General features: G+C 63.0%; 55 protein-coding genes (1 of these 55 running past the window's edge). 41 read left to right on the top strand and 14 right to left on the bottom strand.

What is annotated here, in order from left to right:
* Positions 1-195 (top strand): hypothetical protein (locus H7C86_RS10655; RefSeq protein WP_182261537.1); only part of this gene is annotated, 195 nt, incomplete at its 5' end.
* 165 nt (positions 196-360) lie between these two features.
* On the opposite strand, the gene H7C86_RS10660 is transcribed toward H7C86_RS10655, so the two are convergent.
* The 3 genes from H7C86_RS10660 to cofC are packed head-to-tail and all read right to left on the bottom strand — an operon-like array spanning position 361 to position 4,349.
* Positions 361-1,287, bottom strand: a complete 927-nt coding sequence (locus tag H7C86_RS10660) for a bifunctional NUDIX hydrolase/histidine phosphatase family protein (protein WP_019747939.1) — start codon at positions 1,285-1,287, stop codon at positions 361-363.
* A 17-nt stretch (positions 1,288-1,304) separates the two neighbouring features.
* The gene (locus tag H7C86_RS10665; RefSeq protein WP_003942685.1) at positions 1,305-3,548 is read right to left on the bottom strand and encodes an RNA degradosome polyphosphate kinase; all 2,244 of its coding nucleotides are present in this window, start codon (positions 3,546-3,548) and stop codon (positions 1,305-1,307) included.
* 51 nt (positions 3,549-3,599) lie between these two features.
* The gene (gene cofC / locus H7C86_RS10670) at positions 3,600-4,349 is read right to left on the bottom strand and encodes a 2-phospho-L-lactate guanylyltransferase (RefSeq protein WP_078377410.1); all 750 of its coding nucleotides are present in this window, start codon (positions 4,347-4,349) and stop codon (positions 3,600-3,602) included.
* Positions 4,350-4,475: 126 nt separating this feature from the next.
* On the opposite strand from cofC, the gene H7C86_RS10675 reads away from it, so the two are divergent.
* The 3 genes from H7C86_RS10675 to H7C86_RS10685 all read left to right on the top strand — a co-directional run bounded on the left by H7C86_RS10675 (position 4,476) and on the right by H7C86_RS10685 (position 7,801).
* Positions 4,476-5,474: an NAD(P)H-dependent glycerol-3-phosphate dehydrogenase gene (locus tag H7C86_RS10675; RefSeq protein WP_019747941.1), complete on the top strand. Its 999-nt coding sequence runs from the start codon at positions 4,476-4,478 to the stop codon at positions 5,472-5,474.
* Positions 5,471-6,622, top strand: a complete 1,152-nt coding sequence (locus H7C86_RS10680; RefSeq protein WP_182261103.1) for a cystathionine gamma-lyase — start codon at positions 5,471-5,473, stop codon at positions 6,620-6,622. Before H7C86_RS10675 ends, H7C86_RS10680 begins: the two co-directional genes overlap by 4 nt.
* Positions 6,623-6,694: 72 nt before the next feature.
* The gene (locus H7C86_RS10685; RefSeq protein WP_020907268.1) at positions 6,695-7,801 is read left to right on the top strand and encodes a D-alanine--D-alanine ligase family protein; all 1,107 of its coding nucleotides are present in this window, start codon (positions 6,695-6,697) and stop codon (positions 7,799-7,801) included.
* Here the strand turns inward: H7C86_RS10685 and H7C86_RS10690 are convergent, their stop codons facing one another.
* Entirely contained in the window at positions 7,802-8,494 is a 693-nt protein-coding gene (locus H7C86_RS10690) for a DUF3515 domain-containing protein (RefSeq protein WP_078377411.1), read from the bottom strand. It lies immediately after the preceding gene.
* Positions 8,495-8,583: 89 nt separating this feature from the next.
* On the opposite strand from H7C86_RS10690, the gene H7C86_RS10695 reads away from it, so the two are divergent.
* Genes H7C86_RS10695 through H7C86_RS10705 form a run of 3 tightly spaced genes read left to right on the top strand, consistent with a single transcriptional unit; the run spans position 8,584 to position 10,787 of the window.
* A complete protein-coding gene (locus tag H7C86_RS10695) occupies positions 8,584-9,585 on the top strand; it encodes a thiamine-phosphate kinase (RefSeq protein ID WP_182261167.1) in 1,002 nt (333 codons plus the stop codon).
* A 9-nt stretch (positions 9,586-9,594) separates the two neighbouring features.
* Complete coding sequence (locus H7C86_RS10700) at positions 9,595-10,116, top strand: gamma carbonic anhydrase family protein (protein ID WP_182261102.1); 522 nt, start codon at positions 9,595-9,597, stop codon at positions 10,114-10,116.
* A complete protein-coding gene (locus H7C86_RS10705; RefSeq protein ID WP_020907272.1) occupies positions 10,116-10,787 on the top strand; it encodes a uracil-DNA glycosylase in 672 nt (223 codons plus the stop codon). The genes H7C86_RS10700 and H7C86_RS10705 overlap by 1 nt, the downstream gene beginning before the upstream one ends.
* Positions 10,788-10,853: 66 nt before the next feature.
* Here the strand turns inward: H7C86_RS10705 and H7C86_RS10710 are convergent, their stop codons facing one another.
* Both H7C86_RS10710 and rpmB read right to left on the bottom strand, forming a co-directional pair.
* A complete protein-coding gene (locus tag H7C86_RS10710; RefSeq protein WP_019747947.1) occupies positions 10,854-11,648 on the bottom strand; it encodes an enoyl-CoA hydratase-related protein in 795 nt (264 codons plus the stop codon).
* Between the two features lie 131 nt (positions 11,649-11,779).
* Positions 11,780-11,971 (bottom strand): 50S ribosomal protein L28, encoded by a 192-nt coding sequence (rpmB, locus tag H7C86_RS10715; RefSeq protein ID WP_003942669.1) that lies wholly within the window; start codon positions 11,969-11,971, stop codon positions 11,780-11,782.
* Between the two features lie 348 nt (positions 11,972-12,319).
* On the opposite strand from rpmB, the gene H7C86_RS10720 reads away from it, so the two are divergent.
* The 24 genes from H7C86_RS10720 (at position 12,320) to trmD (ending at position 40,585) form a co-directional block, all read left to right on the top strand.
* A complete protein-coding gene (locus H7C86_RS10720) occupies positions 12,320-14,029 on the top strand; it encodes a DAK2 domain-containing protein (protein WP_020969321.1) in 1,710 nt (569 codons plus the stop codon).
* A gap of 73 nt (positions 14,030-14,102) precedes the next feature.
* On the top strand, positions 14,103-16,364 hold the full coding sequence (gene recG, locus H7C86_RS10725; RefSeq protein ID WP_029255116.1) for an ATP-dependent DNA helicase RecG: 2,262 nt from the start codon (positions 14,103-14,105) through the stop codon (positions 16,362-16,364).
* A 120-nt stretch (positions 16,365-16,484) separates the two neighbouring features.
* Entirely contained in the window at positions 16,485-19,889 is a 3,405-nt protein-coding gene (locus tag H7C86_RS10730) for a pyruvate carboxylase (protein ID WP_020969323.1), read from the top strand.
* Positions 19,886-20,452, top strand: a complete 567-nt coding sequence (gene rsmD, locus H7C86_RS10735; protein ID WP_003942746.1) for a 16S rRNA (guanine(966)-N(2))-methyltransferase RsmD — start codon at positions 19,886-19,888, stop codon at positions 20,450-20,452. Before H7C86_RS10730 ends, rsmD begins: the two co-directional genes overlap by 4 nt.
* On the top strand, positions 20,449-20,943 hold the full coding sequence (gene coaD, locus H7C86_RS10740; RefSeq protein WP_182261101.1) for a pantetheine-phosphate adenylyltransferase: 495 nt from the start codon (positions 20,449-20,451) through the stop codon (positions 20,941-20,943). The genes rsmD and coaD overlap by 4 nt, the downstream gene beginning before the upstream one ends.
* A gap of 131 nt (positions 20,944-21,074) precedes the next feature.
* Positions 21,075-21,836, top strand: a complete 762-nt coding sequence (locus H7C86_RS10745) for a DivIVA domain-containing protein (protein ID WP_003942696.1) — start codon at positions 21,075-21,077, stop codon at positions 21,834-21,836.
* Positions 21,837-22,025: 189 nt separating this feature from the next.
* Positions 22,026-22,586, top strand: a complete 561-nt coding sequence (locus tag H7C86_RS10750; protein ID WP_182261166.1) for a DUF177 domain-containing protein — start codon at positions 22,026-22,028, stop codon at positions 22,584-22,586.
* A 2-nt stretch (positions 22,587-22,588) separates the two neighbouring features.
* Positions 22,589-22,771, top strand: coding sequence for a 50S ribosomal protein L32 (rpmF, locus tag H7C86_RS10755; protein WP_007729318.1), 183 nt, complete (start codon positions 22,589-22,591; stop codon positions 22,769-22,771).
* Between the two features lie 19 nt (positions 22,772-22,790).
* Positions 22,791-23,564, top strand: coding sequence for a ribonuclease III (rnc, locus tag H7C86_RS10760; RefSeq protein WP_019747952.1), 774 nt, complete (start codon positions 22,791-22,793; stop codon positions 23,562-23,564).
* 8 nt (positions 23,565-23,572) lie between these two features.
* On the top strand, positions 23,573-24,442 hold the full coding sequence (gene mutM, locus H7C86_RS10765) for a bifunctional DNA-formamidopyrimidine glycosylase/DNA-(apurinic or apyrimidinic site) lyase (RefSeq protein ID WP_019747953.1): 870 nt from the start codon (positions 23,573-23,575) through the stop codon (positions 24,440-24,442).
* A gap of 41 nt (positions 24,443-24,483) precedes the next feature.
* Positions 24,484-24,936: an OsmC family protein gene (locus H7C86_RS10770; protein ID WP_020907278.1), complete on the top strand. Its 453-nt coding sequence runs from the start codon at positions 24,484-24,486 to the stop codon at positions 24,934-24,936.
* A complete protein-coding gene (locus H7C86_RS10775; RefSeq protein WP_182261100.1) occupies positions 24,936-25,859 on the top strand; it encodes an SMP-30/gluconolactonase/LRE family protein in 924 nt (307 codons plus the stop codon). The genes H7C86_RS10770 and H7C86_RS10775 overlap by 1 nt, the downstream gene beginning before the upstream one ends.
* Before the next feature lie 5 nt (positions 25,860-25,864).
* Entirely contained in the window at positions 25,865-26,149 is a 285-nt protein-coding gene (locus tag H7C86_RS10780) for an acylphosphatase (RefSeq protein ID WP_020907281.1), read from the top strand.
* Positions 26,150-26,175: 26 nt separating this feature from the next.
* Positions 26,176-29,763: a chromosome segregation protein SMC gene (gene smc / locus H7C86_RS10785; RefSeq protein WP_182261099.1), complete on the top strand. Its 3,588-nt coding sequence runs from the start codon at positions 26,176-26,178 to the stop codon at positions 29,761-29,763.
* 42 nt (positions 29,764-29,805) lie between these two features.
* Positions 29,806-31,188, top strand: coding sequence for a signal recognition particle-docking protein FtsY (gene ftsY, locus H7C86_RS10790; RefSeq protein ID WP_182261098.1), 1,383 nt, complete (start codon positions 29,806-29,808; stop codon positions 31,186-31,188).
* Positions 31,189-31,434: 246 nt separating this feature from the next.
* Positions 31,435-32,694: an ammonium transporter gene (locus H7C86_RS10795; protein ID WP_051636583.1), complete on the top strand. Its 1,260-nt coding sequence runs from the start codon at positions 31,435-31,437 to the stop codon at positions 32,692-32,694.
* 56 nt (positions 32,695-32,750) lie between these two features.
* A complete protein-coding gene (locus tag H7C86_RS10800; protein ID WP_003942772.1) occupies positions 32,751-33,089 on the top strand; it encodes a P-II family nitrogen regulator in 339 nt (112 codons plus the stop codon).
* Positions 33,079-35,586, top strand: a complete 2,508-nt coding sequence (locus tag H7C86_RS10805) for a [protein-PII] uridylyltransferase (RefSeq protein ID WP_070796281.1) — start codon at positions 33,079-33,081, stop codon at positions 35,584-35,586. Before H7C86_RS10800 ends, H7C86_RS10805 begins: the two co-directional genes overlap by 11 nt.
* A 115-nt stretch (positions 35,587-35,701) precedes the next feature.
* Positions 35,702-37,279 carry a signal recognition particle protein gene (ffh, locus tag H7C86_RS10810; protein WP_003942713.1) on the top strand — a complete coding sequence of 526 codons (1,578 nt, stop codon included), beginning with the start codon at positions 35,702-35,704 and terminating at the stop codon, positions 37,277-37,279.
* A gap of 3 nt (positions 37,280-37,282) precedes the next feature.
* Positions 37,283-38,365 carry an amidohydrolase family protein gene (locus H7C86_RS10815; protein WP_060938667.1) on the top strand — a complete coding sequence of 361 codons (1,083 nt, stop codon included), beginning with the start codon at positions 37,283-37,285 and terminating at the stop codon, positions 38,363-38,365.
* A 209-nt stretch (positions 38,366-38,574) separates the two neighbouring features.
* Entirely contained in the window at positions 38,575-39,045 is a 471-nt protein-coding gene (rpsP, locus tag H7C86_RS10820) for a 30S ribosomal protein S16 (RefSeq protein WP_003942818.1), read from the top strand.
* The gene (locus H7C86_RS10825; protein ID WP_003939023.1) at positions 39,042-39,284 is read left to right on the top strand and encodes an RNA-binding protein; all 243 of its coding nucleotides are present in this window, start codon (positions 39,042-39,044) and stop codon (positions 39,282-39,284) included. Before rpsP ends, H7C86_RS10825 begins: the two co-directional genes overlap by 4 nt.
* 14 nt (positions 39,285-39,298) lie before the next feature.
* Positions 39,299-39,871, top strand: coding sequence for a ribosome maturation factor RimM (gene rimM / locus H7C86_RS10830; RefSeq protein ID WP_020969330.1), 573 nt, complete (start codon positions 39,299-39,301; stop codon positions 39,869-39,871).
* 9 nt (positions 39,872-39,880) lie between these two features.
* Positions 39,881-40,585, top strand: coding sequence for a tRNA (guanosine(37)-N1)-methyltransferase TrmD (gene trmD, locus H7C86_RS10835; protein ID WP_182261097.1), 705 nt, complete (start codon positions 39,881-39,883; stop codon positions 40,583-40,585).
* On the opposite strand, the gene H7C86_RS10840 is transcribed toward trmD, so the two are convergent.
* Positions 40,582-41,157 (bottom strand): dihydrofolate reductase family protein, encoded by a 576-nt coding sequence (locus H7C86_RS10840; protein WP_182261096.1) that lies wholly within the window; start codon positions 41,155-41,157, stop codon positions 40,582-40,584. The genes trmD and H7C86_RS10840 overlap by 4 nt on opposite strands.
* Before the next feature lie 68 nt (positions 41,158-41,225).
* On the opposite strand from H7C86_RS10840, the gene H7C86_RS10845 reads away from it, so the two are divergent.
* Positions 41,226-41,804 carry a TetR/AcrR family transcriptional regulator gene (locus H7C86_RS10845; protein ID WP_182261095.1) on the top strand — a complete coding sequence of 193 codons (579 nt, stop codon included), beginning with the start codon at positions 41,226-41,228 and terminating at the stop codon, positions 41,802-41,804.
* Positions 41,805-41,809: 5 nt separating this feature from the next.
* Here H7C86_RS10845 and H7C86_RS10850 read toward each other — a convergent pair whose 3' ends face one another.
* Together H7C86_RS10850 and H7C86_RS10855 are read right to left on the bottom strand one after the other, a co-directional pair.
* On the bottom strand, positions 41,810-42,256 hold the full coding sequence (locus H7C86_RS10850) for a GtrA family protein (RefSeq protein WP_020969332.1): 447 nt from the start codon (positions 42,254-42,256) through the stop codon (positions 41,810-41,812).
* On the bottom strand, positions 42,253-44,451 hold the full coding sequence (locus H7C86_RS10855) for a hypothetical protein (RefSeq protein WP_182261094.1): 2,199 nt from the start codon (positions 44,449-44,451) through the stop codon (positions 42,253-42,255). Before H7C86_RS10855 ends, H7C86_RS10850 begins: the two co-directional genes overlap by 4 nt.
* 172 nt (positions 44,452-44,623) lie before the next feature.
* Between H7C86_RS10855 and H7C86_RS10860 the strand changes: the two genes are divergently transcribed.
* Entirely contained in the window at positions 44,624-45,610 is a 987-nt protein-coding gene (locus tag H7C86_RS10860) for a glycosyltransferase (protein ID WP_019747967.1), read from the top strand.
* Positions 45,600-46,742, top strand: a complete 1,143-nt coding sequence (rffA, locus tag H7C86_RS10865) for a dTDP-4-amino-4,6-dideoxygalactose transaminase (protein ID WP_182261093.1) — start codon at positions 45,600-45,602, stop codon at positions 46,740-46,742. Before H7C86_RS10860 ends, rffA begins: the two co-directional genes overlap by 11 nt.
* A gap of 26 nt (positions 46,743-46,768) precedes the next feature.
* Here rffA and H7C86_RS10870 read toward each other — a convergent pair whose 3' ends face one another.
* On the bottom strand, positions 46,769-47,755 hold the full coding sequence (locus H7C86_RS10870; RefSeq protein ID WP_182261092.1) for a serine hydrolase: 987 nt from the start codon (positions 47,753-47,755) through the stop codon (positions 46,769-46,771).
* Positions 47,756-47,830: 75 nt separating this feature from the next.
* Between H7C86_RS10870 and H7C86_RS10875 the strand changes: the two genes are divergently transcribed.
* The 6 genes from H7C86_RS10875 (at position 47,831) to H7C86_RS10900 (ending at position 53,521) form a co-directional block, all read left to right on the top strand.
* Positions 47,831-50,164, top strand: coding sequence for a Tex family protein (locus H7C86_RS10875; protein WP_070796224.1), 2,334 nt, complete (start codon positions 47,831-47,833; stop codon positions 50,162-50,164).
* Positions 50,165-50,269: 105 nt separating this feature from the next.
* A complete protein-coding gene (locus tag H7C86_RS10880; protein ID WP_003942742.1) occupies positions 50,270-51,157 on the top strand; it encodes a hypothetical protein in 888 nt (295 codons plus the stop codon).
* An 89-nt stretch (positions 51,158-51,246) separates the two neighbouring features.
* Positions 51,247-51,588, top strand: coding sequence for a 50S ribosomal protein L19 (gene rplS, locus H7C86_RS10885; RefSeq protein WP_003942791.1), 342 nt, complete (start codon positions 51,247-51,249; stop codon positions 51,586-51,588).
* A gap of 55 nt (positions 51,589-51,643) precedes the next feature.
* Positions 51,644-52,447, top strand: coding sequence for a signal peptidase I (lepB, locus tag H7C86_RS10890; protein WP_003942787.1), 804 nt, complete (start codon positions 51,644-51,646; stop codon positions 52,445-52,447).
* A gap of 50 nt (positions 52,448-52,497) precedes the next feature.
* Complete coding sequence (locus tag H7C86_RS10895) at positions 52,498-53,178, top strand: ribonuclease HII (RefSeq protein ID WP_024487346.1); 681 nt, start codon at positions 52,498-52,500, stop codon at positions 53,176-53,178.
* 37 nt (positions 53,179-53,215) lie between these two features.
* Positions 53,216-53,521 (top strand): DUF2469 domain-containing protein, encoded by a 306-nt coding sequence (locus H7C86_RS10900; protein ID WP_003942715.1) that lies wholly within the window; start codon positions 53,216-53,218, stop codon positions 53,519-53,521.
* A gap of 65 nt (positions 53,522-53,586) precedes the next feature.
* Here the strand turns inward: H7C86_RS10900 and H7C86_RS10905 are convergent, their stop codons facing one another.
* The 3 genes from H7C86_RS10905 to H7C86_RS10915 all read right to left on the bottom strand — a co-directional run bounded on the left by H7C86_RS10905 (position 53,587) and on the right by H7C86_RS10915 (position 56,189).
* Positions 53,587-54,768: an RtcB family protein gene (locus H7C86_RS10905; protein WP_020969338.1), complete on the bottom strand. Its 1,182-nt coding sequence runs from the start codon at positions 54,766-54,768 to the stop codon at positions 53,587-53,589.
* Positions 54,769-54,865: 97 nt separating this feature from the next.
* Positions 54,866-55,099: a hypothetical protein gene (locus tag H7C86_RS10910; RefSeq protein WP_019747974.1), complete on the bottom strand. Its 234-nt coding sequence runs from the start codon at positions 55,097-55,099 to the stop codon at positions 54,866-54,868.
* 82 nt (positions 55,100-55,181) lie between these two features.
* Positions 55,182-56,189, bottom strand: a complete 1,008-nt coding sequence (locus H7C86_RS10915) for an iron-siderophore ABC transporter substrate-binding protein (protein WP_259349034.1) — start codon at positions 56,187-56,189, stop codon at positions 55,182-55,184.
* A 144-nt stretch (positions 56,190-56,333) separates the two neighbouring features.
* Between H7C86_RS10915 and H7C86_RS10920 the strand changes: the two genes are divergently transcribed.
* Positions 56,334-57,140, top strand: a complete 807-nt coding sequence (locus H7C86_RS10920) for an AraC family transcriptional regulator (protein ID WP_070796226.1) — start codon at positions 56,334-56,336, stop codon at positions 57,138-57,140.
* A gap of 115 nt (positions 57,141-57,255) precedes the next feature.
* On the opposite strand, the gene H7C86_RS10925 is transcribed toward H7C86_RS10920, so the two are convergent.
* A protein-coding gene (locus H7C86_RS10925) for a hypothetical protein (RefSeq protein ID WP_003942731.1) crosses the window boundary here: on the bottom strand, positions 57,256-57,671 show its 3' portion. Its footprint extends 319 nt past the window's final position; the window shows 416 of its 735 coding nt (coding positions 320-735); its start codon lies beyond the right edge, outside the window — the gene reads right to left on this strand; the stop codon is at positions 57,256-57,258.

Consider the following 57,671-nt stretch of genomic DNA (forward strand, 5'->3'; position numbering starts at 1 on the left):
AAGGCTCCCGCCAAGAAGGCTCCGGCCAAGACCGCAGCCAAGAAGACGGTTGCCACCAAGGCTCCCGCCAAGAAGGCTCCGGCCAAGACCGCAGCCAAGGCTCCGGCCAAGAAGGCTCCGGCCAAGAAGGCTCCGGCCAAGACCGCAGCCAAGAAGGCTCCGGCCAAGAAGGCTCCGGCCAAGCGCGGAAAGTAGTCGCGTTCGGGTGAAAAACCCGATGCCGTAAGACAAAGAGGTGCAGCCGCGGATCTGATCCGCGGCTGCACCTCTTTTTGCTGTCTGGGAGAAGTGTGAATTCTCCTGTGTTTCAGTGCTTTGCAAAACTACCGAATCGAGCTGGGGCCGGTTGGTCCAAATCCCTCAGGAGTTGGCGACTTTGGGGAGCGGGCTGTCGAGGTGATCGGCGGCGACGAGACGGCCGTCGAGGAACGAGAGCACCCAAGTGCTCGCCTTACGGTTGCGTGCAGAGGGCAGTGTTACACCGGCCGTATCAGCCCACCAGCGCATCAAATCGGGGATGACGCCTCCTTGGCTGCAGATCACTGGAGTGCCCTCCAGTGCGGCGATCTGCAGCGCACGTGCCCGAGCGGCGTCGGGATCGGCCTCGTAACCTTCTTCGGTCAGAAGAGGTTCCGTCGAAATCTCGACACCCAATGCCTCCGCCAACGGCATTACGGTGTCGATGCAGCGCGTACGGTCAGCCGCGAAAACCGAATCGGCTCCGAAGATTTTCAGCTGTTCGACCAAGGCGGCGGATTGCTCTTTGCCCTTGGCGTCGAGTGGACGCAAATTGTCGTCGCCCTTGTACCGCTTACGGCTTCCAGCCTTTGCGTGGCGGACGAGTAATACCGTTTTGGTGTCAGGCCGAATGGAAACGAAGCGGCGAAGAATCATTCGATCCATCGGGTAGGAAAGATGATCGGCGACCTCGGCGACCGGAAGCCAATAGAGAACATCTACTTCGTTATTCGGCCCGAAATCTCCGTCGACTGCTTCGGCCGACCAGTATTCGACTCGTTTGAGTTTGCGATGTCCCGGGATCGGGTACGTCACGCCACCGAGGTGCCTTCCGAAACGTCCGGTGATCGAGGTCTCTTCGCGGACCTCGCGAACTGCTGCGGTCAAGAAGGTCTCGCCTGGATCGAGCTTTCCTTTGGGGAATGACCAGTCGTCGTACTTCGGTCGATGTACGACGGCGATCTCGATGGCGGAAGGATCCTGGGGAGCCTTCCGCCACAGAACCGCGCCTGCGGCAAAGATGTTGGCTTTGACCGGCTTGTCGCTCATGGTGTGATCCGAGCCCGTCAAGACCCGCTGGCGGTGCGGCTGCGCATCAACGACTGTTGATGCTCGCGTACGTCCTCACCGCGTTCGGGGGCAGCGACCCAACTGCCGTCCGGATGCAGTACCCAGCAGCGAGTTCGCGGATCGAGCGCGGAATCGAAGATGTCACCGAGTTGCTTCGACAGTTTCGGATCCTTGACCTGCACCATGACCTCGACGCGGCGATCGAGGTTGCGGTGCATCATGTCTGCGCTGCCGATCCAGAATTCGTCGGCCGAGCGGAAGTGGAACATTCGCGAGTGTTCGAGGAACCGCCCGAGAATGGAACGTACTTCGATGTTTTCGCTGAGGCCCGGAACACCCGGCTTGAGCGCGCAGATTCCGCGGACCACGATCTCGACGGGGATACCGGCCTTGGACGCGCGGTACAACGCGTCGATGACCTGCTCGTCGACCAATGCGTTGGCCTTCAAGCGGATACCGGCATCGCGGCCTGCGAGCTTGTGGGCGATCTCGTTGTCGATCCGCTCGATGATCCCGCGGCGAACCCCGTACGGCGCGACGAGAAGGTTGCGGTAGCTCGTCTTGCGGGAGTATCCGGTCAACGAGTTGAAGAGGTCGGTGAGGTCAGCACCGATCTCCGGTGCTGCCGTGAGCAATCCGACGTCCTCGTACATGCGCGCGGTCTTCGGGTTGTAGTTGCCGGTGCCGATGTGGCAGTAGCGACGAATGGTCGAACCTTCGCGTCTGACGACGAGGCACGTCTTGCAGTGAGTCTTGAGACCGACGAGACCGTAGACGACGTGAACGCCGGCCTGCTCGAGTTTGCGTGCCCACTTGATGTTGGCTTGCTCGTCGAAGCGGGCCTTGATCTCCACGAGGGCAACAACTTGCTTGCCGGCCTCGGCGGCGTCGATCAGTGCGTTGACGATGGGGGAGTCGCCCGAAGTTCGGTACAGGGTCTGCTTGATCGCGAGCACCTGCGGGTCGGCCGCGGCCTGTTCGATGAAGCGTTGAACGCTGGTGGAAAACGAGTCGTAAGGGTGGTGGACGAGCACGTCGCCCTCGCGCAGGGTCGAGAACACACTCTTCGGTGTCTCACGCTCGCCGAACGCCGGATGCGTCGCCGGGACGAACGGCGCGTCCTTGAGTGCTGGGCGGTCGACGGCGTAAACCTGCCAGAGGCAGGACAAGTCGAGGAGCCCGGAAACCTCGATCACGTCGGCCGGATCGACGTCGAGTTCACGCAGAAGCAGTTCGAGCATGTGCTCGGTCATGTCGTCGGCAACTTCGAGGCGAACGGGCGAACCGAAACGACGACGCGCCAATTCACGTTCGAGTGCCTGCAGCAGATCCTCGTCCCGATCCTCTTCGACCTCGAAATCGGCATTGCGTGTGATTCGGAAGGCGTGATGTTCGACGATTTCCATTCCGGGGAACAGCACGTCCAGATGAGCCGAAATCAGTTCTTCCATCGGGAGGAACGAATCGATGGTGGACGAAGACGTCGTGCTCTTGACTCGCACGAACCGGCCGACGTTGTCGGGAACCTTGACGCGAGCGAAGTGTTCGCCGCGGGTGACGGAGTCCTTCACTGTCACGGCGAGGTTGAGGCTCAGTCCGCTGATGTAGGGGAACGGGTGGGCGTGATCGACTGCCAACGGCGTCAGTACCGGGAAGACCTGCTCGTGGAAATGCGCCGATAGCCGGCCGTGATCGTCGGCGCTGAGGTCGGCCCATCGAACAATTGAAATGCCTTCTGCCGCCAGGGCAGGGCGGACCGAGTCGAGAAACACGTGTGCGTGCTTGTCGGCGAGTTCCTGGGTGCGACGCGCAATGAGCGCCAATTGTTCGCGTGGGGAGAGGCCGTCGGCGGACCTGACCGACAGTCCCGTCTCGTCGCGGCGCTTGAGTCCGGCGACCCGGACCATGAAAAATTCGTCGAGATTGGAAGCGAAGATGGCGAGGAACTTTGCGCGTTCGAGCAACGGCAGTGACTCGTCGGCAGCCAATGCGAGAACACGAGCATTGAAATCGAGCCAGCTGAGTTCGCGGTTTAGGTAACGATCCTCGGGAAGTCCGACGAGCAATTCGGGTAGCTCTGCCTTGGTAGCTGCAGGGGGAGCGCCCGGGATGTTGGTGGCGACCGCGACGGCCTGAGATCGCGGCGAGGTGGCCGCGCCGTTCTCGTGTCGGCCGGAGCTGTGGTCTCCGTCCGACTGGTCTTCGGAAATACGGTTTTCGAGTGCTTCGCCATTGCTCACTCGTCGATCATCCCCCACAATCGCGCGGTCCGACAATCGATGAAAGAAAATTCATCGACTGTTCGACGGCGTGGCCTTGAGTCTGGTCAACGAAGCCAATGTCGCGGGGCCTACTCCCAGTGCGCGCACGGTGTCGAGATCGGCGTGGGTATCGACGTCGGTGCGCAGTCCCGGCCATTGGCCGTTGAGTGGACGAGCACCTGAATTAGCATGTCCCCGTGCGGATTCCGGACCGAATCGGGGGTCGAGCGCACTCTCGCCACACGCAAACAATGCGGAAGTGCCGGTGCCGTGGTGATCGACGACGACTGAACGTCCACCGCTTCGGGCGGCGGCCACGGCCTCCGTCAGCTCGCTCGGTTGCATCGCGGGCAAGTCGGCTTGCAGCACAACGAGGTCGACCACTCCGCGTTTGGCTCGGATATCGGCGGCCGCTGCACTCAACGCTGCGTTGAGGGTTTCCTCCGCGCGCGGTGAGGCGCCGTTGGTCAGCGAGATGTCGGGAGCTGGATCGGCGTAGACCGTCACGCCGACGGAATACGCAAGAGCGGCAACGGTCGGGTCTGGGGTGACCACCGTGACGGTGTCGATGGCAGAGACGGCGGCAACGGTCGCGAGGGTGTCGTGAAGCATGGCCAACACGAGGTCTGCACGCGCGTCCGCGTCGAGTTCGCCCGCGAGCCGGGACTTGGCCGATCTCAAGGACTTGACGGCCACTATCGCATGCATGGGGCGTTCGATCTCCGTGCGCGCATGCGGTGTCTCCACGACGTGTGGGTACGGGGGTTCCGCGCTGTCCATCCCTCGATCTTGCCAGTCATCACGCTCGGTGTCCGCGGCTGCCCACCGCAGTGCACCACAGGCGATACTCTGTGCAGACGATTTTTCTGGCGGCGACCCGCTTCGCCGGGTAGACGGGGTGAGCGTGTGAGTAAGGCAGCTGTATTGGGCGCAGGTTCGTGGGGAACAGCGTTGGCCAAGGTGATGGCCGAGGCCGGAACCGACGTGACGATGTGGGCCAGGCGTGAAGAGGTCGCGAAGCGCATCGACACCACGCACGAGAACAGCGACTATCTGCCAGGCATTGCTTTGCCTTCGTCGATTCGCGCGACCCACCACCACGAGGAGGCGATGGCAGGCGCTGACTTCATCGTGCTGGCGGTTCCCTCGCAGTCGCTACGGGGAAACCTGGAGCAGTGGAAAGGCTCGATTGGACCCGATGCGACTCTGCTGAGTCTGGCCAAGGGAATCGAGACCGGGACGCTCATGCGCATGAGCCAGGTCATCGTGTCGGTGACCGGCGTGGAACCGGGGCGCGTCGCGGTGCTCTCGGGCCCGAATCTTGCACACGAGATCGCCAGCGGGCAGCCAGCGGCCACGGTGATCGCCTGCTCGGATTCCTCGCGTGCCCTCGCTCTCCAGGATGCTTGCGCTACCGGCTATTTCAGGCCGTACACCAACTCCGACGTCATCGGTTGCGAGATCGGTGGCGCGTGCAAGAACGTGATCGCGCTGGCCTGCGGCATGGCCGCCGGTAGTGGATTCGGCGACAACACGGTTGCCAGCATCATCACCCGTGGTCTCGCCGAGACGATTCGGCTCGGTGTCGCGCTCGGCGCCAAGGCGTCGACGCTTGCAGGCTTGGCGGGCGTCGGTGACCTGGTCGCGACCTGCACGTCCGAGTTGTCGCGAAACCGGACGTTCGGAGAGCGACTCGGACGGGGCGGGTCGATGGAGTCGGCACAGAAGGCAACCAACGGTCAGGTCGCCGAGGGCGTGAAGTCGTGTACGTCGGTACGCGCACTCGCTGCCGGCTACGACGTGGAGATGCCGTTGACCGACGCGGTCCATCGGGTGTGCCACGAAGGCATGGCCGTCAGCGATGCGATCGGTCAGTTGCTCGGACGCCGGACGAAGCCGGAATGAGTGAAATTAATGTGAGTGATTTCGAGGGTTACGGGGATTCGACGCGCAGTGTGAGCGCCGTTGCGCGCGAACACGCTGCGGGTCAGCCCATGCAGCTGGGTCCGATATTTGCTGCGCCGTACCAACTTTCGGTGGACGAAGGCTCCGAGTCCGATACCTATGCTCGAGCGTCGAACCCGGGTTGGCGCGGACTCGAATCGGCGCTCGCGGCGCTCGAAGGAGCGGACCACGCACTCGTCATGGGGTCGGGGATGTCTGCGATCACCGCGACCTTGCGCAGCGTGCTCGTCGCCGGGGATACCGTCGTCGTGCCCTCGGACGGGTACTACCAGGTGCGGTTGTACGCGAACGAACGTCTGGCGCCGTTGGGAATCACCGTTCGCGAAGTCTCGACCCTGCAGATGGGCGACGCGAGCTTCGCGGATTTGCTCGACGCGTCACCGGGTCGCGTGGTCGTCGTCGCCGAGACGCCGTCCAACCCGGTGCTGGACGTGGTCGACCTTCGCGTGCTCGCCGACGTGTGTCACCGATCGGGCGCGCTGCTGATCGTCGACAACACGACTGCGACACCGCTGGGGCAGCGCCCGCTCGAATTGGGTGCCGACGTCGTGGTGGCCAGCGGTACCAAGGCACTCAGCGGGCACAGTGACCTCCTGATGGGTTACGTCGCTACTTCCGATGCGGCGGTGAGTCAGCGGATCGAGCGTGAGCGACTTCTTTCGGGAACGGTGCTCGGCCCCTTCGAGACGTGGCTTGCGCACCGGAGTCTCGGCACGGCAGGCCTGCGATTCGGGCGTCAGTGCGACAACGCGCTGGCCCTGGCCGAGATGTTGGCTGGACACAAAGCGGTCCGGTCCGTTCGTTATCCCGGCCTTCGCGGTGACCCGTCCTACACAACGGCATCCGGTCAGATGAAACGATTCGGCGGATTGGTGAGCGCCGAGTTGGATTCGGCTCAAGCATTCCACTCGTTCGTCGAAGCGAGCAATCTCGTCACGGCCGCCACCAGCTTCGGTGGGATCCACACGACGGCGGATCGTCGTGCGCGCTGGGGCGATCCGGTCAGTGCGGGTTTTGTCCGAATCGCTTGTGGCATCGAGGACACCGCCGATCTCCTGGCCGACATCGAGCGCGCGCTCGACGCGTGAGCGGACCACGTCGATGATTTCCGGCCCGGCCCGATCGCGTGCCGAAGTCGATTCGGCGGTACGGTTTGACGCGTGAACAGCAGCCGTACCCGCGTGGCCGTGATCTTCGGTGGCCGGAGCAATGAGCATTCAGTGTCCTGTGTTTCCGCCGGAAGCGTCCTGAGCAACCTCGACCCGGATCGGTACGACGTCGTACCGATCGGCATCACAGTCGACGGTTCCTGGGTCCTCGGGTCGAGCGACCCCAGCTCCCTCGCGATCAGCGGGCGCGCGTTGCCGTCGGTCGACAAAGACGGAACGTCGGTGGTCCTCAGCGCGGACCCCACCCGCGAGGGCGAGGTCATCTCCTTCGACGGCTCCGACGCCGGTGCTGTGCTCGCGTCGGTCGACGTCGTTTTCCCCGTTCTGCATGGGGCTTACGGCGAAGACGGCACCATTCAAGGATTGCTCGAACTTGCCGGGGTTCCGTATGTCGGACCCGGAGTCCTGGCCAGCGCCGCCGGCATGGACAAAGAGTTCACGAAGAAGCTTCTTGCCGCTGAAGGACTTCCCGTCGGAGTGCAGGTCGTGCTTCGGCCGGGAATCGCAACGCTGACCGAAGAGCAGAAGGCGGAGTTGGGCCTTCCCGTGTTCGTGAAGCCCGCTCGTGGAGGCTCGTCTATCGGCATCACCCGGGTGAGCAATTGGGACGGTCTGGACGGGGCGATCGCTCATGCGCGCCTGCACGATCCCAAGGTGATCGTCGAAGGCGCGATCATCGGCCGTGAGGTGGAATGCGGCGTCCTCGAATTCCCGAACGGTGACGTCAAGGCCAGCGTGGTCGCCGAGATCCGGATGCCGGATGCCGACACCGATTCGGACGCGTTCTACGACTTCGACACCAAGTACCTCGACGACGTCTGCGAATTCGACATCCCCGCAAAACTCGACGAGTCGGTGAGCGACCAGATCAGGGAGCTTGCAGTCCGCGCGTTCAAGGCACTCGATTGCCAGGGACTCTCGCGGGTCGATTTCTTCGTCACGGCTGACGGCCCGGTGATCAACGAGATCAACACGATGCCCGGGTTCACTTCCATCTCGATGTATCCGAAGATGTGGAACGCCACCGGAATCGATTACCGCACTTTGATTTCGACACTGGTCGACACCGCCATCGCTCGCGGTACCGGACTTCGCTGATCAGGGAACCGCGACCGGCGCCGGGTCGAGGGGCTTCTGTTCGAGAGTCGCCGTGATGGTGTCGGAGATCTCCTGAATCGGCGTCGGGCCGGTCCCGTCGGGGATCGTGATACCGATGTACTCACCGCGGTCTACGGCAAACCAAGTGCTCGCAGCCAGACCGACGTCGGTTCCCGAGACCTGGAACCATTGGACACCGTTCACAACCTGTAGTGCTGCAGCCTGGTCGAACTCGGTCGGACGGTCGAGCCCGCAGCGCAACACGATCGGCTCACCTTCGCTGCGCTGCCAAGCTGCCGCTCCAGCCGGAGCAGGGTCAACCAACTCGGCTTTCGTGAAGTCGTCGATCTTGTCGGGGAGCGCACCGAGGAGGGAAACGCAGGCCTCCGACTCCGCCGCCGGTGCCGGTACGGGTCCCAGCGCTACCGGCGAGAGTTCAGGGTTGTTTCCCGCGACGACGGCCGCGATCACCACTCCGACGATCAGGGCTACCGGGAGCGCGATGGCGGTGGCGATCAGCGCCGGACTGCGGCGCTCGGACGGATCGTCGTCGCTATCGGGGTCGATGTCGGCGTTGTCTGCGGTGGAGGTGTTTTCTGCCATGCTCAGTTCTTCGCTCGGGTCCTGGTCCAGTCGATCAGCGGTCTCGTCACTTCGCAGGGCACGTCGGTGAATCGGTAGGATTGCCGACACACGCGTGAGCTTGCAGAAGCATTCACGACCACAGCTAGAAGGTACCGCAGGCCGCTTACGAGCGAATTGCGTCGGCATTGGAGACACTCATCGCATCATCGGAGTTCGGGTCAGAGCACACTGTTGAACAGGTGGGGGAGTTCGACGTGATCGCGCGATCTCTGGTCGGCCGAATCCAACCGGTCACCACCGAACTGGGGCCGGGTGACGATGCCGCGATCGTGACGTCCGGAGACGGCCGTGTGGTTGTCTCGTCCGACATGCTGGTCGAAGGTCGGCATTTCCGAATGGATTGGTCTTCGCCACGCGACATCGGCCGAAAGGCAGTGGCACAGAACGCTGCGGATGTCGTATCGATGGGAGCGCGGCCGACGGCATTCACCGTGTCTCTGGGATGCCCGCCTTCGACTCCGGTCGACGTGATCGACGCAATCTCCGCGGGAATCTGGGACGCGGCAACTGATCTGGGGACCGGTGTGGTCGGCGGTGACCTGGTCCAGTCACCGGTGATCGTGGTGTCGGTGACCGTGCTCGGCGATCTCGGTGGCCGTCCGGCAGTTCTGCGTTCGGGAGCAAAGATCGGTGACAAGATCGCGGTCGCCGGGTTGTTCGGTTGCTCGGCAGCCGGGTTGGCTCTACTGCTCGACGAAGCCGTATTGCTCGACGAGACCGAAAGCTTTCCAGACTTGCTTGCCTCTCATCGTGTTCCGAATCCGCCGTATCAATCGGCATGGGACGCCGCAGAATCAGCACATTCCATGACGGACGTATCCGACGGATTGATCGCGGACCTACGACATCTCGCAGAGGCCTCGCACGTGCGGTTCGACATCATCTCGGCCGCGGTTCCCACCTCACCCGATGTCGCATCGGCGGCCGAGGCGCTCGACGTCGATCCGCTGGACTGGATCCTCTCCGGTGGTGAAGATCACGGATTTGCAGCAACTTTCGGGCCTGAGGTCGAGATTCCGTCGGGTTGGACTGTGATCGGTGAGGTTGCGGCCGGTTCCGGCGTGAGCGTCGACGGTTCGCCTCGTGAGAGCGGTGGGGGATGGCACAGCTTTTCGACCACCGTCACCACCGCGGTATAGGTTGCTTTCATGGCTGTATATGCACTTGGAGACAGAGTTCCGGACATTCATCCGGACGCATACGTTCACCCGGACGCAGTGGTGATCGGTGCCGTGACTCTCGCGGCAGGCACCTCGATCTGGCCGCAGGCGGTATTGCGTGGTGACTACGGAACCATTTCGGTGGGAATCGGATCCAACATCCAGGACGGAACTGTCATCCATTGCACCGCCATCGATGCGACTGTCATCGGTTCCGGTTGCGTGGTGGGCCACAACGCGCATATCGAGGGGTCGACCATCGAGGACCACTGCCTGATCGCATCGGGATCCGTGGTTCTCAACGGAACGGTGATCGGGACGGGGTCGATCGTCGCCGCGGGTGCGGTGGTGGCCAACAAGATGCAAGTTCCCCCGCGCAGCATGGCACTCGGTGTGCCCGCCAAGGTCCGTGCGGGATACGAAGTTCCGCTCGGCCACCTCGACGGAAACGTCAAGATGTACGCAGCCAATGCGGCGTACTACCGCGACGCGTTGCTCAGGCTCGACTGATGGCGCCGCTTGCAGAGATCGTCGATCCAGGGTGGGCGCGGGCACTCGAACCGGTCTCGGAGCAGATCTCCGCGATGGGTAAGTTCTTGCGCGAAGAGATCGCTGCGGGACGGGAGTATCTGCCTGCGGGAGAGAACGTCTTGCGTGCATTCACGAACCCGTTCGACGACGTTCGGGTGCTCATCGTCGGTCAAGATCCCTATCCGACGCCCGGTCATGCTGTCGGGTTGAGCTTTTCGGTTGCCCCGGACGTGCGGCCGGTTCCACGAAGTCTCGGTAATATCTACAAGGAGTATCACCAGGATCTCGGGTTGCCGATACCGCCGAACGGCGATCTGACGCCGTGGTCGAAACAAGGTGTGCTGCTTCTCAATCGCGTACTCACCGTGCAGCCGGGTCAAGCCGCTTCTCATCGTAAGAAGGGCTGGGAGCCGGTGACCGAGCAGGCTATCCGCGCTTTGGTGGCGCGGTCGTCACCGATGGTGGCGATCTTGTGGGGTCGTGACGCGGCCACTCTCGCGCCGATGCTGGGCGACACACCGATCATCGAATCAGCGCACCCGTCACCGCTTTCGGCTTCGCGCGGCTTCTTCGGTTCGCGCCCGTTCAGTCGTGCGAACGAACTCTTGACCGGACTCGGGGCCGACCCGGTCGACTGGAATCTGGGCTGATCGAACTGCGCCTGCACTCACCTGGCATGCCGAACGTCGTGACACGACATTCGGCATGCCAGCTGACTAGGCCTGCTTTGCGGAAGTGAAATCGGGGCGACGCTTGTCGACGAATGCGTCGACACCCTCGCGCCCGATCGGGCTGTTCGCCGCGAGGGCGATGGACGCAGCCTCGGCGTCGAGTTGCTCGGCGAGCGAGTTCGTCCGCGACGAACGCAGCAGTGCTTTGATTCCCGAGTACGACGTACTCGGTCCGTTGGCCAAAGCGCGGGCGAGGCGAGCTGCCTCTTCCTGGACCTCGTCGTCGCCGACGAGTCGGGTGAGGATCCCCAGCCGGACGGCTTCGTCGCCACCGATCACCGAATCGTTGAGAAGAATCTCGCGAGCGCGTGCCACGCCGACGATGCGTGGGAGTGTCCACGACATTCCGCCGTCCGGGGTGAAACCGATGGAGGGGTACGCGGGGCGGAGCTTGGTGCCGGTGCCGCCGATTGCGACGTCGGCGAGGCAGACCAGGCTCATTCCGGCGCCGGCAGCCCATCCGTGGACCCCGGCCACCACTGGAGCGGTCGCGGCGTCGAGCGCGCGAACGAACACGTGGAAGACACGGGCAACCTCGGCGACGTACTCGCCGCGGTCAGGGGCTGCGGCGAACGCACGGACGTTGCCGCCGGCACAGAAGTTTGCGCCTTCGCCGACCAGAAGGATGCTCCCGATGTCGTTTCCGACTGTCTCGAGCGCCTGCGCGCCCTGAACCAGTCCTTCGTCGTCGAGGGAGGTGCCGTTGGCGGCGGTGGAAATGGTGATGCGGAGTACGCCCTCGTCGAGGGTCACTTTGCTCAGGTCATCGATGGAAGTCACTCAACGCACATTACGGGTGTCGGACAGCCATACGAAACACGGGGACACATAGATACAGCCACATAGAAACAGCTCTGCCCCCGTCACCGAAGTGACGGGGGCAGAGCCTGCAATAGTTTGTGCTCGGGCAATCAGCCCCGAGCGACCTTGCCTGCCTTCAGGCAGGAGGTGCACACGTTGACCTTACGGGTGTTACCCGGGGCAACCTCGGTACGAACAGACTGAATGTTCGGGTTCCAGCGACGATTGGTACGCCGGTGCGAGTGCGAGACCGACTTACCGAAGCCGGGCCCCTTGGCGCATACGTCGCAGACGGCAGCCATAGTCGCGAACTCCTTGTTAGAAATGAATATTGAAGTGGTTACCCTACACGGTAGGGCAGCCAGAATTACAATCCGAATATACTCGACTTCGAACCGATCCTTGACCGCTCACTGTGCAGCCGAACGTGAAAACAGTCAATCAGCAACAAACAAAGTGCAGCATTATTTCGTGTAGCCCGTTCGAGGCAACCGTGTAAGAGTAACCGCTTCCGGCCCGAATGGCCAAACCGCCCGGTAATGACGGTTGCGCAGAAGCGTCGGACTACCCTCGACTGCACCGATCACCGATCTCTTTTTCATCGTCAGTCTTTCCATCGTCTGTCTGTCCATCGTGGAGGGGAACCGTCAGTGGGGGAAGTGCAACGCGTCGCCGAAGAAGCGGAATCCGTCGCGGACGGACATCTGCTGCGGCGCTGGGCCCGTCGGGCGGTCGACAGCCTCCAGAAACGTCGCGGTGAGATCAACAGCCTCAACGTCTTTCCCATCCCTGATTCGGATACCGGCACCAACCTGTTGTTCACGATGCGGGCCGCGCTCGATTCCGCCGAGACGATCGAGGACGACGTCCGCAGTGCCGGCCGCGTCGCCAACGCGCTGGCTCGGGGCGCGGTGTCCGGTGCACGGGGTAATTCCGGAGTGATCCTCTCCCAGGTGATCCGGGGTATCGCGGAGAGCGTTCAAGGCGAGCACATCGACGGCCGTAGCTTTGCGAACTCACTGACCACGGCGACGGGGCTGGCTTCTCGGGCTGTCTCCGATCTGGTGGAAGGCACCATCGTCACGGTTCTGCGCGCGTCGGGTGAGGCAGCGCAGGAGTGCGTCGACACCAAGACGCCGAGCGGCGAGGATCTTGCTTCCGTGGTTGCCGCCGCTGCCGATGCGGCTGCGATCGCGCTGAACAAGACCCCGGAGCAACTGGACGTTCTGGCGTCGGCCGGGGTGGTCGATGCCGGGGGATTCGGTCTGGTTCTGATCCTCGACGCTTTTGTCGAGGTGGTGACCGGGAAGTCGCAGGTTCGCGAGGATCTGGGGACGCCGGACCCGAGGTCGAGCGCAGTTGTCGACGTCAGCGCATTCGATCACGATTGGGCTCACAAGAGCCCGATCGAATGTGGTGATCACTCGGAACAGGATTTCGAGGTCATGTACCTCGTCGACGACTCGGACGACGATCGCATGACGGCGCTGCGCACGCGGCTGTCCGTCCTCGGAGATTCGACGGTCATCGTCAGCGACGGCTTCGGTGGCTGGTCGGTGCACGTGCATTGCTGCGATGCCGGTGCAGCCGTCGAAGCCGGCCTCGAAGCCGGGAAGGTCCACGGTATTCGCATCAGCAGTTTTCTCGTCGACGAACGCGACCAGTTGGTGGCACGGGCGGAGAGGCGATTCCCGGGTGCCGGTGCCCGCGGCGTTCTGGCCGTCGTCGCCGGTGAGAGTGCGGCGGCGTTGTTCGAGAGTGAGGGTGCGACGGTTCTTCGGTGCGACGACGCGCCGGTGACACGTGCGCAACTGCTCGGCCGCATTCGTCAGATGGAGCGAAGTGAAGTTCTGGTGCTGCCGAACGGAGCCTTGACGGCTCAGGAACTGGTCGCAGTCAGTGCCGCTGCACGCGATCCGCTTCACCAGGTTCTGCTGCTGTCGACATCGTCGATGGTTCAGGGCTTGGCCGCACTTGCCGTTCACGACGCTCAACGCAACGTCGCCGACGACGGCTTCACGATGTCCGAGGCGGCGGCTGCGACGCGCTGGGGATCATTGCGAATTGCGGTCGAGCGTTCGCTGACGTACGTCGGGACGTGTGATCCGGGTGACGCGATCGGTCTGATGGGGCACGAGGTGGTGCTCATCGGTCCCGACGTCGCGGAGTCGAGTGCGCGACTGGTCGACCTCGCGCTCGGATCCGGTGGCGAACTCGTGACCCTACTCATGGGCGCCGACGCGCCGGACGCCCTGGCCGGGCAGCTCGAGGCGCACGTCATCGCGCACCATCCGGGCGTCGACGTGCTCGTCTATCAGGGTGATCAGCCGGGTGACCTGTTCCAGTTGGGTGTGGAGTGATCGAACCGGGTCTGTCGGTGACTACTGATATACGAACACATGTGCTTACCGCGACACTGTGCTGGAGGAACTGATGGCGACGCTCGCCGACCCACTCGATCGGCTGCTGGGAAAGAAGACCGCGGACGCGCTCGACGAGGCATTCGAGATTCGGACGGTCGAGGACCTGCTGCGTCACTACCCACACCGGTACGCGTCGGCAGGCAAGGAACTTGCCGAGAAGGAGCCGCCCGAAGGTGAGCACATCACCATCATCGCGCGGGTGGCGTCGGCGGCGGTCGTGAAGATGAAGAACCGTCCGGGGCAGATGTTGCGAGTATCGCTCGCGACTGATTCGCAGACCGTCGACGTCACGTTCTTCAATCCGCAGAAGGTGCGGCACGTCATCAAGCCCGGCGTGCGTGCGATGTTCTCCGGGACGGTGAAGTACTTCCGCGGCAAGTGGTCTCTCACCCACCCGAGCTACCTGATCCTCCCGGAACCTCGTGTCGGCGAGGAGGATTCGGTAGTTCCGCTTGCATCCATCAAGGGGGCCGGTGACCTTGCCGGTCTGGCTCGCGCAAACCAGGATCCCGGCGCCGAACTCGATCTGTCCGTCTTCGACCGCGCATTGATCCCGCTGTACCCGGCGACCCGCGAGGTCGAGAGCTGGACCATCATGCGGTGCGTGCGGCAAGTGCTCGATCAACTCGATCCGATCGAGGAGCCGTTGCCCGCCGAGACTCGGGCCGAGCACGGATTCATCGGTTTGGACGAGGCACTGCGCACCGTTCACCTCCCGGATACCAAGGAGGACATCGAACGATCTCAGGATCGTCTGCGTTTCGACGAGGCGCTGTCTCTGCAGTTGGTCCTCGCGATGCGTCGTCACGACAATTCCGAGCGTGTAGCGCCGGCCTGCGCTCCGGTTGCCGGCGGGATCGCGGACCAGTTCGAGGAGATGCTCCCGTTCACTCTGACGGAGGGACAGCAAGCAGTCGCGGAGGAGATCTCCAGCGATCTCGCTCGCCCACACCCGATGAGCCGGCTTCTTCAGGGCGAGGTCGGGTCAGGCAAGACCATCGTGGCTCTGCGCGCGATGTTGCAGGTCGTCGACGCCGGTTATCAGTGCGCGTTGCTCGCACCGACCGAGGTCCTGGCAAATCAGCACGCGCGATCACTGCGCAAGATGATGGGCCCGCTGGCCGCAGGCGGTGAACTCGGTTCGGCCGAACATTCCACCCGTATCGCCCTTCTGACCGGCTCGCTGCCGGTCGCTGCGAAGCGCGCAGCGCTGCTCGAAGCCGTGACCGGCGACGCCGGGATCGTCATCGGTACCCATGCGCTCATCCAGGACAACGTGGAGTTCTTCAACCTCGGCATGGTTGTCGTCGACGAGCAGCACCGCTTCGGCGTCGAGCAACGTGATCAGTTGCGATCACGAGCGCGTGAAGGTCTGAGTCCGCATCTGCTGGTGATGACGGCAACGCCGATTCCGCGAACCATCGCCATGACGGTGCTCGGCGACCTCGAGGTCTCGACCCTGCGGGAACTACCGCGTGGGCGAACCCCGATCAAGAGCAGCGTCGTGCCCGCGAAGCAGAAGCCGCAGTGGGTGGATCGCGCATGGGAACGAATCCGTGAGGACGTTGCCGCTGGTCGTCAGGCGTATGTCGTGTGCTCACGCATCGGCGACGGTGAGCAGGGTGCCGGTGAGGACCAGTTCACCGAGGAGAAGCAGCCCGAGACCAAGTCGGCGGTCGACGTCTTCGAAGAGCTGTCGAGTGGCCCGCTGGCCGATCTGCGAGTCGGGTTGCTGCACGGTCGACTGCCTTCCGACGAAAAAGACGTCGTGATGAGCGCATTCAACGTCGGTGACATCGACGTCCTCGTCTGTACGACTGTCGTCGAAGTCGGTGTGGACGTTCCGAATGCGACGGTGATGGTGATCGTCGACGCCGAGCGGTTCGGCGTCAGTCAGCTCCATCAGCTGCGCGGACGAGTCGGTCGAGGCAAGCACCAGGGGCTGTGCATCCTCGTCACCGGAAGCAATCCCGGCGGACCGGCGTACGAGCGGCTCTCGGCGGTGGCAGCGACCAACGACGGGTTCGAACTGGCGCAACTCGACCTCGCGACCAGACGTGAAGGAGACATTCTCGGTGCGGCGCAGTCTGGCACAACCTCGAATCTGAGACTGCTTTCCCTCATGGCCCACGGAGACATCCTCGAGTCCGCCAGGGAGTTCGCTCAGGGAATCGTCGACTCCGATCCGTCGCTCGAGGATCATCCCGCCCTCGCTTCCATGGTGACCGCTGCCCTGGACTCCGACCGGATCGAGTACCTCGAGAAGTCGTGACGGGTATGACGACAAGCTGAAATCGAATAGCACGAGGACCACCGGGTTGGTTTCTCGATTCAGTCCGAAATATGAGACTCCGCATGTAGACGCAAGATGAAATCGGGGTAGTTTTCTCGAATGTTCTCCAAAGTGCTCGTCGCGAACCGCGGCGAAATTGCGATCCGTGCCTTCCGCGCCGCCTACGAACTAGGTGCCGGAACCGTCGCGGTGTTCCCGTACGAGGATCGGAACTCGATCCACCGTCTCAAGGCAGACGAGAGCTACCAGATCGGGGAGAAGGGTCACCCCGTTCGGGCGTATCTCTCAGTCGAGGAAATCGTCGCCGCCGCCAAGAGTGCCGGAGCCGACGCCATCTACCCCGGTTACGGCTTCCTTTCCGAGAACCCGGATCTGTCGGCGGCGTGCGCCGAGGCAGGCATCAAGTTCGTCGGCCCGTCCGCCGAGATCCTCGAGTTGACCGGAAACAAGGCTCGGGCCATCGCAGCGGCAAAGGCCGCCGGTCTCCCCGTGCTCGCGTCCTCGGAGCCGTCAGCGGACATCGACGAGTTGCTCGCGGCCGCCGAGGACATGACCTTCCCGATCTTCGTCAAGGCCGTTGCCGGCGGCGGTGGACGCGGAATGCGCCGCGTTGCGGAGCGCTCACAGCTCAAGGAATCGATCGAAGCCGCAGCGCGCGAAGCGGAATCGGCCTTCGGCGATTCGACGGTCTTCCTCGAGCAGGCCGTCATCGACCCCCGGCACATCGAAGTGCAGATCCTCGCCGACGAGCAGGGCAATGTCATCCACCTCTTCGAGCGTGACTGCTCGCTGCAGCGTCGCCACCAGAAGGTGATCGAGCTTGCTCCGGCGCCCAATCTCTCGGAAGAGTTGCGCGCCAAGATCTGTGCCGACGCCGTCGCCTTCGCGAAGGAGATCGGGTACACGTGCGCGGGCACCGTCGAGTTCCTCCTCGACAAGCGCGGCAATCACGTCTTCATCGAGATGAACCCGCGAATTCAGGTGGAGCACACCGTCACCGAAGAAGTGACGGACGTGGACCTGGTCCAGTCGCAGCTCAAGATCGCGTCCGGTTCGACGCTTGAAGAACTTGGTCTGTCACAGGACACGATCAAGCTTCGCGGCGCGGCGCTGCAGTGCCGCATCACCACGGAGGATCCGGCCAACGGATTCCGCCCGGACACGGGCCGCATCACTGCGTACCGCACCCCGGGCGGAGCCGGTATCCGCCTGGACGGCGGCGCCACGCTCGGAGCCGAGGTCGGCGCGTACTTCGACTCGATGCTGGTCAAGCTCACCTGCCGTGGTCGTGACCTCGAAGCCGCTGTCGCGAGGGCTCGCCGCGCGGTCACCGAGTTCCGCATTCGTGGCGTCTCGACCAACATTCCGTTCCTGCAGGCGGTTCTCGACGACCCGGACTTCCGGGCCGGACGTGTGACGACCTCCTTCATCGAGGAACGTCCTCAGCTGCTGACTCTGCGTTCTTCGGCAGACCGCGGCACGAAGATCCTGACCTACCTCGCGGATGTGACTGTCAACAAGCCTCACGGTGAGCGGCCCTCGGCGGTGTACCCGCAGGACAAGCTGCCCAAGATCGATCTTTCGACGCCTCCTCCTGCCGGTAGCCGTCAGCGCCTGCTCGAACTCGGACCCGAAGGTTTTGCGAAGGCACTGCGTGAGCAGAAGGCCGTCGGCGTCACCGACACCACCTTCCGTGACGCGCACCAGTCGTTGTTGGCCACGCGAGTTCGGACCAGCGGACTGCTCGGAGTAGCCGGGCACGTTGCGCGGTTGACGCCGGAACTGCTCTCGATCGAAGCCTGGGGCGGCGCGACCTATGATGTGGGACTTCGCTTCCTGCACGAGGATCCGTGGTACCGGCTCGCCGCACTCCGCGAGGCGATCCCGAACATCTGCCTTCAGATGCTTCTTCGCGGCCGAAACACGGTGGGCTACACGCCGTATCCCGAAAAGGTCACGCGCGCATTCGTTCAGGAAGCCACCGACACCGGTATCGACATCTTCCGAATCTTCGACGCGCTCAACAACGTCGACCAGATGCGGCCCGCCATCGACGCGGTGCGTGAGACCGGAACGGCCCTCGCGGAGGTGGCGCTGAGCTACACCGGTGATCTGTCGGATCCGAACGAAACTCTGTACACGCTCGACTACTACCTGAAGTTGGCCGAAGAGATCGTCGATGCCGGCGCTCACGTGCTCGCGATCAAGGACATGGCAGGCCTGCTGCGCGCTCCGGCAGCTACCAAGCTGGTGACGGCGCTACGCAGCAACTTCGATCTGCCGGTTCACGTTCACACGCACGACACTCCCGGTGGACAGCTGGCCACGTACTTCGCAGCGTGGCAGGCGGGCGCCGACGCAGTCGACGGTGCTTCCGCGGCACTGGCCGGAACCACCAGCCAGCCTGCGCTCTCGGCCATCGTCGCCGCTGCCGCGCACTCCGAGTTCGACACCGGACTGAACCTGCAGAACGTGTGCGACCTCGAGCCGTACTGGGAGGCGCTGCGAAAGGTGTACGCGCCGTTCGAATCCGGACTGCCGGCGCCGACGGGTCGCGTGTACACACACGAGATTCCGGGCGGTCAACTCTCCAACCTCCGGACCCAGGCCGTTGCTCTCGGTCTCGGCGACCGGTTCGAAGAGGTCGAAGCCAAGTACGCCGACGCAGACCGCATGCTCGGGCATCTTGTGAAGGTGACGCCGTCGTCGAAGGTCGTCGGCGACCTCGCGCTCCATCTTGTCGGTGCCGGCGTGCCTTCGGAGGAGTTCGCCGCAGATCCGGCGAAGTTCGACATTCCCGACTCCGTGGTGGGCTTCCTGCGCGGTGAACTCGGTACGCCTCCCGGTGGTTGGCCGGAACCGTTCCGCAGCAAGGCACTCGAAGGACGTGGCCAGGCCAAGCCGGAAGCGACGTTGTCCGCTGAGGACGAGGTGCTGCTGGAGGGCTCGTCGAAGGACCGTCAGGCGACGCTGAACCGTCTGCTGTTCCCCGGCCCGACAAAGGAATTCCTCGAACACCGCGAGAAGTACGGTGACACGTCGCGGCTTTCGGCAAACCAGTTCTTCTACGGTTTGCGGCGCGGCGACGAGCACCGGGTCGAGTTGGCTCCCGGCGTGGAACTGATCATCGGTCTCGAGGCGATCTCCGAGCCCGACGAGCGCGGCTACCGCACTGTCATGTGCATCCTGAACGGCCAGCTGCGCCCGGTCTCGATCCGCGATCGCTCCATTGCCAGTGACGTACCGGTGGCGGAGAAGGCCGACAAGAACAACCCGGGCCACGTGGCTGCACCGTTCGCGGGCGTCGTGACGCTCGCGGTCAAGGAAGGCCAGAAGATCGAGGCCGGCGACACCGTGGCCACGATCGAAGCGATGAAGATGGAAGCGGCGATCACCTCGCCGCGCGCCGGCGTCGTCTCTCGGATCGCGATCAGCGCCGTCCAACAGGTCGAGGGCGGAGACCTGCTGGTAGTCGTCTCGACGGGGGAGAGCGCCGCAGAGTGACACGCATCATCTCGGGACTCGCGGGCGGTCGACGCCTGCGAGTCCCGCCGAGCGGCACCCGTCCGACGTCGGATCGGGTTCGTGAGGCGTTGTTCAGTGCTCTCGAAGCGCGCATCGATCTCGAAGGGTGCGCGGTTCTCGACCTCTTTGCGGGTTCGGGTGCTCTCGGCCTCGAGGCGCTCTCGCGGGGAGCCGAGCACGTTGTTCTCGTGGAATCCGATGCCAAGGCTGCTGCCGTCATCAAGGCGAACATCGGCACTGTCGCGTTGCCGGGGGCGACGGTTCGCGCCGCTCCGGTTGCGGCCGTGGTCTCGGGTCCGAGCGCGCGTGAATACGACATCGTGATCGCGGACCCGCCGTATGCGGTAACCGACGAGGCCGTCGTGTCCATGCTCGCTGATCTGCAGGCCAACAAATGGGTGGGGGAGGGCACGATCGTCGTACTCGAACGTTCGTCGCGCTCGCCGGAGACTGTGTGGCCTCAGGGCTACGAGCCGATCAAGGCCAAGAACTACGGTGAAGCCCGCATCGAGCTGGCCACCTGCTACGGTCTGGACTCATGACTGGCGCCGTCTGCCCCGGATCCTTCGACCCTGTGACCAACGGTCACCTCGACGTAATCGGAAGAGTTGCTGCGCAATTCGACGAGGTCGTGGTCACCGTGCTGATCAACAAGAGCAAGCGTGGCATGTTCACGATCGACGAGCGGATCGAGATGCTCGAAGACGCGACGAGCCACCTGCCCAACGTTCGCGTCACGTCGTGGCACGGATTGTTGGTCGACTACGCGAAACAAGAAGGACTCAGCGCGATCGTCAAGGGTCTGCGCGGCGCGAACGACTTTGATTACGAGCTGCAGATGGCCCAGATGAATCAGAAGCTCACGGGCGTCGACACGCTCTTCGTTGCCACGAACCCGACCTACAGCTACCTGTCGAGTTCTCTGGTGAAGGAAGTTGCGACCTTCGGCGGCGACGTCTCCGACATGCTCCCGGCCAAGGTGCATTCTCGGCTACTCGCGCGTATCGCCGAACGAGCATCCGAAAACAGCTGATCCCCGACACACCGACCACGACGACACCCCGTTGGCCGTTCTTCCGGCAAACTTGGACAGGAACGGGCACAGGTCCGAGTGGACCGGTGACGATGTGGGCCGATTTCGGCCGGTAGAGATTGGGGTTGCTTGTGTACCGCGTATTCGAGGCACTGGACGAACTGGTCGCAATTGTCGAAGAGGCGCGCGGTGTTCCCATGACCGCAGGGTGTGTTGTGCCTCGCGGTGACGTACTCGAGCTACTCGACGACGTCCGGGACGCAATTCCGAGCGAGCTGGACGACGCTCAGGACGTCCTCGATCATCGCGACAAATTGGTCGGTGACGCGCGAGCAAACGCCGAGAAGACGGTCAGCAGCGCCAATGCCGAGGCAACCTCGACTGTCGAGAACGCACGCGACGACGCCGACCGGATTCTGTCCGATGCCAAGGCTCAGGCCGATCGCATGGTTGCCGAAGCACGCGCGCACGCCGATCAGTTGGTCGAGGACGCCGAAGCAGAAGCGGAACGGACCGTCACCGACGGCCGTCGTGAGTACGAGGCCGTCACCGGACGGGCGCGTGCCGAGGCCGATCGGATGATCGAGTCCGGCCAGGCCTCGTACGAACATTCAGTGGCGGAGGGAACGGCGGAGCAGGCTCGTCTGGTGTCGCAGACCGAGGTTGTCCAGTCAGCGCACGCGGAATCCGCGCGAGTGATCGACGCCGCTCATGCCGAGTCCGACAGGATGCGTTCGGAGTGTGACCTGTACGTGGACACCAAGTTGGCCGAGTTCGAAGAGTTCCTCACCGGAACGGTTCGATCGGTCGGGCGTGGTCGTCAACAGCTTCGAACAGGTTCGGGAGTCCCCGACTACCAGGACGACGATCGTCGTTCGGAGCGTCGTCGCTAGAGCGAACGAGACAGTCGAGGGTGGGTCGTCCGATATGGGGCGGCCCACTTTTTCGTGGACGGAATTGGGATTTGCGTTGTAGCTGCCGTATTGTGGAGTGGTTGCCCATACCAGTTTCAACAGTTAGGTGAGTTCTCTTTGTCAACGCATCGTCGTAGTTCGTCGCATCAGTCAAGTGATGCGGGATTTTTGCTGGACACGGTCAAGCTCGGTCGTCGTCCAGGGTCGATGCGTACCGTCGAGAGAACAATTCAGTCCCCGAACCGTATCGGTCTCGATCTAATCGCGATCGAAGCGGGCGCGGACATAGATCTCGATCTTCGTCTCGAAGCAGTGTCCGAAGGCGTTCTCGTCACCGGAAACGTGCACGCACCCACCAAGGGTGAATGCTCGCGGTGCCTTGAACCTTTCACCGGCACCGTGGACATCTATCTCACGGAGTTGTTCGCTTACCCGGACAGCACCACCGAGGAGACGACGGAAGAGGGAGAGGTCTACGCGGTCGAAGACGACGAAATCGACCTCGAACCGGTCATCGTCGATGCAGTCGGTCTGGCGCTTCCGCTCCAGCCTCTGTGCAGTGATGATTGCCTGGGATTGTGCTCAGAATGTGGCATTCGCCTGGCGATTGCGGAATCTGGGCATGGGCATGACATACTTGATCCTCGCTGGGCTGGTCTCGCGGCCAAATTTGGCGTGGAATCAAACACCAGCGAAAATCTTGTGATCACCGAAGCCGAGGAGAAGTAGAAGTGGCTGTCCCCAAGCGCAAAATGTCGCGATCCAACACGCGGTCGCGTCGTAGCCAGTGGAAGACCACTGTGCCCACCCTCGTTACCTGCCCCAACCGTGGCTGTGGCGAGCAGACCCTTCCCCACATCGCATGCCCGTCATGCGGTACTTACAAGGGCCGCCAGGTAACCGCTGCTGTCTAGTTCTCCCCGGAGAAAGACTATGACGAGCGAAAATACAGTTTCAGCCGCCGGCGGCGAGGGCAATCACGACAAGCTCCTCGCCGCTGTCGGCGTAGATATAGAGCCCGGTCTTCTGACCCTGGCTCTCACGCACCGCTCGTACGCGTACGAGAACGGCGGTCTGCCCACGAACGAGCGCCTCGAATTTCTCGGGGATTCCGTTCTCGGCGTCACGGTGACCGAAAATCTTTATCTGTCCCACCCGGACAAATCCGAAGGTGATCTGGCGAAGATTCGTGCCAGCGTGGTCAACATGCATGCACTCGCCGAGGTTGCCAGGACTCTGGGTGAAGGTGGACTCGGAGCTCACCTGCTGCTGGGTAAGGGCGAGGAAATGACGGGCGGCCGTGACAAGCCGTCCATCCTCGCCGACGGTATGGAGTCGATTCTCGGCGCCATACACCTGCAGCACGGCATCGATACTGCGAGACGTGTTGTTCTCGATCTGTTCGACGATCTACTCACTCGCGCACCGCTTCTCGGCGCGGGTCTGGATTGGAAGACGAGTCTGCAGGAACTGACCGCAGAACACGGTGCCGGAGTTCCCGTCTACGAGATCACCGCTACCGGACCCGATCACGACAAGGAATTCACGGCCACAGTTCTCATCAGTGGCAAGCCCTTGGGCGTCGGTGTCGGTCGTTCCAAGAAGGAAGCCGAGCAGAAGGCAGCAAGTTCGGCATGGAAGACGATGTCGGAGAATGCCGCTGCTAGCGCAGTCGCTGCTGACAACCCGTCTGATCTCGCCGGCTGAGTTCACTCTTGCCTGAGCTTCCCGAAGTCGAAGTCGTTCGCCGCGGCCTACAGTCTCATGCTGTAGGTGCGGCGATCGAGGCCGTCGAGGTCCTCCATCCCCGCGCGATCAGGCGCCACATTCTCGGTTCCGAGGACTTGATCGGCCAACTCACCGGGCAGACCATCGCTTCGGCAGAGCGTCGCGGCAAGTATCTGTGGCTGGTTCTCGAGCCTGCCGGTGTCGGACTGGTGGTTCATCTCGGGATGAGCGGACAGATGTTGGTCCAACCCCCGACAGTCGACTGGGAAAAGCACCTACGCATTCGGTTGGCCCTCGATTCCGGGGCTGATCTTCGATTCGTCGACCAGCGGACCTTCGGTGGCTGGTCGATTTCACCCCTCGTCGAGGTCGACGGAACGATGCTGCCCGAGTCGGTGGCGCACATCGCTCGCGATCCCATGGATGCTGCGTTCGATCTCGAATCCGTCGTGAAAGTCCTGCGGGGCAAGCACACCGAGATCAAGCGGGCGATTCTCGACCAGACAGTGGTCTCCGGAATCGGAAACATCTACGCCGACGAATCATTGTGGCGTGCAAAGATTCACGGCAACCGAATCGCCGAATCGCTCACCAGGCCCAAACTTCGAGAACTGTTGACCGCGGCGCACTCGGTGATGGGCGAGGCGCTCGATCAGGGCGGTACGTCCTTCGACGCGCTGTACGTGAACGTCAACGGGGAATCGGGCTACTTCGACCGGTCGCTGTCGGCGTACGGGCAGGAGAATCTTCCGTGCCCGCGATGCGGCGCGCCGATCAAGCGTGAGAAGTTCATGAATCGATCGTCGTTCAGTTGCCCGCGGTGTCAGCCGACCCCGAGGGCACGGCGAATCGCCTAGGTCTCCGCCCCTTCGATTCGGCGGAGTGGCAAGATTGCGTCATGGCTGAACAGACTCCAGACAACACTGCAACCGCCCCAGCTCACACGGAGCTTTGGGTGGAACGCACAGGAACCCGCCTCTACACCGGCAAGAGTTCGCGTGGCGCAGAGGTTCTCATCGGCTCCGAATCGGTGCCAGGAGTCTTCACGCCCGGCGAACTCCTCAAAATTGCACTGGCTGCATGCACCGGGATGAGCTCAGACTTCCCGATCTCTCGCCGCCTCGGTGACAACTACGACGCGACGGTTCGAGTGTCCGGTGCCGCCGATCGTGAAAACGAGGTCTACCCGCAGCTCGACGAGGTTCTCGAACTCGACCTCAGTGAGTTGGATGCCGAAGCGCAGCAGCGCCTCATCACTCTCGTCGAGCGTTCCGTCGACAAGGTGTGCACGGTCGGGCGCACTCTCAAGGCCGGAACCAAGGTCACGCTGTCGTTCGACACGGAAGCCTGATGTCCCGCGCCGGCAGTGCTGTCGCTGCGATCGCACTGGGTTCCGTTGTGGCGGTGAGTGCTCCGGCACAGGCATCGGTCCCGGCCGACGGCTCGGACGGTGGTTGCGGCAAATGGACGTCGAGCGTCGTGACGACTGGTGCCGGAATGCTCGAGAATCTCGAATTCGACGGCAGCGGATCGATGGCGTTGTCGCAGTCGGCTCTGATCGGGCCGGGTGCACTGCTGAAAGTGGCGCCGGACGGAACACGGACAACTTTGGTCGGTGACGTCACCGGTCCTGGCGGGCTGGTCGCGCGTGACGGTTCCGTGTACTTCACCACGGGCAACTCGACTGTCTCGGGTCTGTTCGGAATCGCCGACGGCAGCCTTCGTAAGGTCGACGTCGCAGACGGATCGGTGACTACGATTGCCGACGGTCTGGTGATGCCGAACGGGCTTGTGCCACTGGACGGTAACCGTTTCCTCACAGCTCGCACCCTGACCCGGCCGGGGCTCACGGTCATCGACAGTGACGGAACCAGTTCGATCGTTCGTGAGGATCTCGGCACCGTCGACGGCCTCGCACGCTCCGGTTCGACGATCTACGTAACGACCACTTTCGACATGGTGACCGCCGTCCACGTCCTCGACGCACACGATCTGGGCGGGCCGGTGCGAACGATCACGCTCCCCGGGTTCGGTCCGGCAAACATGGCGGACGATCTGACCGTCGGACCGGACGGCGCGTTGTACGTCGCATTCAATGCCGGCGGCAAAGTTGTTCGCGTCGATCCGGATTCGGGATCTTCGTGTGAGATCGCCTCGGGTCTGCCGTTCACATCGGCGGTGAAGTTCGGTGGCGGCCCGGGCTGGGACCCCAACTCGCTCTACACCACCGGTTTCCTCGGCGACGTCCACCGTCTCGAACGTGTGGCGGGCTGAACGTCATGACTGAGACACCGCCTGTGCGGTTGACGGCGTGGGTTCACGGATATGTTCAGGGCGTCGGGTTCCGGTGGTGGACCAGGGCCCGCGCCCTCGAACTCGGGTTGATCGGATATGCGTCGAATCAGCGTGACGGTCGAGTGCTCGTCGTGGCGGAAGGCGAACGCACGCAGCTCGAGAAATTGTTGGAGTTGCTTCGCTCGGGAACAACACCGGGCACGGTGGACCTCGTGGTCGACAGCTGGGACCCCGCCAGGGGCGACCTGACAGGGTTCGTCGAACGCTGACCGGTTTGGCGGTAAAGTTTCCCCCCATGCACCTCAAGAGTCTGACACTCAAGGGATTCAAATCCTTTGCGTCGGCAACGACTCTTCGGTTCGAGCCGGGGATCACCTGTGTCGTCGGGCCGAACGGCTCGGGTAAATCCAACGTCGTCGATGCGTTGACCTGGGTGATGGGCGAGCAGGGCGCCAAGGCTCTGCGCGGCGGCAAGATGGAAGACGTCATCTTTGCCGGCACCTCCGGCCGCGCACCGCTGGGCCGCGCCGAGGTGACCTTGACCATCGACAACGCCGACGGCGCGCTCCCGATCGAGTACTCCGAGGTGTCGATCACGCGCCGGATGTTCCGCGACGGCGCGGGGGAGTACGAGATCAACGGCTCGTCCTGCCGTCTGATGGACGTCCAGGAACTGCTCAGCGACTCCGGTATCGGCCGCGAAATGCATGTCATCGTCGGGCAGGGACGGCTCGCCGCGATCCTCGAATCCCGCCCCGAGGATCGACGCGCCTTCATCGAAGAAGCCGCGGGAGTCCTCAAACATCGCCGCCGCAAGGAAAAAGCGGTACGCAAGCTCGATTCCATGCAGGCCAATCTCGCTCGACTCAGTGACCTCACCGCGGAACTGCGTCGGCAACTCAAACCGCTGGGACGCCAGGCCGAGGTTGCTCGGCGAGCACAGACGGTCCAGGCCGACCTGCGTGATGCCAAGATGCGGCTGGCCGCTGACGACCTGGTGACCCGTCGAACCCAACTGAACGACCAGGCGCAGGACGAGAAAGCCGCCCGCGAACAGCACAACGAGGTGGCGTCCGCGCTCGACGAGGCCAACCTCGAACTCGGGCGCCAGGAGCAAGCTCTCGCTCGTCTGACTCCGGGATCGGAAGCGGCTGCGCAGAGTTGGTTCCAGCTGTCCGCGCTTGCCGAACGAGTCAACGCCACCGTGCGCATCGCCCGCGAGCGTGCACGACATCTCGACTCCGAACCCGTCGGCAATCGCGGCCAGGACCCGGACGAGATGGAAGCGCGCGCCGAACGTCTTGCGGCCGAGGAGGCCGAACTCCTCGAAGGCGTCGAAATCGCGCGAGCGGCGTCGGAAGCTGCTCGGGACCAGCTGGCAGCCACCGAAGATGCTGCAGCAGAAGCGGAACGGGCGCACATGGCGGAAGTTCGTGCCGTCGCCGACCGCCGTGAAGGTCTTGCTCGACTCTCCGGTCAGGTCGACACTCTGCGTACCCGCGTCGAATCCGTCGACGCGGAAGTTTCCCGACTGACCGAGGCCATCGACGAGGCTCGTCTGCGTGGGGATGCCGCACAAGCCGAGTTCGACACGGTGCAGGAAAGCATCGGGGACCTCGACGCCGGTGAAGTGGGCCTCGACACCAATCATGAACGCGCCGTCGAAGCTCTCGAGATGATCGACGCACGTGTCGAAGAACTTCGCGAGGAAGAAAAGACGAGCGGGCAACGTATAGCTTCGCTCCGTGCGCGCGTCGAGGCACTGTCGATGGGCTTGCAGCGCAAGGACGGTGGCGGCTGGCTGCTCGAACACCGGCGCGACGACGGCATCACCTCGCTGGTCGGATTGATTCACGTCGAACCCGGCTACGAAGCTGCGATCGCTGCCGCGATGGGGCCGGCGGCGGACGCCGTCGTGGCGCAGTCGCTGGACTCGGCTCGCTCCGCTGTTGCAGCGCTGGCCGATCAGGACGGTGGGCGTGCCTCGCTGATCGTGAGCGGTGAACCGGTGATCAAACGCGAGGCCGAGATCGCACCGGGCAGTCGTCCTGCCGTCGACGTCATCGACTGCCCTGATGAGTTGCGTGCGGGGTTGACCGCAATACTCGATGGCGTTGTCCTGGTCGAGACTCTCGAGGACGCGATTCGAGTTGTTGCTGACCACAAGGGAATTCGTGCAGTGACGCGTTCCGGCGATCTGCACGGTTCGGGGTGGATGATCGGTGGCTCGGATCGGCAACCCAGCACGCTGGAGGTACAGGCGGCGATCGACGCGTCAGCAGCGGAACTGGCGGCAACGGAGAGCCGATCCGAGGAACTCGACGCGGCGCTGTCCGGCGCTATGGCCGAACAGGCCGCTCGACGCGAGACCGCGGAGCAGACTTTGGCGGCGCTCAACGAGTCGGACGCCGCCATGTCCGCCATTTACGAGCAGTTGGGCAGATTGGGGCAGGCAGCACGAGTCGCCCACGCGGAATCCGAGCGGTTGACCGCCCAGCGAGTGCGTGCCGAGGAGGGCCGCGGTGAGTCGCTGACAAAGCTGGCGGACCTGGAAGAACGTCTGCGTGTGGCCGAAACCGACGGCAGTGCACCGGGACACGGTGCGGAATCGACCGCTGCCGATCGCGAAATGGCCGCAGCAGCGCTGGCCGAAGTGCGCATAGTCGAAATGGATGCTCGCCTTGCCGTGCGCACCGCCGAAGAACGTGCGGAATCCGTACGCGGAAAGGCTGATTCGCTTCGCCGCGCCGCTGCTGCCGAACGAGAGGCACGAATTCGCGCCGAGCGGGCTCTGCGCGCCAGAGCGCACGCTGCGGAAGTTGCAGCTGCCGTCGCCGAGTCGGGACAGCGCGTGGCGGCCGAACTCGAGGCCGTCGTCGCCGCGGCTCTTGCTCACCGCGACGAGTTGGCTCGGGCCCGCTCCGAGTGCACGGCCAAGCTGGATCAGGTCCGCGAGATCGTCCGGGCACTGACCGGACAGCTCGCTTCACTCACCGACGCCGTCCATCGCGACGAGGTTGCGAAGGCTCAGGCGGCGCTGCGCATCGAACAACTCGAGGAGTCGATCCTCGATCAGTACGGTATCGGCCTCGATGATCTGATCGCCGAGTACGGACCCGACGTCGAACTGCCGCCGACCGCTCTCGAAATCGAGGAGTACGAGCAGGCCAAGGAGCGCGGCGAGCAGGTAACCGCCCCCGCTCCGCTTCCGTACGATCGTGCGACTCAGGAACGGCGCGCGAAGCGGGCGGAGAAAGACCTCGCCACCCTCGGCAAGGTCAATCCGCTGGCGCTCGAGGAATTCGCAGCTCTCGAGGAGCGGTATACCTTCCTCTCCACTCAGCTCGAAGACGTCAAGACCGCACGCAAGGACCTTCTTGCTGTGGTCGCAGACGTGGACGCACGAATTCTGCAGGTGTTCACCGAGGCCTATGCCGACGTCGAGCGTGAGTTCGTGGGCGTGTTCGAGAAATTGTTCCCCGGGGGAGAAGGACGACTGGTTCTCACCGATCCGTCGGACATGCTGACCACAGGCATCGAAGTCGAGGCGCGTCCGCCCGGTAAGAAGGTCAAGCGGTTGTCGTTGCTGTCGGGCGGCGAGAAGTCCTTGACCGCGGTGGCCATGCTGGTCGCGATCTTCCGGGCACGCCCGTCCCCGTTCTACGTGATGGACGAGGTCGAGGCGGCGTTGGACGACACCAACCTGCGGCGGCTGATCGGACTCTTCGAACAATTGCGGGAGAAGTCGCAGTTGATCGTGATCACTCACCAGAAACCGACGATGGAAATCGCCGACGCGTTGTACGGAGTCAGCATGCGCGGCGACGGCATCACCACCGTGATTTCGCAGCGACTTCGCGGTCAAGACATGGCCTCGACGTAAGCCCTGCTCACTTTCCGGGTCGGAGCCTGAAACAATGGGCCGGTGACTACCCAGGCTTGGATCATCATCGCGGCTGTAGCGGCCGTACTACTCGTCGTTCTCGTTGCCGGATTCCTGCGCTACCGCAAGGGGCAGGTGTCGCTGAAGGCGCCCGAGACGAAGCCGGAGCTCGGCACCCCCGAGAAGGACAAGTCAGGCGGCTACAAGGCCGGCGGCGGGTTCAACTTCAGTCAAGGCTCGACGGCAACGGCGCCACCTCCGGTGGTTCCGACGCCGCCGGTCGCGGAGAAGCCGCCTGTCGTCGAAAAACCTGTTGTCGAGGAGCCGGTTGTCGAAGAGCCGGTAATCGAAAAGCCGGTCGTAGAAGAACCACCAGTAGCAGAACCTGTTGTCGAAGAACCTGTCGTTCCCGAACCTGCAGTCGTACCCGAGCCCGTCGTAGTTCCCGAGCCCGTTGTAGTTCCTGAACCCGTCGAGCCTGCACCGCTCGTGTTGGACGAGATCGACCCGACCGAAGGCCGGCTGGACCGACTGCGCGGGCGCCTCTCCCGCTCGCAGTCAGCGGTCGGCAAGAGCTTGCTCGGCCTACTCGGTGGCGGCGATCTGGACGAGGACTCGTGGGAAGAAGTCGAGGACACCCTTCTCATCGCAGACCTCGGCTCCGCGACCACGGAAAAGGTTGTCACGAAGCTTCGTGAGCAGATGGCGGCCCGCAGCGTCCGGACCGAGGCTGCCGCCCGCGCCCTTCTGCGCGAGGTGTTGATCGCCGAACTGCGTCCCGAACTGGACCGCTCCATCCGCGCATTGCCGCATGATGATCACCCGGCTGTTCTGCTCGTCGTCGGCGTCAACGGGACCGGCAAGACAACGACCACCGGCAAGCTGGCTCGCGTGCTCGTCGCCGACGGTCGTCGCGTCGTGCTCGGTGCCGCGGACACGTTCCGCGCGGCCGCCGCCGATCAGCTCCAGACGTGGGCCGAGCGTGTCGGCGCTGAAGTTGTTCGTGGCAAGGAGGGTGGCGATCCCGCTGCGATTGCCTTCGACGCGGTCTCACGGGGCATCGCGGACGGCGTGGACGTGGTCCTCATCGACACCGCCGGCCGCCTGCACACCAAGACCGGCCTGATGGACGAGCTCGGCAAGGTCAAGCGGGTCATCGAGAAGAAGGCGTCGGTCGACGACGTTCTGCTGGTTCTCGATGCGACGGTCGGCCAGAACGGACTGGCACAGGCTCGAGTGTTCGCGGAGGTCGTGGACATCACCGGCGTCGTACTGACCAAGCTGGACGGAACCGCCAAGGGCGGAATCGTCTTCCAGGTTCAGCATGAACTGGGTGTGCCGGTGAAGTTGGTCGGTCTCGGTGAAGGTGCCGACGACCTGGCGCCCTTCGAGCCGGGTGCGTTCGTCGACGCCCTCCTGGGCTGACGCCCCGTGCGCCTTTTTGGTAGCGCGAACTACCGAAAAGGCGCACAGGGTCGGTAGAACCCCCTGGCGAAACCTGTTTGCAACAAAGTTGGGCAATTGGTTCACGTCTGCGAAACGCGACAGCGCCATGGACGAAACACCAGCCCAGCACTCTTCTCCTTAACGACGTGCTGCCCGGCACGTGCGACTAGGAGGTAGTAAGTGAGTACCGACGATTTGTTGGCGAACTCCGGTAACGCCGCATGGATGCTGATGGCTGCATCTCTGGTCTTGCTGATGACACCCGGCCTCGCTTTCTTCTACGGCGGGATGTCTCGGTCCAAGTCCGTCCTGAACATGATGATGATGTCCTTCGGGGCCATGGCCGTCATCGGCGTCATCTACGTTCTGTGGGGATGGTCGATGTCCTACGGCACCGAGAACATCGGGGGCATTTTTGCCAACCCGTTCGAGTTCTTCGGCCTCAAGAACAGCATCACCGATGCTGACGGCAACTTCATCGCCGGCGCGTGGGGCTACCCCAACGTCATCGACATCGCGTTCCAGGTGACATTCGCGATCATCACCACCGCCCTTATCAGTGGTGCCCTGGCCGAGCGGGTCAAGTTCGGCACCTGGCTGCTGTTCTCGGGTATCTGGGTCACCGTCGTCTACTTCCCCCTCGCACACATGGTGTGGGGCGGCGGACTCCTCTCGGGCTCCGAGGACGGCATCGCGGCAAAGCTCTTCGGCACCACGGTCAACGAAGACGGAGTCACCGTCGCCAACGTCGCTCCGATCGACTTCGCCGGTGGCACAGTCGTTCACATCAACGCGGGTATGGCCGGTCTGGTCCTCGCCCTCATCGTCGGCAAGCGTCTCGGCTTCGGCAAGACCGCCTTCCGTCCGCACAACCTGCCCTTCGTGATGCTCGGCGCAGCACTTCTCTGGTTCGGTTGGTTCGGCTTCAACGCCGGCTCGGCATTCGCCGCCGACGGTAACGCCGGTCTCGCCTGGGTCAACACGACCACCGCGACGTGTGCCGCAGTCCTGGCCTGGCTCGCCACCGAGCGTATTCGTGACGGTCACGCCACCAGCCTCGGCGCAGCTTCCGGTGCGGTCGCCGGTCTGGTCGCCATCACCCCTGCTGCCGGTGCGCTCAACCCGGTCGGTTCCATCTTCCTCGGCGCCGTAGCCGGCATCCTGTCCGCTCTCGCAGTCGGCCTGAAGTTCCGCTTCGGCTTCGACGACTCGCTCGACGTCGTCGGTGTGCACCTTGTCTCCGGCCTGTGGGGCACGATCGGTATCGGATTCTTCGGCACCGCAACCGGCCTCTTCTACGGCGGCGACTACAAGCAACTGGTGGTTCAGATCGTGATCGCACTCGCAGCACTCGTCTTCACCGGCGTTCTGACGACGATCATCGGCTTCGCACTCAAGCCCCTGGGCTGGCGAATCTCGGCCGAGGACGAGGCACGCGGCATCGATGAGACCGAACACGCAGAGACCGCATACGACCTCGCGTGATCAGCACGTGATTAAAGTGAATTCAGGCACTTCAGAGTTTGGAAAGGGATGAGCACATGAAGCTGATCACAGCAATCGTCAAGCCGTTCACGCTCGAGGACGTCAAGACCGGACTCGAGCAGGCCGGAGTGCTGGGTATGACAGTCAGCGAAGTTCAGGGCTACGGCCGACAGAAGGGTCACACCGAGGTGTACCGAGGCGCGGAGTACTCCGTGGACTTCGTACCCAAGGTCCGGGTCGAGGTCGTCGTCGACGACGCGGCCGTGGACAAGGTGGTCGAGGTGATCGTCGAGGCCGCTCGCACCGGCAAGATCGGTGACGGCAAGGTGTGGGTCTCGCCAGTCGAGTCGGTCATCCGGGTTCGCACCGGGGAACGCGGTGGCGATGCACTCTGACCCGAAAGGGTCCGAGAACCTCGGCCCTGGTTCCGTCGCGAAAGCGACGGGGCCAGGGCCGGTCTCGTCAGGGGGATCCGACGAAGCTGCGGACCTGGCCCGCGCACGCAAGGCCCTACTCACCGGAGGCGTCAAGAACAGGAGGCTCGACGCCCCTTCTCTGCGACATGCACTGGTCGATCTGCACGAGTTCTGGTTGACCACCAAGGGGACCGAACTGGGCATCAAACCGGATTGTGGGTTTGCCATCGTCGCCGTGGGTGGTCTTGGCCGACGCGAACTGTTGCCGTATTCCGATCTCGATCTGATTCTGCTGCACGACGACATGGACCCAGCAGTCGTGGCCCAGGTTGCGGACAGCCTGTGGTACCCGCTGTGGGACGCGCACATCAAACTCGACCACAGCGTGCGGACGCTTCCGCAGGCGCTTCAGGTTGCGGCCACCGACATGACGGCGGCACTCGGAATGCTCGAAGCACGCCACATTGCCGGCGATGTGGAGCTGAGCAACCTGTTGATCAGTGGTGTCCGTCGACAGTGGCGCATGGACATCCGCAGCCGATTCGACGAATTGATCACCCAGACCCGTACGAGGTGGGAGCGCAGCGGCGAGATCGCCCATCGCGCCGAACCGGATCTCAAGAGCGGCCGTGGCGGGCTGCGTGACGTCCAACTGCTCAACGCCCTGTCCATCGCGCAATTGACCGACGGGATGCCAGGGCTGGGACCCAACTCGCCCGGCGGCGGTCTGGCACTCGCGCACAGGCGGTTGCTCGACGTGCGCACCGAACTTCACCGCGTTGCCGGTCGCGCCCGCGATCAACTGCGAGCGCAGGACGCCGACGAAATCGGTGCGGCGCTGCGGATCGGTGATCGATTCGATCTGGCCCGCCTTCTCAGTGAATCGGCGCGCACCATCAGCTATTCGGTGGACGTCGGTATCCGTACCGCCGGAAACTCCTTGCCCCGGCGTGGTTTGTCGCGGCTGCGTCGCGCGCCGGTGCGGCGACCACTGGACGAGGGCGTCGTCGAGCATGCCGGCGAAGTTGTCCTGGCGCGCGATGCGAGGCCGAAGAAGGATCCCGGTCTGGTGATGCGGGTCGCGGCAGCGGCGGCCACCAACGGCATGCCGATCTCCGCGTCGACGCTCAATCGACTGGCCGACAATGCCCCGGAACTGCGTGAGCCGTGGCCGAAAAATGCGGTCAACGATCTCTTGGTCGTGCTCGGTTCGGGATCGCGTGCCGTTCCGGTGATCGAGGCGATGGACCGGACCGGGCTCTGGGGTCGCCTCCTGCCGGAGTGGGGGACCATTCGCGATCTTCCGCCGCGCGACGCCGTCCATACGTGGACGGTGGATCGCCACCTGGTCGAAACCGCCGCGTATGCAAGCGGATTCACCACTCGCGTCGCTCGGCCGGATCTGCTCATGCTCGGTGCGCTGATCCACGACATCGGGAAGGGGCGAGGGGGAGACCACAGCGTCGTCGGTGCCGAATTGGCCACCGCGATCGGAAATCGCTTGGGACTCTGGCCTTCCGACGTCGCGACGTTGACGGCGATGGTGCGCTATCACTTGCTGCTGCCGGAAACCGCGACTCGTCGCGACCTCGACGATCCGGCAACGGTGCAGCGAGTGGTCGACGCACTCGAAGGGGACGGGACGCTTCTCGATCTCCTGCATTCGTTGGCGGAGGCGGATTCGTTGGCCACCGGTCCTGGCGTCTGGGGCGACTGGAAGTCGTCTCTGATCGGTGAGCTCGTGCGTCGTTGCCGTTTGTTGATGGCGGGGGAGGAACTCCCACAACCCGACCCACTCGCTCCCGAGCAGTTGGCCATTGCCGAGGAGGGCGGGGTTCACGTCTCGCTCGTACCGGCCGAGAATCCGCACACCTACGTCGTGACCGTCATCGCGCCCGACGCGCCCGGGCTGCTGTCTCGGGCTGCCGGCGTTCTGGCGCTGCAGTCGTTGCGGGTGCATTCCGCTTCGCTGGGGTCGCATGCGGGTTCGGCGGTCAATTCGTTTGTCGTCACACCGAGGTTCGGCACACCGCCGCAGGCGGTGCTGCTCAGGCAGGAATTGATCCGCGCTTCGGCCGGTGAACTGAATCTGCTCGAACTTCTCGACGCCAAGGACGAGGAGGCACGGGCAGAGCAGTGGGACGACCCGATCCAGACAAACAAGGATTCGGCGGTTCCGGTGCTCTATTCGCAGGCACCGCCGCGGGTCATCTGGTTCGACGCGCCCGGTGACGGTCACGCGATCCTCGAATTGCGTACCGAAGACCGCGTCGGCCTGCTTTGCCGACTGGCCGCAGCACTCGAACACAGTGGTGCCGACATCCGGTGGGCGAAGGTCGCCACGTTGGGTTCCTCGGTGGTCGACGCGTTCTGCCTCGACTTCGGTGAGGCCGATACCCGCGCGGCGCGAGAGCGCGTCGAGGAGGCGGTGCTGGCGGTGGTTCCGGTGCCACAACCGAAGAAGAAAGAGGATTGACGGACCGGTTTCGGCAGTTACGCCCGCATCGGCTGGGATCGGTGCGGGCGTAGCGGCTAGGCTGGTGCCCGAGAATATCCACGGCTAACTCGCACGACCTTCAGGAGCGCACTCGGTGTTCGAATCCCTTTCCGACAGATTGACCGGATCTCTCAAGGATCTGCGTGGCAAGGGTCGTCTGTCCGGCGCCGACATCGACGCTACGGCCCGCGAGATCCGCCTTGCCCTGCTCGAGGCCGACGTCGCGCTTCCCGTAGTGCGCAGCTTCATCGCCAAGATCAAGGAACGCGCCAAGGGCGCCGAGGTCTCGGGTGCACTGAACCCGGCTCAGCAGGTCGTCAAGATCGTCAACGAAGAGCTGGTCGAGGTTCTCGGCGGCGAAACTCGTCGACTCCAGTTCGCCAAGACTCCGCCGACGGTCATCATGTTGGCCGGTCTGCAGGGTTCCGGTAAGACCACGCTGGCCGGAAAGTTGGCCAAGTGGCTCAAGGACCAGGGGCACACGCCCCTCCTCGTTGCCTGCGACCTTCAGCGTCCCGGCGCCGTCACTCAGCTTCAGATCGTCGGTGAGCGTGCGGGCGCGGCAGTCTTCGCGCCGCACCCCGGTACCTCCATCGGCGGTGGCGAGAACGCCCTCGGCGTTTCCGCAGCCGACCCCGTCGAGGTCGCCCGCGCCGGCGTCGAAGAAGCACGCAACAAGCATTACGACGTCGTGATCGTCGACACCGCCGGTCGCCTCGGTATCGACTCGGAGCTGATGGCGCAGGCCGCCGGTATCCGTGACGCCGTCAACCCGGACGAGACCATCTTCGTCCTCGACGCCATGATCGGTCAGGACGCGGTCAGTACCGCCGACGCGTTCCGTGAAGGAGTCGGCATCACCGGTGTCGTCCTCACCAAGCTCGACGGCGACGCCCGCGGTGGTGCCGCACTGAGCGTCCGCGAGGTCACCGGCCAGCCGATCCTCTTCGCGTCCACCGGCGAGAAGCTCGAAGACTTCGACGTCTTCCACCCCGATCGCATGGCCAGCCGGATCCTCGGTATGGGCGACGTCCTGAGCCTCATCGAGCAGGCCGAGCAGGTTTTCGACGCCGATCAGGCCGAAGCGACCGCAGCGAAGATCGGTTCCGGTCAGCTCACCCTCGAAGACTTCCTCGATCAGATGATGGCCGTCCGCAAGATGGGCCCGATCGGCAACCTCCTCGGCATGCTGCCGGGTGCCGGCGGCATGAAGGACGCGCTGGCCAACGTCGACGAGAAGCAACTCGATCGCATTCAGGCCATCATCCGCGGTATGACACCGGCCGAGCGCGACGATCCGAAGATCATCAACGCCTCACGCCGACTGCGCATCGCGAACGGTTCGGGCGTCAAGGTTTCCGACGTCAACCAGTTGGTGGATCGCTTCTTCGAAGCCCGCAAGATGATGGCTGCCATGGCCGGCCGTATGGGCATGCCCGGCGCGCGTAAGCAGGTTCGCAGCAAGAAGGGCAAGAAGGGCAAGAAGGGCGGCAAGGGCCCGACGCAGCCCAAGATGCGCGGAGGATTCCCCGGCATGGGCGGATTCCCGGGTATGCCCGGCGGAATGCCGGCCGGGATGCCCGACCTGTCGAACATGCCCAAGGGTCTCGATCAGTTGCCGCCCGGACTGGAAGGCATCGATCTTTCCCAGCTCAAGCTGCCCAAGAAGTAGTCGGTGGCTGCGCTTCATCTGCGGGGTATCGGTCTGCCCGATGCCGAGCCGATCGAATTGTGGATCGTCGACGGGCTGATTTCCTTCGAGCCGGTGTCCGGTGCGGAGACGATCGTCGAATCGGGTTGGATCACACCGGGTCTCGTGGATGCGCATTGTCACGTCGGTATCCGCTACGGCGGTGGCGGCGGCGAAACCGTCGACGGCTTGCTGGAGCAGGCGAAGACCGAACGTGACGCGGGCGTGCTGTTGCTCCGCGACGCCGGATCACCGGTCGACACCAGGTTCATCGACGAGCGCCTCGATTTGCCGCGGATCATTCGCGCAGGTCAGCACATCGCGGCACCCAAGCGGTACATCCCGGGCTTGCCGGTCGACCTGGACGACGAATCTCAGTTGCCGGCCGAGGTAGTGCGTCAGGCACGCGCTGGTGACGGCTGGGTCAAGCTCGTCGGCGACTGGATCGATCGTTCCGTCGGCGATCTGGCTCCCTTGTGGAGCGACGAGATCCTGGTCGAGGCCATCGCTGCCGCCCACGCCGAAGGCGCAAAGGTCACCGCTCACGTTTTTGCCGAAGACGCTTTGCCCGGCCTGATCAACGCCGGTATCGACTGCATCGAGCACGGCACCGGATTGACGGACGCGACCATCGAGTCGATGGTCGCGCACGGCACGGCCCTGGTTCCGACGCTGATCAACATCGCTACTTTCCCCGAGATCGCGGACTCCGCCACGCGATATCCGATCTACGCGGCGCACATGCGCGATTTGCACGCTCGTCGGCACCAGACAATCGGTGCCGCTCACGAGGCCGGGATTCCGATCTATGCCGGAACGGATGCCGGCGGATCGATCAGACACGGGCGGATCGCCGACGAGATCGCCGAACTCGAAGTTGCCGGATTGACAGCTCACCAGGCGTTGGGCGCAGCCAGCTGGGATGCGCGGAGTTGGTTGGGTGCCCAGGGCATCGAAGAGGGAGCGCCCGCCGACCTGGTGGTTTATTCCGAAGATCCGCGCGGAAACCCCGATGTGCTCGCGAAGCCGATGCGTGTGATCCTCCGCGGCACCCCCGTGAGTGGTTAGGGAGTCCCTGCACTCTCGAAGCGCGCACAGGGTGGTTTCCGAACGAGCCCACCCATCTGGCACAATGGACCATTGTTCGTCGCAACCGGTTACGTACCGCTGCGACGGTCACAGGATAGAGGCAAAACCGGGCTCACAAATCGTGTGGGTCGCTGAATTGCACGTGACATGCGCAGCACTGTTGTGCGCGCTGAAGGAGAACTGCAGCTGTGGCTGTCAAAATCAAGCTCACCCGACTCGGCAAGATCCGCAACGCTCAGTACCGCGTTGTCATCGCCGACTCGCGCACCCGTCGTGACGGCCGTGCGATCGAGACCATCGGCAAGTACCACCCCAAGGAAGAGCCCTCGCTGATCGACATCGATTCCGAGCGTGCTCAGTACTGGCTGTCCGTGGGCGCACAGCCCACCGAGCCCGTCGAGGCACTCCTCAAGATCACCGGTGACTGGCAGAAGTTCAAGGGCCTGCCGGGCACCGAAGGCACCCTTCGCGTCAAGGAAGCCAAGCCCACCAAGCTCGAGCTCTTCCAGGCTGCGCTCGCGCAGGCCGAGAACGAGCCGGTTGCAGAAGCAATCACCCCCAAGAAGAAGAAGGCTGCAAAGGCTGACGAGGCCAAGGCAGAAGACACCGCGGCTGACGCCGAGGCTCCCGCTGCAGACGCCGAGGCTGCTGACAAGTGAGTGCCGTCGTCGCTGATGCGGTAGAGCATCTCGTGCGTGGCATCGTCGCCAATCCCGACGATGTGCGTGTCGAGCTGATCACCGGACGTCGGGGACGGACCGTCGAGGTGCACGTGCACCCCGACGATCTCGGCAAGGTCATAGGTCGGGGTGGTCGCACGGCGACCGCTCTGCGGACCTTGGTCTCCGGCATCGGTGGCCGCGGTATCCGTGTTGATGTCGTCGACACCGATCAGTAGACGGCAGTAAACAGGTGGAACTCGTAGTCGGTCGTGTCGCGAAGTCGCATGGCATCAAAGGTGAATTGGTAGTCGAGGTTCGTACAGACGAGCCCGAAGATCGTTTTGCCGTAGGTTCTGTGCTGCGTGGGCGCAAGCCGCGCGAGTCCACACTGAAGTCGTACACAGTGGAAGCCGCCCGGGATCATTCCGGGCGGCTTCTGCTGCGCCTCGAAGGCGTCAGTGACCGTGGCGACGCAGATGCGTTGCGCGGCACACTGTTTGTCATCGACAGTTCCGAACTCGAGCCTTCGGATGATCCGGACGAGTTCTACGATCACGAACTCGAAGGACTGAAGGTCGTCCTCACGGACGGTACCGAGGTCGGTTCGGTCATCGAGGTATTACATTCCGCCGCAGGCGAATTGCTTTCGATTCGTCGTACCGGCGAGACGTCCGGTGAATTGCTGATCCCGTTTGTCGCCGCCATCGTCACCTCGGTGTCGATTGCCGACGGCGTCGTGATGATCGAGCCTCCCGAGGGGCTGCTCGACCCGGACTTCGGCGACAAGTCGAACAGCGATAATTCGAACCCAGACAACGACTGATCGTTTGTCATGCGTCTCGACGTCGTCACCATCTTTCCCGAGTATCTCGAACCGCTTCGTGCTGCCTTGCTGGGCAAGGCAATCGAACGTGGCTTGATCTCGGTCGACGTCCACGATCTTCGGTCGTGGACCCATGACGTACACAAAGCCGTCGACGATTCCCCGTACGGCGGCGGGCCCGGCATGGTCATGAAACCCACCGTCTGGGGCCCGGCGCTCGACGACGTGATCGGTCGCTCCGATACTTCCGGCCCGGATGATGCCGAGACGATCCTGGTGGTGCCGACTCCCGCCGGCGTCCCGTTCACTCAGGCGACCGCACATCGCTGGGCCACCGCCAAGCACCTTGTCTTCGCCTGCGGCCGATACGAAGGTATCGACCAACGCGTCTTCGACGACGCCGCCAAGCGGGTTCGCGTCGAAGAAGTCAGTATCGGCGATTACGTTCTGATCGGCGGCGAAGCAGCCGTGCTGGTGATGGTCGAGGCTGTTGTGCGACTGATGCCCGGCGTTCTCGGCAATCAGCTGTCGCACCAAGAGGATTCGTTCTCCGACGGGCTCCTCGAAGGGCCCAGTTACACTCGCCCCGCCGTGTGGCGTGATCTCGAGGTTCCGCCTGTTCTGCTTTCCGGAGATCACGCGAAGATCAAAGCCTGGCGCCATGAGCAGTCGCTGCGGCGCACGGCCGAGCGTCGACCGGATCTACTTCCTTAGGTATTTCTCTTCAACCAGGTGATGCTTGCGCCGTCGTCGAGCGATTCGGTTGCAGTCGGTGTGAACAGTGTCGGCTCGAAGTTACCTCTGATCAGCGGTATGCCCGCGCCGGCGACAACCGGATACCTTTTGACGATCAACTCGTCGATCTCCGGTAGTAGTTCGCCGGCGAGAGTTCCGCCGCCGCACAGCCAGATATCTTGTCCTTCTTCCTCTTTGAGGGATCTGACGACCGCACGTGGATCGGTGCGAACGATGGTGACCGCGGGATCCTCGGCGTCAGGGAGGGTGCTGGAGACGACGAACTGGCGCAGGTGCGCAAAAGGGCTGGTCACGCCGAGGCTCAGCCCGGGCTCGTAAGAGCCGCGGCCCATGACGACCGTGTCGAAGGTTCTGTTGGGTGCGTCCTCGATTCCGAGAGCGGGCCGCACATGCGTTGGCACGGTCTCGGGATATCGATCGCATATCCAGACCGTGATCTGTTCGGAAACCGGGAAGAAATCGAATTCGCCGTCTGGTCCCGCGATGTAGCCGTCGAGGGAAGCTCCCACGTAGTACACAAGCTTTCGCATCAAACGCTCCGTTCGTAGTACTATGGTCGTAGTGGTTTAACTTAGGGTCGTGTCAGGAGTGATGTCAAGTGCGAAAGAACCCGGAACGACGGCTTGCCCTGATCGACGCGGCAATCGAGGTGTTGGCCCGAGAGGGTGCTCGAGGCTTGACTTTTCGAGCCGTCGACACCCAGGCAGCCGTGCCGAACGGGACAGCGTCGAACTACTTCTCCAATCGCGACGACCTACTCACGCAGGCCGGTGGCCGGATCTACGAGCGACTGATTCCGGACGACCTCGAGGGATTGATCGATCCCGTCAACGGCACCGATCGTGAGCGACTGGTGACGCTCATGCTCGACGTGGTCGAGCGGGTCACCTCGTTTGGAACGGGTTTCCTCGCGCTCATGGAGTTGCGGCTGGAGGCGATACGTCGTCCGGACCTGCGAGCGGTCCTGACCGTCCGCATCCGAGAAGACTTCGATCTGAACGTAGCCAATCATCTGGCGTCGGGCGTGCCGGGTGATGCGATGACCGTTCGCCTGCTCTATTTGTCGTTGAACTGGCTCGTACTGGATCGACTGACATTGCCGAACCTGTTCCGGGAGGAAGATATTCGTACGATCGTCGAGGCCGCGGTGGATCGAGCGCTACCCCGCGAATCGTAGAAGGGTCAGTGCCGCTCGGCAGGTTTGCGGCGGAACGAGAAGTATCGATGACCGAAGAAACTCACCCCGGCAACGATCAACATGACAACCGCCTGGGCGGGAAGCGGCGGGGCATGCAGAATCGACACCGCGATTGTTCCGAGTATCAGATTCAGCACGAGGCCACCGGAATTGACGACGATGAACGCGCCCAGGTCGCGTGCCACATGTCCGCGGACGCGGAAAACCAACGTCCGATGCAGAACGAAAGCGATGAGCACGCTGATGGAGTACGCACCGATCACAGCCACTTGATACAGATCCTTGTTGTCGAGGATCAGTGACCAGATCACGAAGAGCCCGTATCCGATCGCCGTATTGGCCACTCCGACAATGGCAAACGCGATGGGTTGATGCTTGACCACCCGCAGCAGTGGGCCGGGGTTCTCGGGTGATGCGATGTCTTCGGTCATGAAGACTCGGTTTTCACGGTGTTGATCCGGTCCTTGTGTCGTGTCCGCAGATACATCCACTCGAGCACACCGAGGCCGAGGATTCCGGCGACCATCGAAGCGCCGCCGACCTTCCATCCCGGGGGTCGCCACGTGAGGACAAGTTCAGCGTCCTTCGTCCCGGCTGGGATGTCCACGGTGACAAAGGACTTCGCGACGACGTCGATCGGGACAGGCTGACCGTCGAGGCTAGCTCGATACCCGGGCCAGCCGAGCCGTGCGAACACAACCTTGCCGCCGGTCTCCGAACTGACACGAAGGGTGCTCGACATGTTCGATTCCGCGGTCGAAACAGCTTCGACGCCACGGGTATCGGCGATGCGGCCGTTTCGTGTCGAGACGGGGCCGTCGACGCGTTCGAGCACGGAGATGTAGTTCTCGTGTCCGGGGTAGTCGACCCATGTCCACCCGTCGGGGGCCGGGTTCTTACGTGCGTCGGGGTAGAGGGCGTTCTGCAGTACGACGCGGTCCACCTTCATCAGGTCGACGATGGTGCGGCCGGTGGTGGGTTCGACGGTGAATGCCCGCCGGAAGGCGTCGGGGCAGACGCTCATGTCCCAGCGCATGCAGAGCAGATCACCGAAGTAGAAGTGCCCGTTGGGGGTGTAGCCGCTGGTGTAGGTCAGTTCGAGGTCTTTGGGGTAGTTTCCGAAAGCCAGGGAACCGTATGCTCCGTCGAGGGTTTTGTCCCCGGGTCCGATGAGTGCACGGTCGCCCAGTTGCAGTGTCGTGCCTTCGAAGTCGGGGAAGGTCTCTTTCATCTCCGAGCGGGATTCGGGCAGGTTCCAGCTCATCGGGGTTGGTTGCGCGGCCCGAACCTGGGCGTAGGCGATGGGGGAGACCGCGGCGATTGCCAACAGGCATGCGAGCGCGGTGCCCTTGGTGCGGCCCAGCCACACCATCGCAGCGCCGAGTGCGGCAACGACCAGGGCTGAGATCACATGCCATTTCGCGAGCCCGGGAGCTGCCGAGGCGGACCTGATCAAAAGCAGGCCCACGAGGATTCCGGCTGCAACGCAGCGTCCGCGCAACTTGTCGGTCGTGGCGTAACGCCCGAGCAGGATGCACACCAGAAGCAGGAGTCCGATGGCCACCATCGGAAGCACGCGCGCGGGCCACCGCAGTGGGCCGATCGTGCTCGGCCCGGCAGTCCACATGAGGACGGCGACCGTGAAGATCCCGACGGCGGTCAATTCGCGTCCCGCGGCGCGTGCCTTGCCCCAGTCGATGAATGCCAGAGCCGGAATGAGGAACCACGCGACGTAGACCATGGGCATGGTCTGGATGTATCCCCACCACGAGGAGAACGCGGGCATCGTGCTCGGCAGGCTCGCGTTCAGCGATTCCGACCAGGGAACGGCGAGGAAAGCGTCGTTCTTGACTTCGGATGCACCGCGCCAGGTGACGTCAGCGGTGAGCAGGCTCGGCAGATACGTCGCGAGACCGGCGAGGGCGGCACACGCGGACACCGCCAGAAGCCGCAGCGACGGCAGCCAACGCCGCTGATAGACAACTTCGCCGATCGCGACTGCGACGATCATCAAACCGGATTCGACTGCGGGGAAAACATATTGGACCGACATCGCGAGATACAAGAACACGAAGGTCGGGATCGGACCGCTCTTACCGCGGGCGTAGCGGATTGCCGAGGCCCACGCCTGAACCATCCAGGCAGTGCCGGTGAAGGCTGTCATCCAACTGGCCGAGTCGAAGAAGAGGAGGAAACCGGTGAACGGAATCGAGACTCCGGCGACCGCAGCCCACGTGGGCTTCGAGCCGTACTCCAGGCAGATCCGATAGACGCCCAGCGCAAGGATGATCGCGAAGATCAATTTCACGATCGTCGCGTAAAGCGCCAGGTTGTCGAAGGACGGTGCGATCAGGTCGATCAGAAGTTGTGGCGGATTGAGAAGGCCCGCTTCCTCGATCGCGTAGTTGCCGGCCATCCAGTTCTCGGGGACGAGTACCGGCAGGTGTCCTTCTCGCAGGCTACGGCCGAGCATGACCCACAGCGGCGCGTACTGGGACTCGGTGTCGTCGGTGTAGAAGTGACGAGCGTTCGCGAGCACCACGGCCAGGTAGCCGGCGATGACACCGACCGCCGTGACGGCGCCCCACTTGTACACGTCTGCCCGGGCGAGAGTGCGAGTTTCCACCACGAGTTCCAGACCTTAACAGGGCAGGTGGGGCGCGCGGAGACGCGAGCGCATCACGCGCCGTCGGCATCCGAAGTCCGGACATCTCTGCGTGTTAAAGTTCGCGACGGTGTGGGCCCGATCGTGCCTGTCTCTCGGCGCCAGTCGAGCCCCCTGAAGGGAGTGGAAGCGAGTGCACTCGATTTCCGTCGTAGTGCCCGTTTATCAGGGCGAAAAGACGATCACGGCGCTCGTCGAGGAGTTGGACGGCCTGTGCGCACCCAGTTCGACGCCCGGTGGAGCGCAGTTCACCGTCGACGAGATCGTGCTGGTTCACGACAACGGTCCGGACCGTTCCGACGTCGTGTTACTCGAATTGGAGCGCCGTTTCGATCAGGTGCGTGTCGTGTGGCTCAGTCGCAACTACGGCCAGGACGCGGCGACTATCGCCGGTATGGCCGTTGCACGTGGCCAGTGGATCGTGACGATGGACGAAGACGGTCAGCACGACCCGGTGCACATCGGGGCTTTCCTCGACACCGCGCTGACGGAGCGATCCGATCTCGTGTATTCCAAACCCACGAACACCCGCCCGCATGGATTCTTGCGGAACCTGACCTCGCGCGGCGCAAAGATCGTCTTGGCGACGGTATTCGCGTTCCCTGATTCGACGAGATTCGAAAGTTACCGCCTGATCCGAGGTGACATCGGCCGACAGTTGGCCGGCGTCGCCGCCAACGGCGTGTATCTGGACGTCGCGCTGACGTGGGTTGTCGGCAATACCGCCACGGCGCCGGTGACACTTCGAGCGGAAGGCCGCGAGGAATCGGGGTACAACTATCGCCGTTTGTTCTCGTTGTTCTGGAAGATGGTGTTGTGTAGCGGAACACGCGGTCTGCGACTGGTGAGTCTGCTCGGGGTCACCCTGGCGTCGGCCGGTGTGATCATGGCTGCGGTGATCTTCGTCCAAGCCATGACCGGTGACAACAACGACCCGGAAGGATGGGCGTCGATCATCATGGCGCTGCTGGTCTGTTCGGGTGCGATCCTGTTCTCGCTCGGTCTCATCGCCGAATACCTTGGCGTGGCACTGCACGTCCTTGTCGGAAAGCCTCTGTATCTGACTGTCGATTCACCGCGGCCCGGAACCTCGATCGATCGGCGTAGTCGTGAGCACTGATCGCATCATCTTCTCCCGCCCCTATCGGGCATCGAACGAATTGTCGAATCTGGCAACGGTTCTGGAGTCCGATCACATTCACGGTGACGGACGTTTCACCAAGTCCGCGACTGCAGCACTCAAAGCGATCACCGGATCCACGCATGCTCTGCTGACGACCTCGTGCACGCACGCACTCGAATTGGGTGCGCTGCTACTCGAATTGGGCCCAGGTGACGAGGTGATCGTCCCGAGCTTCGCGTTCAGTTCGGCGGCGACCGCCGTCGCGTTGCGCGGGGCCACTGTTGTTTTCGTCGACATCGATCCGAGTACCGGCAATATCGATCCCGACTGCGTCGCAGCGGCAATCACGGAACGAACGAAAGCAGTACTGGTCATGCATTACGGCGGAGTCGCCGCCGACATGGAACCCCTCCTCGACCTCGCGGAACTCCACGGTGTCGCGTTGATCGAAGACAACGCTCACGGGCTCGGCGGAAAGTGGCGCGGGCGGGCGCTCGGCACCATCGGAACTATCGGTACGCAGAGTTTTCACGACACCAAGAACGTTCACTGCGGCGAGGGTGGCGCGCTGTTGCTCTCCGACGATCAGTTGATGACCCGCGCCGAAATCATCCGTGAGAAGGGGACCGACCGTGCGCGTTTCCTGCGCGGCCAGGTCGACAAGTATTCGTGGCAGGACATCGGGTCGAGTTATCTGCCCAGTGAACTCAATGCCGCTGTCCTCGACGCACAACTCTCGGAGTTCGACGCGATTCAGGCGGCCAGGCATCGCGTCTGGGATGCCTACAGCGTGAGTCTGGGCGTGTGGGCGTCCGAGAACGGTGTCGTTCCCATGGCGGTTCCCGATGATCGCGAGCACACCGCGCACCTGTTCTATCTCAAGATGCCTACCGAAGAGAGCCGCGACGGCTTGATTCGGCATCTCGCCGCCGACGGAATCGTGGCGCCGTTCCACTACATTCCGCTCGATACGAGTGCGGCCGGTGTGCGCTACGGACGAACACCGGAGCCGTGTGTGCGTAGCGCCGAGTTCTCCGCGTCGATCCTTCGACTGCCACTGTGGCCCATGCTCACGTCCGAACAACAGGAACGGGTCATCGGTTCGGTCCTCGAGTACAAGCAGGCTTGAGGACGAACACGACCGCGTGGATCGAATCAGGGCCCGGAAGCTTCGGGCATCACCGAATCCGCGGTCGTGGATGCCGCCGCCCAGTCGTCGATGCTTCCGCTCGGGAAGAGAATCTGTGTGACGCCGGTGACAGTGTCACGTGCGTGCAGTGCGCTTTCGTCGTCGACGGCGTCGGTGAACGAGGTGTCGGGATAGAAGCTGTCCTCGTCCGTGTACTGGACGTCTTCTCGCGAACCGATTGCGATGATGTATCGGTTGTCGTCACCGACGATGCCGGTGGACAGATGGATCCACTTGTCCTCGACACAGCACATCCAGCCTTGCTTGACTCCGATGACCGACTCGCCGAACAAGGCCTCGGGCAATCCGAACCTCTGGTCGTAGCCGTCGGTTCCTTCGGGAGTGGATTGCCGCAGGTACTCGACGAATTGCTCGACCCGCTCAGGTCCGAGCCGGTCGGAGTCGTCGAGGACGCCGTTGTAGAAAGTGACCAGGTCGTGCGTCGTGGTCTCGGTGTTCCACCACATTCCGTCCCACGGCGGCGTCGTCGCGGTCAGTGCGTAACGCTCGGCAACCCGGGTGATCACCTCCTGACCGCCGACCTCGTCCCACAGAAGGTTGGCTGCGGTGTCGTCGGAGGATTCGAGCATTGCCGCCATGAGGGTGCGATCGTCGTCCGTGATGGGCCGCTCGCCGCGAGCGTCCTGATGGAGGAGATCCTCGGCGATGAAAAGTTTTGCCACCGAGGCAGTTTCGATTTGCTGGTCGCCGGCAACATCGAGGTACTTGTCCGAGGATCGATCGAGGACGGCGATGGAGACGTCCGCACCGCGCCCGAGCGCCGCCACCTGAGCTTGAGCCAGTCGGCCGTCGAGAGTCTCCGCGACCGGAACATTGGTGTCGGGGAAGGCGGGGGTCTGCATCGAATCATCCGGGTTCTGTCCACCGCTGCACGAAGCCGCAAAAGTAACTGCGGCCGCCATTGCGGCAATCCGGACGTACCGCGTACTCATCTGTTTCCCCCGGTAGCCCTGACACGGCACTGTTGCCGATCTTCTTGTCTCAGGATAGCGGTAGGGTCGGATCTCGTGATTCTCAAGACCGTGAACCAGCGCATTGCCGAGGAACTCGACGTCCGCGAAGGCCAGGTTGCAGCAGCAGTCGACCTTCTCGACGGCGGAGCCACGGTGCCCTTCATCGCCCGGTACCGCAAGGAAGTCACCGGCACGCTCGACGACGCCCAGTTGCGACTTCTGGACGAGCGGCTGCGGTATCTCCGCGAGCTCGACGACCGTCGTGACGCCGTGCTCACGGAGATCGACTCTCAGGGCAAACTCGACGATCAACTGCGCGGTCAGATCATGCTGGCCGAGACAAAAGCGCGGCTGGAGGACATCTACCTCCCCTTCAAACCGAAGCGGCGCACCAAGGCGCAGATCGCCCGCGAGGCCGGCCACGAGCCTGTCGCGGACGCTCTCATCGGAGATCCCACCACCGATCCCGCGCAGTATTCGGACGAGCAACTCGACGGTGCCCGGTCGATCCTCGTGGAGCGCTTCGCCGAGGACGCCGATCTGGTCGGTGAATTGCGCGAGCTTATGTGGAGTCGCGGCCAGGTCGTCTCATCGGTCCGCAAGGGCAAGGAAACCGATGGCTCGAAGTTTGCTGACTACTTCGAGTTCTCGGAACCGTTCTCCAAATTGCCCTCGCACCGCATCCTCGCCGTCCTGCGCGGAGAGAAGGAAGAAGTGCTGTCGCTCAACATGGCGGCCGACACCGAAGAACTCGCGCCGGGGGAGCGCACGGTCTACGAAGGCCGCATCGCGTCGCGGTTCGAGATCGCCGACCGTGGTCGGGCCGCCGACGGGTGGCTTCTCGACACCGTCAAGTGGGCGTGGAAGACGAAGTTCGCCGTCACGCTCGGTATCGACACTCGAATGCGTCTGCGGCAGTCGGCCGAAAAGGACGCCGTCGACGTCTTCGCCACCAACCTCAAGGATCTACTCCTCGCGGCTCCCGCCGGCGCCCGACCCACCATGGGACTCGACCCCGGATTTCGCACCGGAACTAAGGTTGCCGTCGTCGACGGAACCGGCAAAGTTGTTGCATACGAGACGATTTACCCGCACCAGCCGCAGAACAAGTGGGACGCGGCGCTTGCGACGCTTGCCGGGCTGGTCGCCAAGCACGGCGTCGAACTGATCGCCATCGGCAACGGCACGGCCTCACGCGAGACCGACACGCTCGCTACCGAACTGATCAAGAAGACCGGCGCGCCCAACCTGACCAAGATCGTCGTCTCCGAGGCAGGCGCATCGGTGTACTCGGCTTCGGCCTACGCGTCGCAGGAACTTCCCGACCTCGACGTCTCGATTCGCGGTGCGGTGTCCATTGCGCGTCGCCTGCAGGATCCGTTGGCGGAGTTGGTCAAGATCGATCCCAAGTCCATCGGTGTCGGTCAGTACCAGCACGACATCACCGAATCGCTGCTCTCACGTTCGCTCGACGCCGTCGTCGAGGATGCCGTCAACTCGGTCGGCGTCGACGTCAACACCGCGTCCGTGCCACTTCTCGCTCGGGTGTCCGGAATCGCAGGTTCCCTAGCGGAGAGCATCGTCGCCCATCGGGACCAGAACGGTCCGTTCAAGTCCCGCAAGGGACTCAAGGACGTCTCCCGACTGGGACCCAAGGCTTTCGAGCAGTGCGCAGGCTTCTTGCGGATCACCGACGGCGACGACCCTCTCGACGCGTCGAGCGTCCACCCGGAGGCATATCCGGTGGTTCGCAAGATCGTTGCCAGTGCCGGCGGGGACGTGCGCACCGTGATCGGAAACTCGCAGGCACTTCGATCGGTCAAGGCGTCCGACTACGTCGACGAGCGATTCGGTCTACCGACCGTCACCGACATCATCTCCGAGTTGGAGAAGCCGGGGCGAGATCCACGACCCGAATTCAAGACCGCGACCTTTGCCGCAGGCATCGAGAAAGTCGCGCATCTCAAGCCCGGTATGACTCTCGAAGGTGTGGTCACCAACGTCGCAGCCTTCGGTGCCTTCGTCGACATCGGAGTTCATCAGGACGGTCTGGTTCACGTCTCGGCGATGTCACACAACTTCGTCAAGGACCCACGCGAGGTCGTCAAGTCAGGTGACGTCGTCAAGGTGAAGGTCCTCGAAGTGGACGAGGCACGCCAACGCATCGGGCTGACGCTTCGTCTCGACGACGAGGTGGGCGCACCCCGCAAGTCCGAAGGCCCGCGAGGTGGGCAACCACAGCGTCAGGGCCAGCCACAGGGTCAGCGTCAGGGGCAGCAACGAGGTAGTGGCGGACGTCAGGGTGGACGCGAGTCGCGTCCGGACAACCGCGCGCCCGCTGCCGGGTCGATGGCTGAGGCTCTGCGCAAGGCGGGCTTCGGCAAGTAATTCCGTCCGCCGGGTTTTCGGAGTCCGTATCGTCTCATTCGAGTCGGTTGGCGGTATCAATCGGAAGAATGGTCGGATCTGAAATTCGGTGAAGGGAGGACAGTGATGCGGGAGTGGCTCGAGCGCGAGATCATCGCCCATGGCCGATTGCCATTGCTGTTCTTCCTGCTCGGATTCCTCTCTGCCTTCCTCTTCATCCGTCTCAGCGTCCGGATGATCCGTGCGCAGGTGAAATGGTGGCCGGGCAACATCGCGCCCGGAGGTCAGCACGTGCATCACGTCGTGTTCGGTGTGATCGCCATGATGATCTCCGGTGGTGCGCTGATCGCGGTCTACGTCGATGGTTCGCAGACCACCGGTGCCGTCCTGGCGGCGATCTTCGGTATGGGTGCGGCATTGGTGCTCGACGAGTTCGCACTGATCTTCTATCTGAAGGATGTGTACTGGTCCGAGCAAGGTCGGACCTCGGTGGATGCGGTTTTCGTCGCAATCGCCGTGACCGGTCTGGTGCTGTTGGGTTTCCGCCCGCTCGAACTTCTCGACGTCGCCGGGTTCCGTGAAGAACGGGATCCGTGGATCAAGTTGGTGTTCGTTTTTGTCGCGTTGATCAACTTCGCCTTGGCGGCAATCGTGATTCTCAAGGGGAAGATATGGACGGGGCTCGTCGGCCTGTTCGTCTTTCCGCTGCTGGTAATCGGAGCGGTTCGCTTGAGCCGGCCGGGTGCACCGTGGGCTCGCTGGCGGTACACGCGTAAGCCGAAACGGATGAACCGCGCGCTCGAGCGTGAGCGGAAGTGGCGGCGACCGGTCATCAGGGCCAAGATCTACGTCCAGGATCTGATTGCCGGATCGCCGAGCGTCGAGCATGCGATGACCGCGGCCGAGCAGGAATTGGACCACACCATTCACGCGGCTCCGCCGCCACCGATTTCCCCGCTGGTATCCGCGTCTGGCACAATGGACGGGTTGCCTGGACCAGGCAGCAGCACTTGATCTGGGCACGAACCAGACGAGCGCCGTTTCGGGAGACCGAAACGCGTGCCGCTCGGTTCCTCTGCTCCTGCGAAATACAAGGATGACATATGAACACCCTGGACTTCCTGGACAAAAAGTCGCTCCGCGACGACATCCCCGAGTTCCGTCCCGGCGACACGCTCAACGTGAACGTCAAGGTTATCGAAGGCTCCAAGGAGCGCGTGCAGGTCTTCAAGGGCGTCGTTATTCGTCGCCAGGGCGGCGGCGTTCGCGAGACCTTCACCGTCCGTAAGGTCTCCTTCGGCGTCGGCGTCGAGCGCACCTTCCCGGTTCACAGCCCCACGCTGGCCTCCATCGAGGTTCTGACCCGCGGTGACGTCCGTCGCGCCAAGCTGTACTACCTCCGTGAGCTTCGTGGCAAGAAGGCGAAGATCAAGGAAAAGCGCTGATCTTTCCGATGAGCCCGGCACCGCGTACGCGCGGTGTCGGGCTAATCTGGTTTCTGTGGCAGATTCTTCGAAGGAGCAGGCATTGTCGTCCGGACCCGAGAATCACGAGGGATCAAGCGGTTCCGCGGAACCGACCTCACATCGGCCGCAGAAGAAACAGCGATCGTTCCTGCGAGAACTCCCTGTTCTGATCGGCGTAGCGCTGGTACTCAGCATCGTCCTTCAGGCATTTGTCTTCAGAGTTTTTCTCATCCCATCCGAGTCGATGGAACCGACACTGCACGGCTGTGCGGGATGTACCGGTGACCGCATCGTGGTGGAGAAGATCGGATACCGCTTCGGCGATCCGGAACCCGGCGACGTCGTCGTCTTCAAGGGACCCGATTCGTGGAACACGAAATATGTGTCCAATCGGTCCGACAACGTTGTCGTTCGCGGCATTCAAGAGGTCGGTTCGTGGGTCGGCCTCGTTCCGCCGGACGAGAACGACTTGGTCAAGCGAGTGATCGCTACCGGCGGCCAGACCGTCGAATGCTGTGACGATCAGGGCCGAGTCCTGGTCGATGGCAAGCCGCTCGACGAGCCGTACATCAAGATGGATTTCCCGTTCACTCCGGGAACACAAACGTGTGACACCGAATTGAAGTCGGGCCGCTGCTTCGGACCGATCACCGTTCCCGAGGGCCACGTGTGGGTCATGGGTGACAACCGCAGCAATTCCGCCGACTCGCGCTACCACGTCGACGACGAGTTCCAGGGAACCGTCCCGATCGACAACATCATCGGTCAAGCTCGTTTCATCGTTCTTCCCCCGTCGCGAATGGGCGGCATCGATGCGCCTGATATTCAGGGCAATTGAGTTGTCGTACCGCACACATGGACTCGCGTAGTTCCGAGTAGGCAGAGACAGTGAGTAGTTGGCCCCCTCGCGTTGTCATTCGCAGATCGGCAGGTCTGCGGACGATGGAGTCTGCGTTGGCGCGAACCGGACTCGGTCCGGTCGCCGGCGTCGACGAAGCCGGGCGCGGAGCGTGCGCTGGTCCACTCGTCATTGCCGCGTGTGTCCTGGCGCCGAAACCGCAAGCGGCACTGGCGCGGCTCGACGATTCGAAGAAGTTGACCGAACGCGCGCGCGAGGAGCTTTTCCCGGCCATCAAGCGTTTGGCGTTGGCGTGGAGTGTTATTTCGGTACCCGCTGCGGAAGTCGATCAGATCGGTATCCACGTTGCCAACATCGAGGGGATGCGACGAGCAGTTGCGGGCCTCGATCTCGAACCGGGCTACGTCCTCACCGACGGGTTCCGGGTTCCGGGTCTGACGGCTCCGTCGCTACCAGTTATCGGCGGTGACGGCGCCGCTGCATGCATCGCCGCGGCGAGCGTTCTCGCGAAGGTGACCCGAGATCGTGTGATGACCGAGATGGACGACACTCATCCCGGATACGGCTTCGCGATTCACAAGGGATACAGCACGCCACTGCACATGGACGCTCTCGACGAGCTGGGGCCGTGCCCCGAGCATCGCATGACGTACGCAAACGTGGTGGCTGCGGGAGTCCGGTTGGAACAACGCGCGGGCCGTACGGGATGATGGACGTTCAGACGAACTGGGAGGACTGGCTAAACCGATGAGTGCCGAGGATCTCGAGAAGTACGAAACCGAGATGGAGCTGTCGCTCTACCGTGAATACCGGGACATCGTCGGACAGTTCTCCTACGTCGTGGAGACCGAACGACGTTTCTACCTGGCCAACACGGTCGAGTTGCTGCCCCACAATTCAGACGGGGAGATCTACTTCGAACTGCGGATGTCCGACGCCTGGGTGTGGGACATGTACCGCCCGGCGCGATTCGTGAAGTACGTGCGCGTCGTGACGTTCAAGGACGTCAACATCGAAGAGCTGGACAAGCCGGATCTGCGCCTTCCTGACTGATCTTGACAACGAAGTGCCCCGCCGATATCGGCGGGGCACTTTGCATTTCGCGGAGTTGCGCGGGGTCAGTTGCCCTTGACATTCACGATCTGACGCAGCGTGTGTCGAATCTCGACCAAGTCCTTCGCGTCGTCCATCACGACGTCGATGTCCTTGTACGCACCCGGGATCTCGTCGAGGAACGCCGCGGAACGCTTGTATTCGATGCCGACCATCGCCTTGTCGAGATCTTCGATCGTAAAGGTCTTGCGTGCCTGGTTACGTCCGTACACCCGACCCGCGCCGTGGGGGCTGGACTTGAACGACGGCACGTTTCCCTTCCCGACGACGACGTAACTCGCCGTCCCCATCGAACCGGGGATGAGCCCGGGCGTGCCCTCGTCTGCCTTGATCGCACCCTTACGGCTCAGCCACACACCCCGGCCCATATGGAACTCCTTCTGGGTGAAGTTGTGGTGGCAGTTGATCCGCTCGACCTCGTCGATGATCGCGGGCTTGCCGTCACCCATGAAGTGCGCGAAGTCCTTCACCACGCGGTCCATCATCTCTTCGCGGTTGAGCAGAGCGAAGTGCTGAGCCCAGTTGAGATCGGTGATGTACGAGTCGAATTCGGGCGTCTTCTCGACCAGGTAGGCAAGATCCGGATCGGGAAGGTTGATGTACCACCGCTCGCACAAGTCCTTGGCGATCTTGATGTGATGCTGTGCGAGCTTGTTTCCGATACCGCGGCTGCCCGAGTGCAGGAACAGCCAGACGCCGTCGCTCTCGTCGAGCGTCACCTCGATGAAGTGGTTGCCAGAACCCAGCGTTCCGAGCTGAAACCTCCAGTTGTTCTTGAACTTGTCGTAGAAGGCCAGGCGATCGCCCGCCATTGCCTCGAGTTCTGCGATGCGGATTTGCGCCGTGTCGCTCAGCGTCTTGTTGTAGACACCCGCCGAGAGCGGAACGGAGCGTTCGATGCTGTGGCGAAGAACGCTCAGGTCGCGGCCTTGAAGGTCGCGTGCACTGAACTGGGTTTTGACCGCGATCATTCCGCAGCCGATATCGACTCCGACGGCGGCGGGCATGATTGCGCCTTCCGTCGGAATGACCGAACCCACCGTCGCTCCCGCACCGAGGTGCGCATCCGGCATAAGTGCCAGATGTGGACGGACAAAAGGCATCTGGGACGTACGCAGCGCTTGCTCGCGAGTGTTCTCGTCGAGTATCGATGCCCAGTTCCACAGCCTCTTGGTGATCTTCTCCATCAGATTTCTCCCACATAGTTCACAGCCGAACCGATCGGTCCGGTGTGTCGTGCAGGAATGACCATGCGCTCCGTCAGTGGTTGTGTGCAACCTCTTTTCAGGTGCGCAGACCGTCTGCGAGTTCGTAGATTCGTCCGACGTACTTCTCCTGGAAGGCTTTTCGAGCAGCATCTGCTTGTTGCCGTGCGCCCATCCTGGCGTAGAGGTACTCGAGTTGAACCAAGCTCTCGCCGATGTCGACGCGTCGCTGGTCGAGAACCGTCAACTCGTCGACCAGCCGAGCCAGATCGAGTCGTGCAAGATCTAGCGCTGTCTCCGGTACCTCGTCCATGGTGATCCTCGATGTCCGTGAGTGCTTCCTGGGTTTGAGGCTAGCATCATTCGAACATATTTTCGATACCTGGAATTGTTGGTTACTTCGACAATGTGGCGGTCAGTTGGTCGATGGCGTACGGAATGCTCAGGACGGTATTGCCGGACATCGCCGCGCCGACGGGTGGATCTGCGGTGTATCGCACGACTATCGCATTTCCGTTTTTCACAGCGGGTAGCCGCTGGTAGAGAGTGTTGCCGGGGAGGGCCTTCTCTCCCTCCGGATCGGCCATCACGATCAAACGATCAACGGGTTCGAGGATGTCGTATCGCTCGTTCGGCAGCCAGTCGCCGAACTGGTCGCCGACGAATGCGTCGACCGTCGGGGGGAGGGTGAATCCGAGTGGCGAGAGGAAGATGCCGCGTGGGTCGTGCGACGAGAACACGTATCCCTCGGGAGTGTCGAGGTTGACGATCGTTGCGGTTTGCCCGGAAAACTCCGGGTGTGCAGCGCGAGCGGTGGCAAACGCGTTTTCGGTATCCGCGATCAGTTGCTGAGCTTGTGGTTCTTTGCCGAGGGCGCGCCCGGCGGTGAGTGTCATGTCGGTCCACGGCGTTGTGTATGCGTCGTAGTCCTTGCTCTGCGCGACAGTCGGCGCAATCGAGGTCAGCTTCTTGTGGGTCTCCGTGTCGATGTCGGCGTACAGCGCTAGGATCAGATCTGGTGCGAGGGAGGCGATTTGCTCGAAGTTGAAGTCTCCGCCGCTGTTGATGTAGGTCGGAGTTTTCCCCTTCCAGTAGTCCTTCGTCCACGGCCAGCTTTCATCCATGCCGGACCCCCACCATTCGGCCATGCCGACGGGTTCGACTCCCAAGGCGAGCAGTGGTTCGTGATCGGTGTATCCGAGTGTCACTACCCGCCGCGGTTCGGCATCGATGGTCGTCGAACCCTGTGCGTGCTCGATCGTCACGGGGAATGCGTCGTTGCTCTGGGTCGCTGATGCGGTGTCGACGCCTTGCGAGGTTCCACAGGCGGTCGAGAACCCGATGATCGCGGCCGTCGTGAATAAGGCGGCGAGGATTCGGGTGCTACGTGAGGGCACGTGCATGCTCCTTCGAAGTGGTGGGCGAAGTGATCTGAGTTCCGCGTGAAGTGCTGAACTGGTCGCGTCAGCAATAAAGTGAGGCTAACCTTTGCAGGATCGTCGGTCCATCCTTCAGAATGGACTCGGATACGCCCAGAAAGACGCAAAATGTCCACTATTGGTTACTCGACTCGTCCAAAGTCCTTGCTAGCGCTACCCGATAGTCGCGGACGGACATTCAAAGATTTTCAGGTCTACACCAACGTCGTCGACGGAGTGACTGCGTACGGAGCTCATCGACACCCCGAGCATCAGATCGCCTGGATGAGTGAAGGGACGATGCAGATCGCTGCCGGAGGCAATGTGTGGCACCTGCACAGCGCGCACTTGGTCTGGTTGCCGGGCACCGTTCTCCACGACATGACACTTCTGACGGAGGGGTGCATGATTGCGGCCTATGCGCGTCCGGATCTACGCCCTGCCGGGCCGCGGTGGACTCAGCCACTTGTTCTCGAAGTCGATGCTCTGTCCGCTCAATTGCTGCGCCATCTCGCCGACCGGACCATCGACGATGCTCGGCGGTTGATGAGTCAGGAGTTGCTCTACGACATTCTTGCTGCCGCGCCCGAACGGCACGACGTCCTCGCGGTTCCTCGCAATGCTGCGGCGAGTTCGGTTTCTGCCCGCATCCTTGCCGATCCGGCAGACTCACGGACGCTGGGGGAGTGGGCGGGCGAACTCGGGGTCAGTTCCAAGACCTTGATGCGAGCCTTTGTCGCCGATACCGGGATTACCTTCGGGCAGTGGAGAACTCGAGCACGCATGTACGCATCACTCGAGATGCTCGCGCGGGGTGAGGGTGTCAATGACGTTGCCCCGCAGGTTGGTTACCGCACCAGCAGTGGGTTCATCGCCGCATTTCGGGAAACCTTCGGTACGACGCCGGCCCGGTACGGCGGAAAGCTGATGCGGTGATTTGCTGATGATTTCTTGAACTCGGTTGACGGCAAAGCTTTGTTCGGCAAAGTAGAAATGGGCCGAGCTACCAGCATCTGCTGGTAGCTCGGCCGATTTACTAATCTGAACTGAGTCAGCTCATGTTGCCGAGCACATTGCCCAAGACACCGCTGATGACATTGGTCATCGACCCCTGCGGGTCGGTCAGGGAGCCGAATACCTGGCCTGATCCGGAGTTGAGTGAGCCGAAGCCCATGTCCTCGAGGCTTCCGGCGCCCGCCTCGACGGGGTTCGGCTGCCGGATGGTGACGCAGACGCCCATCGGATTGATGTTCCAGTCGCCCGCCGCCAGCACAATGTTGGTGCCGGCGCCGCTGTCGAGCTGCGTGCCTACAACTGCGTTATCGGGAACTTTGTAGGTGGTTTCCAAAGCGATGACGCCGCCGCCCGCAGTGGTCCATCCGCCGCCCTTTGCCACCACGGAGTTGTTGCCGACAACGACGGTCTTGGTGACGTCGTCCCACTTCTGGTCGCCGATAAGCCATTTGA

Source organism: Rhodococcus sp. UFZ-B548 (assembly GCF_903819475.1).
GTDB lineage: Bacteria > Actinomycetota > Actinomycetes > Mycobacteriales > Mycobacteriaceae > Rhodococcus_F > Rhodococcus_F erythropolis.

Excerpts from the sequence above, each read along its gene's own strand:
- H7C86_RS10660 (WP_019747939.1), bottom strand. The coding sequence starts at position 1,287 with ATGAGCGACAAGCCGGTCAAAGCCAACATCTTTGCCGCAGGCGCGGTT.
- H7C86_RS10915 (WP_259349034.1), bottom strand. The coding sequence starts at position 56,189 with ATGCACGTGCCCTCACGTAGCACCCGAATCCTCGCCGCCTTATTCACG.
- H7C86_RS10910 (WP_019747974.1), bottom strand. The coding sequence starts at position 55,099 with ATGGACGAGGTACCGGAGACAGCGCTAGATCTTGCACGACTCGATCTG.
- H7C86_RS10920 (WP_070796226.1), top strand. The coding sequence starts at position 56,334 with ATGTCCACTATTGGTTACTCGACTCGTCCAAAGTCCTTGCTAGCGCTA.
- rpmB (WP_003942669.1), bottom strand. The coding sequence starts at position 11,971 with ATGGCTGCCGTCTGCGACGTATGCGCCAAGGGGCCCGGCTTCGGTAAG.
- H7C86_RS10780 (WP_020907281.1), top strand. The coding sequence starts at position 25,865 with ATGACTGAGACACCGCCTGTGCGGTTGACGGCGTGGGTTCACGGATAT.
- coaD (WP_182261101.1), top strand. The coding sequence starts at position 20,449 with ATGACTGGCGCCGTCTGCCCCGGATCCTTCGACCCTGTGACCAACGGT.
- H7C86_RS10880 (WP_003942742.1), top strand. The coding sequence starts at position 50,270 with ATGCGGGAGTGGCTCGAGCGCGAGATCATCGCCCATGGCCGATTGCCA.
- H7C86_RS10840 (WP_182261096.1), bottom strand. The coding sequence starts at position 41,157 with ATGCGAAAGCTTGTGTACTACGTGGGAGCTTCCCTCGACGGCTACATC.
- rnc (WP_019747952.1), top strand. The coding sequence starts at position 22,791 with ATGACGAGCGAAAATACAGTTTCAGCCGCCGGCGGCGAGGGCAATCAC.
- H7C86_RS10705 (WP_020907272.1), top strand. The coding sequence starts at position 10,116 with ATGGCGCCGCTTGCAGAGATCGTCGATCCAGGGTGGGCGCGGGCACTC.
- H7C86_RS10805 (WP_070796281.1), top strand. The coding sequence starts at position 33,079 with ATGCACTCTGACCCGAAAGGGTCCGAGAACCTCGGCCCTGGTTCCGTC.
- smc (WP_182261099.1), top strand. The coding sequence starts at position 26,176 with ATGCACCTCAAGAGTCTGACACTCAAGGGATTCAAATCCTTTGCGTCG.
- cofC (WP_078377410.1), bottom strand. The coding sequence starts at position 4,349 with ATGGACAGCGCGGAACCCCCGTACCCACACGTCGTGGAGACACCGCAT.
- H7C86_RS10775 (WP_182261100.1), top strand. The coding sequence starts at position 24,936 with ATGTCCCGCGCCGGCAGTGCTGTCGCTGCGATCGCACTGGGTTCCGTT.
- H7C86_RS10900 (WP_003942715.1), top strand. The coding sequence starts at position 53,216 with ATGAGTGCCGAGGATCTCGAGAAGTACGAAACCGAGATGGAGCTGTCG.
- H7C86_RS10700 (WP_182261102.1), top strand. The coding sequence starts at position 9,595 with ATGGCTGTATATGCACTTGGAGACAGAGTTCCGGACATTCATCCGGAC.
- H7C86_RS10770 (WP_020907278.1), top strand. The coding sequence starts at position 24,484 with ATGGCTGAACAGACTCCAGACAACACTGCAACCGCCCCAGCTCACACG.
- H7C86_RS10680 (WP_182261103.1), top strand. The coding sequence starts at position 5,471 with ATGAGTGAAATTAATGTGAGTGATTTCGAGGGTTACGGGGATTCGACG.
- H7C86_RS10850 (WP_020969332.1), bottom strand. The coding sequence starts at position 42,256 with ATGACCGAAGACATCGCATCACCCGAGAACCCCGGCCCACTGCTGCGG.
- trmD (WP_182261097.1), top strand. The coding sequence starts at position 39,881 with ATGCGTCTCGACGTCGTCACCATCTTTCCCGAGTATCTCGAACCGCTT.
- H7C86_RS10905 (WP_020969338.1), bottom strand. The coding sequence starts at position 54,768 with ATGGAGAAGATCACCAAGAGGCTGTGGAACTGGGCATCGATACTCGAC.
- rplS (WP_003942791.1), top strand. The coding sequence starts at position 51,247 with ATGAACACCCTGGACTTCCTGGACAAAAAGTCGCTCCGCGACGACATC.
- H7C86_RS10870 (WP_182261092.1), bottom strand. The coding sequence starts at position 47,755 with ATGAGTACGCGGTACGTCCGGATTGCCGCAATGGCGGCCGCAGTTACT.
- H7C86_RS10730 (WP_020969323.1), top strand. The coding sequence starts at position 16,485 with ATGTTCTCCAAAGTGCTCGTCGCGAACCGCGGCGAAATTGCGATCCGT.
- H7C86_RS10800 (WP_003942772.1), top strand. The coding sequence starts at position 32,751 with ATGAAGCTGATCACAGCAATCGTCAAGCCGTTCACGCTCGAGGACGTC.
- H7C86_RS10795 (WP_051636583.1), top strand. The coding sequence starts at position 31,435 with ATGCTGATGGCTGCATCTCTGGTCTTGCTGATGACACCCGGCCTCGCT.
- recG (WP_029255116.1), top strand. The coding sequence starts at position 14,103 with ATGGCGACGCTCGCCGACCCACTCGATCGGCTGCTGGGAAAGAAGACC.